A 57671-nucleotide genomic window follows, 5' to 3' on the forward strand; every position below is an offset into this window, starting at 1 on the left:
GCCCGCACCGTCGGCGCCCAGACGTGGGCGCTGGCGCAGGCCGCCTTGGATCAGGTCCCGGCGCAGTACCAGGACGCGATCCGGGCGCAGTGGGCCGAGATCGACGAGGACGGCACGTTCACGGCCGAGCTGACGCTGGCCAAGCCCACGGACCGCACGACCGGTGAGCCGGTCGAGTGGCCGGCGGACACCACCCTCGGCGTCTACACCTATGCCGCCGGCGGCACCACGAACGCCGACCAGGAGCTGTCCGTCCCGCTCACCGTCGCCGAGCAGACCGACCCGGACCCGGAGCCGATCGACGTCACCGCCGCCACGTTCGAGTGGGGCATCAACCTCGTCTCGCAGTACGGCTCGCCGGCCGGCGGCTGCAGCTTCTTCGTCGCCGGCATCGCCGACGGCACCGAGGCCAGCTACCAGACCCAGGACGGCGACGTCCACCTGCTCAAGCGGCTGGCCGACGGCCGCGCCACCGCGGTGACGGCGGAGAACCGCTGCCACCCGATCGCCGACGACAAGATCAACCAGCGCGCGCTGTTCACCGGCGGCACCGGGCGGATCGAGGCGACCGGCGCCGGCGCCATCTCGTGGACCGGCGCGTTCACCATCTACTCCTACGGCGGCATGGTGCCGTGGTACGTCCGCGACCCGCGGCTGACGGTCGACGCCGACGGCCACGGCGTCATCACCGCGGAGGTCGGCGGCTTCGCGTCGTCGATGGAGGACCCGACGGTCAAGGAGCCGCTGGACCCGGAGCAGGACGTCACGATCCTGGAGCTGGACGGCGTCCAGGTCGTCGACGGCGCGCTCACCGGCACCCCGGTCTACCAGGGCGTGGACTACTTCCCGCTGAACGACCCGGCCGACCCGGAGTCCGGCCGGCGCGAGACGTCGGCGATCCCGGACGAGGCCAAGGCGGCCAACCCGAACTGGGGCTCCTGGCCGACGCCGATCGTCGACTTCCACTACCGCACCGGGCTGTCCTCGTACTGGCACACCAGCGGCCTCAGCGCCGACCCGAACAAGCCGCCGCTGCCCGTCCTGATCGAGCTCGACGGCGGCGTGCCTGAGCTCGTCGACGTGTACCCGGTGACGATCACCGGACAGCCGCAATGGGCGCAGGCCGTCACCGGCGAGGACGCCACGTTCACCGTCACCGCCGAGAGCGACGATGCGCTGACCTACCAGTGGCAGCGGCGCGCGCCCGGCGCGACCGAGTGGCAGAACGTCGACGGCGCGACGAGCACCACGCTGACGCTGCCGGGGGTGACGCCGGCCGACACCGGCACCTACGTCCGGGTGATCGTCGCCAACAGCACGACGTCGCTGACGTCGACCGCCGCGGGTGTGCAGGTGCAGGACGCCGCGGCACCCGAGCTGTGGTCGTCGCCGCTCGACGTCATCACGTTCGAGGGCTACAAGGCGCAGTTCGCCGCCGACATCGCCGGCTGGCCGCGGCCCACGTACCAGTGGCAGACCAGCGCCGACGGCGGCGCGACGTGGACCGACCACGGCGCGGCCGGCATCGCCAGCAGCCTCGAGCTGACCGGCGTGACGGCGGAGCAGGACGGCCTGCTGGTCCGCGCGGCCGGCGGCAACGGCCGCGGCGCGGACGTCGTCACCGAGCCGGCCGAGCTGACCGTGCTGCCGGCGCCGAGCGAGCCGACCCTCGCCTTCCCCGAGGGCGCCGAGTTCGATCCCGCCGCGGACTACCTCGTCCTGTCGGCGGTGGGCGGCGGCTACCCGGTGCCGACCAGCACCGTCACGCTCGCCGTCGTCGAGGCCGACGTCTGGGCCGCCCGCGACGACACGTTCGACCGCGAGACCGACACGGTCACGTGGAGCGAGATCCACTCGGTCAACTTCACTGACGGGTTCTTCGACGCCGGGCTGTACGTCGAGAAGGGGCTGCTCGACCCCGAGAAGGACTACGTCTTCGTCACGTTCAGCACCACGCCGGGCGACCACAGCCACGACGCCGAGGTGGCGATCCCGCTCGCCGACGGCGAGCCGGTCTTCGAGCCGTCGATCGAGGTGTTCGCGGCCGACGGCGTGACGCCGGCCGCCGAGGCGGAGCTGACCTACGGCGACACCGTCGTCGTGAAGGGCTCCGGCTTCGACCCGGCCGGCAACGTCGCGCCCGAGGGCAACCGCCCGCCGATCCCGGCCGGCGTCCCGGCGGGCAGCTACGTCGTCTTCGGCTCGTTCGCCGAGACGTGGCAGCCATCGGCAGGGGCGCCGTCGAGCGCCCGCACCGTCGGCGCCCAGACGTGGGCGCTGGCGCAGGCCGCCTTGGATCAGGTCCCGGCGCAGTACCAGGACGCGATCCGGGCGCAGTGGGCCGAGATCGACGAGGACGGCACGTTCACGGCCGAGCTGACGCTGGCCAAGCCGGTCGACCGCACCACCGGCGAGCCGGTCGAGTGGCCGGCGGACACCACGCTCGGCGTGTACACGTACGCGGCCGGCGGCACGACGAACGCCGACCAGGAGCTGTCCGTCCCGCTCACGGTGAGCGAGCCTGCGATGCCGGCGCTGACGCTGTCCGCGTCGGCCGCCCTGGACAACGCCGGCAGCAACGCCGTCGAGGTGACCGGCAGCGGCTTCGCACCGCAGCGGGCGATCGAGGTCGTGCAGGCGGTCCGGGTCGAGGGCGCGGACCCGTCGACCTGGCCGGCGGCGGCCGGCTCGGCCCGGGTCATGACGACGGCCGGCGGGGAGTTCATCGTCCCGGCCAGGCTGACCGCCGTGACGTCGCGGTTCGTGCCGGACGGCGGCGGCGATGTCTACGACTGCAAGGTCGTGGAGTGTGTCCTGCTGGCGACCGATTTCGGCAACCCGGGCGACCGGAGCCAGGACGCCTGGGCGCCGATCGCGTTCGACGACGCCGAGCGGCCCGCGCCGTCGGCGACGCTGGACACCGCCGAGTTCCCGGCGGAGGGCGGTGCCACGCACGTGCACGGCACCGGCTTCATCGCCGGTGACCACGTGCTGGTCGTGCAGACCACCGCACTCGGCGACGTCAGCGACCCGCGGGAGCTGCCGCGCAACCCAGCCGGCACCAGCCAGCTGGTCCCCGGCGAGGGCGACGGCGCGTGGGCGCTGCGGCTGGACGGCATCGCGCCGACCTTCACCGCGCAGGACGGCTCGACGGTGGACTGCCGCCAGGTCGAGTGCACGGTCGCCCTCTTCCCGAGCGGCCGCGCCGACCTGGCACAGAGCGTCTTCGTCCCGATCACGTTCGCCGGCGAAGAGCCGCCGGTCGGCGACAGCCACCTCGACTGGGGTGTGAAGGCGTCGTTCCGGAACTACGTCACCGGGCCGATCGCGCACGGCGCCATCGAGGTGCGCGACCCGGCGACGCAGAACGAGGACGGCACGTTCCGGTTCAACGACGGCACCGGCACGGGTGACGCGTCGGCGGCGGAGCTCGGCTTCGCCGGCGAGGTGCACTTCTCCGGGCACGACCTGGGCGCCGGCCCGCTGCTCGAGCTGACCATCACCGACCCGCGGGTGGAGGTCGCCGGCTCCGGCGGCACCCTCGTCGCCGACGTGGTGAGCAAGTCGCTGGCCTCGGGTGACCTGGTCACCTACGACGACGTCGAGCTCGCCGAGCTCGACTTCACCGACCACCCGGTCACGGTGACCGACGGGGTCGCGGCCGCCTCGGACGTACCGGCGACCCTGACGGCCGACGGCGTGGCGGCGTTCGCGGACTTCTACCCCGCGGGCACCGAGCTGGACGCCGTCACGTTCACCGTCGCGCTCGAGGACGAGCCGCCGGCGCCCACGCCGGCGGTCACCGTCTCGGAGATCGAGGATCTCGACCCGTACGCCGACCAGATCACCGTCACCGGGTCCGGGTTCACCCCCGCCGACCTGGCCGGCGGGCTGCGGGTCGGCATCGGCGAGCTGACCGGCGACGGCAGCGTCCCGGCGCTGGACCCGGTCGAGACCGTGACGTTCGAGGCGGCCGGGCTGCTCGCCACCGCCCGGGCGGCGCTGCTGGGCGAGTTCGAGGTCACGCTGACGACGGGCCGGGTCGAGCCGGGCACCACGCTGGCGGTCTACACGTCGCCGGTGGAGCCGGAGGCGGATCCGGCGTTCACCACGCAGACGCCGATCACGTTCGCCGACGTCCGCACGCCGCAGCTCACCGTCACGCCGACGGGGGAGCTGGCCGTCGGCACCGAGGTGAGGATCGAGGGCACCGGCTTCGCGCCGAACCGCCGCATCTCACTCGCCGTCACCGCGAACGCCGAGCAGGACCCCGAGTACGGCTGGCCGACCGGCTGGCTGCAGCACGAGGTCGTGCAGGCCGACGCCGGCGGCACGTTGTCGCGGACGCTGGTGGTGGCGGGCACCGTCACGGGCAGCGGACTGGACTGCGTGACGACCGCCTGCTTCGTGGCGAGCTTCAGCTCGGCGCAGGAGGCCGACGCGACACCGGTGGACTACCGCGCCGACCGCAGCCAGGACGTGCTGGTTCCGGTGACGTTCGCGGACGACCCCGGCCCGCAGCCGGAGCCGGCCGTGACCGTGGCACCGGACCCCGTGGTGCAGGGCGAGCCGGTCACCTTCACCGGAACCGGGTTCGTGCCCGGCACGACGGTGGCCGCCGTGGTCGACCACGAGGCCTCGCCGACCGGCACCGGCACGCTCGACTGGGGAGTGAAGGCGTCGTTCCGGAACTACATCACCGGGCCGATCGCGCACGGCGCCATCGAGGTGCGCGACCCGGCGACGCAGAACGCCGACGGCACCTACCGTTTCGCCGACGGCACCGGTGACGCGACCGCGCTGTCGTTCGGCGGCGAGGTCTACTTCTCCGGTCACGACATGGGCGCCGGCCCGCTGCTCGAGCTGACCATCACCGACCCGCGGGTCGCGGTGTCGTCGGCGACCGACGGCGTGCTGGTGGCCGACGTGGTCAGCAAGTCGCTGGCCAGCGGCGAGCTGGTGACGTACGACGACGTCGAGCTGGCGGCGCTGGACTTCACCGACCACCCGGTGACCGAGGCCGACGGCGTGGTCGCGGCGTCGGACGTGCCGGCGACCCTGACGGAGGACGGTGTGGCGGCGTTCGCGGACTTCTACCCCGCGGGCACCGAGCTGGACCCCGTCACGTTCGAGGTCCCCGCCGGCGAGGCCGCGGCGGCCCGCCTGGCACGGGCGGCGGTCGAGGCCGGCACCGGCACCGTCGGCGCGGACGGCACGGTCGAGATCGGCTGGACCGTCCCGGCGGAGTTCGCGGCCGGCGGGCACACCGTCGACCTCGTGGTGGCGGACGAGTCGCTGGCGAGCACCACGTTCACCGTCGAGGCGGCGGACGAGGAGCCCGAGCCCGACCCGGAGCCGGCGGTCACCGTCGACCCCGAGTCGGTGGCGCAGGGCGAGACGGTCACCTTCGACGGCACCGGCTTCGGCGCGGAGGAGAGCATCGAGGCGACGATCGTCGTCGATGCCGCGACCGAGGAGCTCACCTTCGACAACGACCACGGCCAGGCGGTCACCGTCCGGTCGGCGGACGGCAGCCCGCTGGTCCAGCGCGACGGCAAGCTGCTGGTCGTCGTCGGCGGCGAGCTGGACGTCACGCTCACCGGGCTCGAGCCGACGAGTGCGGAGAACACCCCGGAGGCCCCCGCCAGGTTCTACCTGCTGACGGCGGTCGACAACGGCCCGGGCGAGGTCGCGACGCCGGCCATCGGCGGCGTCGACACGACCGGCGAGTCCGGCACGTCGCGGTGGATCACGAACTTCCCGTACCCGGGGAGCGAGGACATCGTGGTGCCCATCACCGATGGGGTAGCCGAAGCAGGTACCTCAGCTGAGGCTCGAGGGGCCGGCGTGGCCGAGACGTCGATCGCGCTGGTCGCGGCCGACGAGTACGCCGACTGCGGGGCGGGCTGCGTGCTGTACCTGCGCACCGACCACCGGTCGGCGGCCAACCGCGCGTTCGACCTGCGGGTGCCGCTGGAGTTCGTCACGGCCGCCGAGCTGGCCGAGGCCGCGGAGGCCGACCCGGTGACCGTCACCGGCACGACGTCGGCCGACGGCACGGTCGCCCTCGAGTGGACCGTGCCGGCCGACTCGCCGGTCGGCCCCGCGACGGTCACGCTGCGAGGCGCGGAGTCGGAGCGCTCCGCGTCGGCGGAGTTCACCGTCACCGCGGCGCCGTCGGGCGACGACGACGGCTCCGACGACGGTGCCGAGGACGGAGGGGACGAGAACGGCGACGCTCCGGGCGGTGGGGAGAACGGGTCGGACGACGGGACCGACGACGGTGACGGCGGCCTGCCCGACACCGGCTCGGACCCGCCGCTGATCCTGGGCGCCGGCGTGCTGCTGCTGGCCGGCGGTCTCGCGGTGGCGCTGTACGACCGGCGCCGCCGGGCCTGACCGCCACTCGTGCGCCTGGTCGTTCCCACGGGAGCGACCAGGCGCACGACCCTGTTCGACTCGCATGCGGAGTCGCGCTCCGCCCGGCCGTGGTCGAACGTGATCGTGAGGCAACGCCGGCGTACCTTTTCGAGCAAGATCAACTTCGGTGGTGCGGAATCGCCGTCACCGACGACGGGTTGGAGGAGGCATGGTGAGCACTGGAGCGCTGCTCGGAATCGCGGTCGTCGCGCTGGGCCTCGTGCTCACGCCCGGGCCGAACATGATCTACCTGGTGTCGCGGTCGGTGACCCAGGGCCGCCGGGCCGGGCTGATCTCGCTGACCGGCGTCGCGGCCGGGTTCTTCGTGTACCTGCTCGCCGCGGCGGCCGGCATCGCGGCGGTCTTCACGCTGGTGCCGGCGCTGTACACGGCGTTGAAGATCGCCGGCGCGGCCTACCTGCTGTGGCTGGCGTGGAAGGCGATCCGGCCGGGCGGCGACTCGGTGTTCGCGCCGAAGCCGCTGCCGGTCGACCCGCCGCGGCGGCTGTTCGCGATGGGCCTGGTGACGAACCTGCTGAACCCGAAGATCGCGATCCTCTACGTGTCGCTGCTGCCGCAGTTCGTCGACCCGTCCCGCGGCGGCGTCGCGACGCAGAGCGTGGTGCTCGGGTTGACCCAGATCGCGGTCGCGCTGACGGTGAACGCGCTGATCGTGCTCACCGCGGGGGCGCTGGCGTCGTTCCTCGGCTCGAGGCCGCTGTGGCTGCGGGCACAGCGCTGGGTCATGGGCTCGGTGCTGGCCGCCCTGGCGGTGCGGATGCTCACCGACCGGTCCAAGCCGGTCGCTGCCGCGACCTGACGCTGCCGCACGAGCGCTCGACGGGCTGGGGCTGGGTCGGCGGCCCGGGTCCTGCTGAAGCCGAATGCGGCCGGCGGCCGGAGCCGGCCCCCGTCAGCCGGCGGGATCGTACTGGAACGCGCGCACCTCCTGGGCGCACCGGCAGGCGACCGCGATCTTCGCCGCCCACTCCAGTGCCGATTCGCGGGAGGGCAACTCCAGTACCGTGTAGCCGCCTTCGAGCTGCTTCGTCTGCGGATAGGTGCCCTCGGTCACGGTCCCGTCCCCATCGACCAGGACGGGCGGAACGCTCTCGTCGATGCCACCGCCGAACACCCAGACGCCGGCGGCCTTCGCCTCGTCCACCACCGCGTGCGCCGCATCCGAGACCGCTTGACGATCCTCGGCGGGAAGGCTCATGGCGCCACTGGGGAACGAGATCAGGTACTTCGTCATCGCGTCGGGCCTCCCTGACGCACTCGGTAGTGGACGTACACGACGCCGTTGGCGAAGCGGCGCTGCTGGACGAGCTCGAGGTCGAGCCGGACGTCGTCGGGGAGGAAGCGGGTGCCGCCGCCGACGACCACCGGCGTGATGTACTGGCCCACCTCGTCGACCAGGCCGGCGCGCAGGGCCGACGCGGCCAGCCCCGGTCCGTCGACGGTGAGGTCGTGGCCCGCCGTCGCCTTGAGCTCACGGACGGCGTCGGGGTCGAACGTGCGCTCCAGCCGGGTTCGCCCGCTGCTCACGGACTCGAGCGTCGTCGAGTACACGACCTTGTCGGCCGCCTGCCACGTGCGCGCCCACTCGAGAACGAACTCGGGCTGGTCGGGGACGGTGTGCGCGGTCTCCCAGTAGACCATCGTCTCGTACATCCGCCGGCCGTAGAGGAACGTGCCGATGCCCTTGGCCGTCTCGTTGACGAACGAGTGGAGCTCCTCGTCGGGAGCGGACCAGTCGAAGTTCCCGTCGGCGTCGGCGACGTAGCCGTCGAGCGACGTGATCATCTCGTAGGTCAGGTTTCCCATGCGGTCTCCCGGGGTCGGGCGGATCCGGTACCAGCCGGTCGGGCACGGCGCTCAGCGCCTGCGGGTTCTCCCACACCGCCATGACCTCGTACGCCCGGCGCCGAGCGGGTGGCTGCCGTGGGTCCGGTGCGGATCGACCACGAACGTGCTCACCTCTCGGTCCGGGACGAACCGGTCGACGTTCCCGTCGGCGTCCTCGATGTAGCCGTCGAGTGACAGGTCCCGGTGTGGATCAGCGCCCCATGCGCGTGACGCTACTGAAACTGCTCCTGAATTGCAATCAGTTGAGTCGGCGGAAGACGGTCCGAGGCAGGCCATGTCCCAGTCGACGTACACCGCGGCGGCGCGGGACCGGATCAGCAGGTCGTCCTCGCGCACGTCCCAGTGGCACAGCGTCGGCCCAGCGGCCGCGCCGGACCTCGGCCAGGTCCGGCAGCCTCCGGTCCCGCAGCCTCGGCGGCGACGGCCGCGTCGCGCCGCGCGGCGACATCCCGCCGGACTGCTCGGCCGTCGTCACGACCGGCGTGCCGAGCGACGCCTCGACCCAGCTGCGCACCGTCGCCGGGACCTCGCCGTAGGGATCCGGACGCCGGCCGCGCGGGTCAGGTCAGCGCCCGGAGCCGGACTCGGTGCGCGGTTCGACGCCGAGCGCGGCGGCGGCCTCCGTGGACATCCGGGTGAGCTCCTCGCGGATCGCGGGCCGTTCGCTGAGTGGGCGGCTGAACGGGACGCGCACGGCGCGTTCCTCGTCGCCGACAGTCACCTTGAAGTCGACACCCGAACCGTCGACGTGGAAGAGCTCCGCGGCGGTGGCGTCCGGCGTGTCGCCGAGCGTCTTGACGATCATCAGCGAGTCCTCGGTGTGATCCTCGTTCATGTGCTTGGCAACCGCGGAGACCACATCCGGGCCGAAGGGGTTATCGCTCACGGGGTGAGAATACCCACGTGACGACACGACTACCGGGCCTGACCGACGACGACGGCGCCCGGCTGCGCGACGCGCTCGCGGCGGCCGGCTACACCGTCGACGGGGTCCGCGACCTGCTCGGCCCGCGGGCGTCGGCGGCGCTGGACCGCAACGAGACCACGCCCGGGCGGCTCGCGGTCGCCGGACGCGACGACGCCCTGGCGTTGCTGACCCGGCTGTGGTCGCTGCAGGAGCCGGTCGAGTGGCCCGCGATCGAGCGGGTGCTGCCGATCGAGGCGCTGGTCACCGGCGGTCTCCTGACCGCCGACTACGATGACGACGCCGTCCGGGCGGTCGTCGACATCCGGCCGTACGCCGACGACACCGGCGACTGGTGGGTGGTCGCCGACCTCACGCCCGGCATGGACGGCCACCGCGCGCCCATCGCGAGCGACCACGTGCTCGGGCTCAACGCGGCCTCCAGTACGCTCGCCCAGCTGACCGTCCGCCGTCCGGCCGGCCGTGCGCTCGACCTCGGCACCGGCTGCGGCGTCCAGTCGCTGCACCTCGCCCGGCACTGCGAGCACATCGTCGCGACCGACGTGAACCCGCGGGCGCTTGCGCTCGCCTCGCTGACCGCGCGCCTCAACGGCCTGGGCGACACGGTCGAGCTGCGGGCGGGCAGCCTGTTCGCGCCGGTCGCGGGCGAGACGTTCGACATCGTCGCGACGAACCCGCCGTTCGTCGTCTCGCCCGGCGGCAGCCACGTGTACCGCGACGGCGGCCTGCCCGGCGACGAGATCTCCCGCCGGGTCGTGGCCGACGGTGCGGCGCACCTGGCCGACGGCGGCCTGCTGCAGTCGCTGGCGAACTGGATGCACGTGCGCGGGCAGGACTGGCAGGACCGCCTCGCCTCGTGGATCGAGGGGACCGGCTGCGACGCCTGGGTGATCCAGCGCGAGGTCGAGGACCCCGCCGAGTACGTGGAGCTGTGGCTGCGCGACTCCGGCGAGATCGGCGGGCCCGGCTACGCGCAACGCTACGCCGGCTGGCTGCGCTGGTTCGACGAGAACGCCGTCGAGGGGATCGGGTTCGGCTGGATCGCGTTGCACCGCTCCGGCGCCGCCGATCCGTCCGTGCGCATCGAGGACTGGCCGCACGCCGTCGAGCAGCCGCTCGGCGACCACGTCGCCGGCTGGTTCGACCGGGTGTCCGCCCTGCGCATCGACGACGAGGCGCTACTCGGGGCCCGGCTCACCATGGCCGGCGACCTCGTGCAGGAACAGGTCGGCCGGCCCGGGGAGGAGGATCCCGAGCACCTGATCCTCCGGCAGCGCCGCGGCCTGCTGCGTGCCGTCACCGCCGGGACGGCCGAGGCCGGCTTCGTCGGCGCCTGCGACGCGACACTGCCGGTCGGCGCGATCGTCGACGCGCTGGCGACGGTGCTCCAGGCCGATGCCGCGGAGCTGCGGGCCGACCTGTTGCCGCGGGTCCGCACTCTCGTCCAGGACGGCTTCCTGGAGTTCGCCGCCGCTCAGTAGAGCCCGATGACGCCGATCCGGAACTCGGCGGGAACGGTCCGCGTGGCGGCAAGACCGCGTCCTGGCCGAACTGCGGCGCCACGTGGACGACGACCGTGCCGATCGGGTCGTCCACCGTGCGGACCGCACGGATGTCAGGAGGCGGAGGCGACCGACGAGAGGCCGACGAACAGGTAGACCAGCCCACCGAGCGTCACGCCGACAGCGGCGATCAGGGGGACGCCGCGGGTGATCCAGGCCAGCCGCGACGAGTGGCGCGCCGACTCGCCCAGTATCGAGCTGCCCTTGATCACCAGCAGGCCGACGGCGGTGAGGGTTCCTGCCAGGCCGACCGCGAAGCAGACCACCAGGATCAGCGCGTACAGCGTGCGCCCGGTGAGGATGCCGCTGATCAGGATGAGGAACGCCGACGGCGACGGCAGCAGCCCGCCGGACAGCCCGAGCGCCACCAGGCCCCGCCGGGACCAGGGCGCCACACCGGGCGGCGGCTCATGGCCGTGACCGTGCCCATGCCCATGCCCGTGTCCATGACCGTGCCCGTGGCCGTGTCCGTGATCGGCGGCGGCCAGCGCCGGCGCGGACCGGACGCTGCGCACGAACCGCCGCAGCAGGCCGACGCCGACGGCGATGACGATGACGGCCGAGATCACCTGCAGCCAGGACGTGAGCAGCCGCGTGTCGGTGCCGCCGGACGCCGTCAGCCCCACCCAGCCCAGCGCCAGCACGAGCACCGAGAACGTGTGCATGCCGGCGACGATCGCGCCCAGCAGGAACGCGTCGCGGTACCGGCCGTGCGAGCCGAGCAGGTACGCGGCGGCGATGGACTTGCCGTGCCCGGGGGCGACGGCGTGCGCGCAGCCGACGACGACGGCGACGACGAGGCCGGCCCACCAGACGCCGGGGTTGTCGAAGAGCGAGATCAGCCGGTTGTCGAGTTCGTAGAGCCAGTTCACCGGGCCGCCTCGACGGTCTGCGGGGAGGAACCGGCGACGTCGGCAGCGGCAGCGGCACCGGCACCATCGGCGCGGCGGCTGCCGCGCCGCCACCACAGCACCCCACCGGCGACGGCGGCGATGACCAGCCCGCCGGCCGCGGCCAGCGCCACCTGCGCCGTGCCGCCACCACCATCGGCGTCGAAGCTCCACTGCTGCGTGGCGGTGGTCGTCGTGAACAGCGCCTGCGCGGGCTCCGACGAGACGTCCGACGTGACGACCGTGCGGTAGGCCTCGTTGATGTCGGTGAGCGTGGTGACCGTGAGGTCGACGGTGGTGACCGGCTGCGGGCAGGTGTAGACCAGCTGTGCGCCGAGCGTCACCAGGTCCTGCAGCTCGGTGACCTGCCCCTGGCACGGCTGCCCGTCCTGCTCGATCAGGAAGTGCGACAGGAGGTAGCTGGGCAGGTTGTCCGACTGCGCCAGCAGCTGCGCGCCGGTCAGCGGCTCGCCGGTGCCGCCCGTCTGGTCGGTCTGGTCGGTGAAGGCGCCGAGGAACTCGCCCAGGTTGACCCAGTCGTCCTCGGCGGCCGTCCACGTCACCGTGACCTCGGCGCCGTCGACGTCCAGTCGCGCCGAGAGCGGCGGCCCGAACGGATGCGCCTGCGCGGGCGGTGCTGCGACGACGGCGACTCCTGCGGCCGGGACGACGGCGGCGACCGCGGCGGCGACCAGCCGGCGCAGGCCGCGGCTCCGGTGGGCGATCGGCACCGGCCCTCCTTCGACGTGACGGGACTCCGCCCAGCCAACATCGGCTGGGCGCGCAGGATCCGCCGTCGGGTCGTCGTCCGCGTGAATCCGAGATGAACTTCCCGTTCATCCCGGCATGTCCGGTCACGGAGAGCCGGCGACCGCCTACGAGGAGCCGGCGGCCGCCACCTGGGCGTCGCTGCGCAGGATGCAGAACTCGTTGCCCTCCGGGTCGGCGAGGGTGACCCAGCCGGTGCCGGGGCCGTACGTGCCGCGATGGTCGGCGACCTCGGTGGCGCCGATGCCGCGCAGCCGCTCGATCTCCTCGTCCTGGGTGCGGTCGGTGGGGCGTAGGTCGAAGTGCACCCTGTTCTTCGCCGACTTGGGCTCCGGCACCTCGATGAACAGCACCTGGTGGCTGCCGTCCGGCCGCTGGATCATGCACTCCTCGTGGCCGGGCTCGTTGGGGTCGTCGGCGATGTCGACGTAGCCGAGGACCTGCTTCCACCACTCCGACAGCTGGTAGGCGTTGGCACAGTCGATGGTCGTGTGCGCGATGCGGGACGTCATCGTCACACCCTGCCCTACGACGGCAGGTCTTCGAACACCCCTCGCAGCGACGGCCACGCACCCGCACGGCAGTACACCGGGACCTCGTCGATCGGCACCGGCCGGGTGACGATCTGCCCGCCGGCCACCGGCGTCGCCGTCCACACGTCGACCCAGGCACCCGCCGGCAGGTAGACGTCCCACGTCGACGCCCCGGCCGAGAGCACCGGCGCCACCAGCAGCGCGTCGCCCAGCAGGAACTGCCGGTCCACGACCGACCACGCCGCCGCGTCGCCCGGGAAGTCGAAGAACAGCCCCCGCATCAACGGCGCCCCGCCCGCCACCGCGGCCGAGGCCGACGACGACAGGTACGACACCAGCCGCTCCCGCAGGTGCGCGAACCGGCGGAACACCGGCAGCACCCGCTCGTCGCCGGTCCGTTCGGCGACGTTCCACGGCGTGCGGTCGCGCAGCGGCAGCCGGTGGTGGTTGAACTCCGAGTGGTACTGCATGATCGGCATGAACGCCGACGCCGCGGTGGCGCGCAGGTACAGCTCGGGGTCGGGCACGTCGCCGGAGAAGCCGGCCAGGTCCCAGCCCCAATAGACGATCCCGCAGGCGCCCGCCGTCACCCCGGCGACCACCGCCGACCGGAAGCCGGACCACGTCGAGTCCTCGTCGCCGGCCCAGAACGCGCCGTGCGCCTGCGAGCCGGTGAACCCGGCCCGGCTGAACGTCACGGGCGCCTTGCCGGCCGATCGCAGCAGGTCGCCGTAGGCGCGCGCGTACTCGACGGGGAACCGGTGGTTCCCGGCCAGGCCGCGCAGCGCACCGCCGTCGTGCCGCAGGTCGCGCCCCCACGCGTGCTCGCCGCCGTCGGTCTTGAAGCCGTCGATCCCGACCTCCTCGACCAGATAACGGCGCTTCGACGTCCACCACGCGCGCGCCTTCTCGGCCGCGAGGTCCGGCATCAGCGCGAGCGGGAACCACCAGCCGCGGTTGCGGTACGGCCGCCCGTCCGCCTCGGTGACGACGAACCCGCCGGCCACCGCCGCCCGGGCGTCGGCCGCGAGCTGCCCGCGAGGGTGCGGTCGCATCTTCAGCAGCGGGATCTGCCAGAGCAGCACCCTCACGTTCCTCGAGTGCAGCTCCTCCACCATCCCGCGAGGGTCCGGCCAGGCGCCGCCGGCGGGGAAGGTGAAGTCGGCCAGCCGGTGCGGCCCGCCGTCCTCGTTCACCTCGTACTGAGCGTCGCGGAACGCCGTGAACGTCGACTCGTCGCTCCACGCCTCGATGACCAGCGCGCCGACGGGGATGTCGTGCTCCCGGTGGGCGTCCATCTCGGCCATGACCCGGTCCTGCGTGTTCCACTCGTTGCCGCTCGCCCAGAGCCGGAACACCCAGTCCGGCAGCACCTCGGGCCGGCCCGCCTCGTCGACGAACTGCCGCACCACGTCGGCGGGCGAGCCGGTGAAGACGCCGACGGAGAGCGCGTCGTCGCCGTCGAGCTCGGCCTCGACGACCAGCCGGTCCGGCGTCGTCGCACCGACGTCGTACCACGTCCGCCGGGCGGTCCGGACGTGGAACCCCCACGACCCGGCAGCGCCGACGACCAGCGCGAACGGCATCGGCAGATAGGTCCGTCCGTGCTCGCCCTGCGCCTTGTACTGCTCGAACACGACGGCGTCGAGCGTGCGGCCGCGCTGGTCGACGGCGTCGTAGCGCTCGCCGAAGCCGACCACGTGCTCGTCCGCGGCCAGCCGCAGCGCGAACCGGACCCGCCGCAGCCCCTCGCCGCCGGTCAGCCACTCGACGCTCCCCGGCACCAGCCGGTCGCCGTCCACCGCGAGCGACCCGCCGTCAGCCGACCAGGCGCCGGCCGAGACCTCGTACCAGCGGGTCCGCCGGGTCGTGCCGCCCTCCGTCGTCGCCACGAACCGGTACCGGTACACCGTCCCGGCGGCCAGCGGCGGCGTCGTCACCGACCAGTAGGTGCGGTCGGCGAGCGAGCGGGCCTGCGCGGCGGCCAGGTGCCCGCCGTCGCCGCCGGTCTCGTCGTCGCTGCTCGTCGACGACGGCGGCAGCAGCGGCCTGGTCACGATGCCGCCTCCGGCGTCACCGGACCATTCGCACGACACGGCGACCACCGCGGCCGACGCCCGGACCCGCAGCTCACAGGTCTCGCCGTCGACCGGGAGCGCCGGCACCCGCTGGTCGCCGCTGACGGCGTACGGGTGCTCGGAGCCGAACGGGCGGTGCCGGATCATCGGGCCCTCCCCACCAGTGCGAGCTCGGACGCGAGCACCAGGTACATGCCGTGCGACCAGAGCAGGGGCGTCGCGACCGTGCCCCACCGGTCGATCCACTCCTGCTCGCGGCCGGGCGCCAGCAGGTGGTGCCCCACCTGCTCGGGCAGCTCGCCCGCCGGCGTGGCCTGGGCGGCGATCCAGCGCAGCGATGCCCACGCCTCGTCCTCACGCCCGGCCGCGGCCTGGTTCCAGCCGAGGAACGCCGTGAGCAGGGGCCACTGCCCGCCGCCGTAGAACGTGTCGGCGGCGTACCGGTGCACGCCGCCGTCGACGCACAACGCGTGCTCGACCGCGGCGACCGTCGTCCGCCCGACCTCGCTGTCGACGGCGACCAGCCCGAACGGCGCGACGCAGGCCAGCAGGCTCGCGTCGACGTCGGCCGCGCCGAGCCACTTCGTCAGGTGCCCGTCCGCGACGCCCGAGGACAGCACCAGCGCATCGATGGCGCCGGCGGCGTCCGCCGCGGCCGCGCGCTCACCCGCCGAGAGCGCACCCGCCAGCGCCGGGTGCGTCGTCGCCGCCGCCAGCCCGGCCCGGATCGCGCCGAGCGTCGACACGTGCCGCTGGTCGACGTGCTCCTCCCACCAGTCGTAGCAGGGCCGGGACCAGAAGGTCGTCAGGTAGCGGACCGCCGTCGCCACGCCGCCGTCGACGCCGTCGACCACGCCGTGCCGGTCGGTGTGCGACGCGAGCGCCCACAGCCAGGTGCCGTAGCCGTCGAGCTGGAAGTCCCACCACGGGTCGTTCCCGACGGCGCCGTCGATGGTGTAGCGGGTCGGCAGCAGGTCGGCCACCGGGATGTGCTCGCCCCGCCCGGCCCGTGCCGCCAGCGCGTCGACCTGGTCGGTGCGCTTGGCGAGCACCTCGGCGCACCACCGGTGGAACGCCGCCGCGCCCTCGGCGTCGCCGTAACGGCTGGCGCCCTCGGCGATGAACGCGCCGTCGCGGAACCAGCTGTAGCCGCGGTACGCGCTGAACGTCGGGCTGGCCGGGTAGGCGCCGGACGGCGCCTGGTGGGTCGCGATGACCCGGTGGCTCGCCTCGGCGAGCGCGAGCAGCCCGGTCCGGGTGGGAGCGTCGGTCACAGCAGCTCGTCCACCCGGGCGGCGGCGTCGGCGACGGCCTGCTCGACGGTCTTGCGCCCGGCCGCGGCATTGCCCAGCTCCTCGGTGACGGCGTCCTGCATCTCCTGCTGGCGGACGATGACCGGCGGCAGCACGGTCTCCTCGAGCGCGTCGAAGACGGCCTGCCGGTTCGCCGGCGGGGTCTGCTCGAGGTACGGCGCCAGCTTGTCCTGGTCGGCGATCGGCGGCAGCTCCCACCCGGCGTTCAGGCGGGTGTCGACGGTGGTGTCGGACGAGGTGAGGAACTCCAGCCACGCCTGTGCCTCCTCGGGGTGCTCGCTGTTCGCGCTGACCACGACGCCGTTGGTGAACATGGCACTGGCCTGGTTGACGTCGCCCGGCTCGACCACGACGTCCCACTCGAACGGCACGTCGGCCAGCGGGCCGAACATCCAGATGCCGCTGTGCCACATGGCGAGCTTGCCCTCGCGGAACAGCGTCGAGTCGAAGTCGGGCGTGCCGGCGCCCTCGGCCTCGGTCGGCATGACGGTGCCGGACTTGCCGGCCAGCCAGGTGGCGGCCGCGATGCCCTCGGGCGAGTTGAACGCCGTCGCGCTGCCGTCCTCGGTGAGGAACTGCCCGCCGGCCTGGGCCAGCGCCTTGTAGAACTCGTGGAACGTGGCCGGCTGGTAGTCGCCCCACACGCCGGCCGCGGTGTCGGTCAGCGCCTCAGCGGCGGCCCGCTCGTCCTCCCAGGTCCAGTCCGCCGTCGGCTCGGGCACGCCGGCCGCCGCGAACAGGTCCTTGTTGTAGAACAGGACGACGTCGCTGAACGACTCCGGCAGGCCGAGCTGGGCGCCGTCGTGCTGGAAGGCCTCGAGCAGCGACGGCGTGTAGGCGCCGCCGTCGACGTCGAGCTCGGCCAGCGCGCCGCTCTCGGCGTAGGTGACGAAGTTCTCGTAGTTGAGCTCGAACGCGTCGGCCTCGGTGCCGCCGGCGACCGCCGTCTGCAGCTTGGTGAAGTAGTCGGCGTACGGCGTGGTCTCTATTTGGACGTCGATGCCCGGGTTCTCACGTTCGAACGACGCGGCAATCTCTTCCAAGTGCTGCTCGTTGCCGCCGTTGGACGAGAACTCCATGTAGCGGACGACGACCTGGCCGTCCTCGCCGCTGTCCTCGCGGGTCGCGGAGCCCTGCGAGCAGGCCGAGAGGGCCAGGAGTGTGGCCGCGGCGGCGACGGTGCCGAGGCGGATCGGGTGTGCCATGGGAACTCCGTTCGGTCGAGCGTCACTTGAGCCCGGAGCGGGCGACGCCTTGGATGACGTATTTCTGCGCCGCGAGATAGAGCACGGCGATCGGGACGATGCTGATCACGGAACCGGCCATCACCACGTCCCACTCGGTGGTGAACTGGCCGTGCAGGGTGCTGAGGCCGAGAGGCAGGGTCATCAGCTCCGGCGAGCGGATGACGACCAGCGGCCAGAGGAAGCTGTTCCAGCTGGACATGAACGCCAGCACGGCGAACGTCGCCAGCGCCGGGCGCATCAGCGGCCAGACGACGGAGACGAAGATGCGCAGGTGCCCGGCGCCGTCGATGGTGGCCGCCTCGTCCAGCTCGATCGGCACCTGCGCGACGGCCTGCCGCAGCAGGAAGACGCCGAACGCGGACGCGATGCTCGGCGCCAGCAGGGCGGCGTAGGTGTCGACGAGGTTCAGCTCGCGCATCTCGATGAACAGCGGGACGACGAGCACCTGCATCGGCACCATGAGGGTCGCGAGGTAGACGAGGAACAGCGCGTTGCGACCGGGGAAGTCGAGCCGGGCGAAGGCGTAGGCGGCCATGGCGCTGGTGACGAGCTGCAGCAGCGTCGAGGCGACGGCGATCCAGAGGCTGTTGGCCAGGATCCGCCAGAACGGCATCGCGTCGAGCAGCGTGCGGTAGGCGTCGAGGCCGGGCTCGTCCGGGATCAGGTCCGGCGTCCCCAGGCCCGCGCCCGGCGTGAGCGAGGTGATCACCGTCCAGGTGAACGGGAACAGCATGACGAGGGCGCCGACGGTGACGCCTGCGTAGAGCGCGGCCCTACGCATAGGTCACCCACCGGCGCTGGCCGCGGACCTGGACGATCGTGACGACGAGGACGACGGCGAAGAGCAGCCACGACAGCGCCGACGCGTCGCCGGCCCGGCCGTAGCGGAAGGTGAGGTCGTAGATCTGCTGGACGACGACCTCGGTGGCGCCGGCCGGCCCGCCGCCCGTCATGACGTACACCTGGTCGAACACCTGAAAACCGTTGATCAGCGAGATGACGACCACGAAGAAGGTCGACGGCGACAGCAGCGGCAGCGTGACGTGCCGGAAGCGCTGCCAGGCGCTGGTGCCGTCGACCCGTGCCGCGTCGTACAGCTCGCCGGGGATGGCCTGCAGGCCGGCCAGCAGGATGATCATGACGAAGCCGAGGTCCTTCCACGCCGACGCGAGGATCACCGACGGCATGGCCCACGCGGGGTCGGTCCACCAGCCGGGTCCGTCGATGCCGACGAGCCCGAGGACGTGGTTGACCAGGCCGTTCGCCGGGCTCAGCAGCCATCGCCACAACAGCGCGACGACCACCCAGCTGGTGACGACCGGCAGGAAGTAGGCCGCGCGGAAGACGTTGCGGCCTCTGAGGGCGGTGTTGAGGGCCAGCGCCGCGGCCAGCCCGAGGAGGTAGACGAGCGGCAGGTAGCCGGCGATGTAGCCGAGCGTGTGCCCGAACGCCGCCCACGTGTCGCCGTCGGTGAGGAGCTCGCGGAAGTTCGCCAGGCCGACGAACTCCATGGGGGTGATGAGGTTCCAGTCGTGCAGCGCCACCCAGAGCGAGCTGACCATCGGGACCAGCGTGAACAGCGTCAGCGGGATCAGGCTCGGCGCCAGGAACAGCGCGACGATGCCGGCGCGGCGCAGCCGGTTGCCGCCGTAGCGGAGGGTGCTGCGGTGTCGTCTCTTGGGGGGCGGCGACGGCGGCAGCTGCCGTTGGGTGCGTGGCGCGGTCGAGGTGCTCATGACAGCTCCCCGGCGAGTGCGCCGCCGAGCCGGGCCCGGACCAGCTCGCCCTGGCCGCCGGTCGCGCCGGCCGCGTCGTACGGGGTCGCGAGGACGAGGGCGGCGGCGCCGAGCGCCCACGACGTGTCGTCCCACGACTCGACGACCACGGGGACGCCGCGGCGCGACGGCATGAGGTGCGCGCGCAGGCTGGGCTCGAAGCCGGGGCGCCAGTGGTCCCAGGCGCGGGTACCCTCCCCGAGCACGATGACGATCTCCGGGTCCATGACGTTGATGAGCCCGGCGACGCCGCGGCCGAACATGCCGCCGGCGGTGGAGAAGATGCCCCTGACGGTGGTCGATCCGGAGTCGGCGAGGTGCTGCAGGTCGGCGAGCGTGGCGCCGGCCTTCGTGAGGCCGGCCCGCTGGGCGGCGCGCAGCAGTGCCTCCTGCCCGACCGACGCCTCGAGGCAGCCGGAGTTGCCGCACGAGCATCGCGGTCCGTCGGGGCGGACGGGGAAGTGGCCGAACTCGCCGGCGCCGCCGTTCGTGCCGCGGTAGACGCTGCCGTCGACGACCAGCCCGGCCCCCACCCCGCGCCCGATGGTGACGACGAGGAAGTTGCGGTGGTGGCGGCCCCTGCCGTACAACCGCTCGGCGACGGCGAGCGCGTTGACGTCGTTCTCGACGAGGACGGGCACGGGCAGGGCGGCGCGCAGCCGGGCGCCGAGGGCGAGGCGCTGCCACCCCAGCGTCGGCGCATCGACGGCTCCCGTCTCTTGATCGTCGACCGCCCCGGGCACGCACACGCCGACCCCCAGGAGCGGCGCCGCGTTCTCACCGTCCCCCTCGGGGCCGGCTGCGAGGAGTGGGCGGAGCAGGTCGACGAGCCGGTCGGGGGCGTCGGCGGCCATGGCGTCGAACGGCCACTCCCACGACTGCCGCACCTGGCCATCGAGGCGGACGTCGACCACGGCGACGTGGTCGGCGGCGACCTTCGCCCCGAGCGCCCGGCCGGCCGACCCCACCAGGCCCAGCAGCACCGCCGGGCGGCCGCCGCGGGACGGACGGTGCTCGACCTCGGCGACCAGCCCGCGCGCCAGCAGATCCTTCACGATCTGCGTGACGGTCGCGGGACTCACCCCCAGCACGCGGGCGATGTCCGTCCTGCTCAGCGGCCCGGACGTGCCCAGCGCGGCCAGCACGGCCGAGCGGGTGAGGTCACCGCGGGGAACGGGCATCCGGCACTTCCTTCACGACTAAAGTTAGTCATAAAGAAACACCGGTGACATCGCTCTGTCAAGCCGTGGGCCGCTGACAACAAGGGAGTCCTTGACAAAACTTCTTGTCGGTAAGAGGCTGGAGAAGTACCGAGACAGCGCACGAGTGCCGATCAGCGGCAGGAGCGGAGTTCGCGATGAGCACCAGGACCGTGGCCGAGAAGCTGCTGGTGAAGCCCGGCACGTCGGTGTGGGTGTCGCACCCGGACCGACGGGGGCTGCTGGATCCGCTGCCCGCCGACGTCCGGAGCGTGGACGGCCCGGCGGGCGCCGCAGTGGCGGTCGTCTTCGCCGACGGCGCGGCGTCGGTCCGCACCGTCCTCGAGCAGCACCGCGACACCGTGACGGCGCCGCCGGTGATCTGGATCGCCTACCCGAAAGGGGGCCGCGCGGACATCAACCGCGACACGCTCTGGCCGATCGTCGCCGAGTTCGGCCTGCGCCCCAACGGCCAGGTCGCCATCGACGACGTGTGGTCGGCGCTGCGGTTCCGCGCGACCAAGCCGGGCGAGCCTCCGTTCACCGGCGGCGCGGAGTAGCCCGTCACCGATCCGAGCGCCCGGGCCTGCCCATGATCAGGTTCTCTCGCGGTCGCTGACGCGCCGCCCACGCACATGATCACAACGGGGCAGGCCGGACGCGGCCGCCGACTCCGAGAGTCTTCACTGCCGCCGACGGTCTTCACTGCCGCCGACGGTCTTCACTATCGCCGACGGTCTTCACTGCCGCCGACGGTCTTCACTGCCGCCGACGGTGCCTCGCCCAGGAGCTCGCGGCTTCACTGCCGCCGACGGTCTTCACTGCCGCCGACGGTGCCTCGCCCAGGAGCTCGCGGCTTCACTGCCGCCGACGGTCTTCACTGCCGCCGACCGTCTTCACTACCGCCGACCGTCCTCGGAGCGCAGGAACGTCCGCCGAAGACTGCCTTCGATAGTGAAGACGACCGCTGGAAGTGAAGACGTCCGCATGCCGGCCGGCGGGTGTCAGCGGCGGCGGAGCGAGGCCGAGAAGGCGTCAGCGGAGCGCGACGTCGTGGTCGTGGGGGCCGTGGCCGTGCGGCCGCGACCGCCGCGGCGGCCTCCCGTCGTCGTGCCGGTCGGGCTGGAGCCGGATCGGTCCTGGTGACCAGCCCCGGTGCGACCGTCGCGACCGGCCGAGGCGCCGGTACCGGCACCCCCACCGTCCGAGCCACGACCCGAGCGGCCGCCACGGCGGCGCGGTCGCCCGCGCCCGCCCGGCTCGCCGTCCGAACCCGAGCGCGAGCCCGAACCCGAGCGCGAGCCCGAGCCGCCCCCGCGACCCCGCCGGCCGGCGGTGGCCGGCCCGGCAGGTACGACCGGAGCCGCGGCCGGGGTGACCAGCGGCGCGGCCGGCCCCGTCAGCGAGACGATGGCCGGGTGGCCGGGTGAGACTCGGGTGATCGCGGGCGTGATGCCCGCCTGCCGGGTCAAAGTGCGGACGTCGGCGGTCTGGTCGGGGGTCATGACGGTGACCACGACGCCGTCGGCGCCGGCGCGGGCGGTGCGGCCGGAGCGGTGGAGGTAGGCCTTGTGCTCTGCGGGCGGGTCGACGTGGACGACGAGGCCGATGTCGTCGACGTGGATGCCGCGGGCCGCGATGTCGGTGGCGACCAGCACGCGCGCCGTCCCCGCGGAGAAGGCGGCGAGGTTGCGCTCGCGGGCGCCCTGGCTGAGGTTGCCGTGCAGATCGACGGCGGGGATGCCGGCCGCCGTCAGGACGCGGGCCAGCTTCTTCGCGCCGTGCTTGGTGCGGGCGAACAGCAGCGTGCGCCCGAGCCCGGACGCCAGCTCGCGCACGATCAGCGCCTTGTCACCGGTCTCGACGGCCATGACGTGGTGGGTCATGGCGGAGACGCGTGCGACGGCGGGCGCGGTCGAGTGCATGACGGGCTTGGTGAGGTACCGCCGGACCAGGGTGTCGATGCCGTTGTCGAGCGTGGCCGAGAACAGCAGCCGCTGGCCGCCGCGCGGGGTCGCGTCGAGCAGGCGCCGGACCGCGGGCAGGAAGCCCAGGTCGGCCATGTGGTCGGCCTCGTCGAGCACGGTGACCTCGACGGCGCCGAGGTCGCAGTGGCGCTGGGCGATGAGGTCCTCGAGCCGGCCCGGGCAGGCGATGAGCACGTCGACGCCGGCGGACAGCGAGCGGACCTGCGGGCCCTGCCCGACGCCGCCGAAGATGGTGGCGACGCGCAGGCCGGTAGCCGCGGCGAGCGGCGCGACGGCGGCGGCGACCTGGTTGGCCAGCTCGCGGGTGGGGACGAGGATCAGCGCGCGCGGCCGCCGCGCCTGGCGCACGGCGCCCGAAGCGACCAGCCTGGCGATCGTCGGGACGGCGAACGCGATGGTCTTGCCGGAGCCGGTCTGGCCGCGTCCGAGCACGTCGCGGCCGGCCAGGGTGTCCGGCAGCGTCGCGGCCTGGATCGGGAACGGCGTGGTGACGCCCTCGGCGGCGAGGGCGGCGACGATGGCCGCGGGGACGCCGAGCTCGGCGAACGAGCGGTCGTCGTCGGCCGTGACGGTGTGGAGCTGTGCGAGCGTGGTGTCCGGCGCGACGGCCGGGTGTGTTGTCGTGGCCGAGGCGGCCGGACGGCGGGTGTTACGGGGGCGGCGGCGAGCGCCGTCGCCCCGAGACGTGCGGGTATCAGTGGGCACGAACGTCCTTCCGAGGACGTGGAGGGAGTGGCCGGACACGATCGGACGCCCGCTCATCTGGAAGGGGGACCTGGCGCCTGTGTTGGCGCGTCGCACTCGACCTCGGGGACGTGTAGTCGCGTCCCGTCGGTGTCTAGTGTGCCTCATCGGATGCTCGGTCACCAACCGAGTCCACGACGACCGGAGGAGCACCATGAGTTTCCCGTCCTATCCGCCCGCCCGTTACGACGGCGAGAACGGCGAGGTCAGCGCCCGGCTCCGGCGCGCCGACGCCGCGCCGGAAGTGACGTACGCGTCCGGCGTGACGGTGGACTACCTGGCGACCGGAGCCTCGACCGGCGGCGATTTCGGGCTCTACCGGTGGACGTTCGGGCCCGGCGAGTCCGGTCCCGGCCCGCACTTCCACCGCACGATCACGGAGTCGTTCTACGTCCTCACGGGTGCGGTCCTGCTGTTCGACGGCACGACCTGGGTGGAGGCGACCCAGGGCGACTTCCTGCACGTGCCGCCGGGCGGCGTGCACGGATTCAGGAACGTCCTCGGCGAGCCGGCGTCGATGCTGCTCATGTTCACGCCGGGCGCGCCACGCGAGGACTACTTCGAGACCCTGGCGGCGGTGTCGAAGGGGCTGGAGCTGAGCGAGGAGGAGCGGACGGCGTTCTACCTCCGCCACGACAACCACTGGGCCTGACCCTGCGCGCGCCGCGCCGCGCCAGGGGCAGGAGATCTACGTCCGGTACTGCGCCGTGAGCGGACACTGGAACGGGTCGCGCGCCCTGAGGCCGACGTCGTTCAGGTACTGCACCACGATGCGGTAGGACCCGGTCAGCGTCGTCTCCGTGTACGCGATGCCGTGCCGGGCGCAGAAGTCCTTGACGATGGGCTGAGCGCGGCGCAGGTTGGGCCGCGGCATGCTCGGGAACAGGTGGTGCTCGACCTGGTAGTTGAGCCCGCCCATGGCGAGGTCGACGACGGGGCCGCCCGTGATGTTGCGCGACATGAGCACCTGCCGGCGCAGGAAGTCGATCTTCATAGAGGCGGGCACGATCGGCATGCCCTTGTGGTTGGGCGCGAACGCACCGCCGAGGAGCAGCCCGAACAGGCCCATCTGGACGCAGAAGAACGCGATGGCCTTGGCCGGCGGCAACACGATGAACAGCGCCGCGAGGTAGCCACCGAGCCGGACGGTCATGAACAGGATCTCGACCCAGCGGTGCTCGAGCCGCTCGCGCCGGGCGATGTTCTGGATGCTGTGCGCGTGCAGCGCGATGCCTTCCAGCAGGAGCAGCGGGAAGAAGAACCAGCCCTGCCGGTCGGCGAGCCATTGTCCGACCCGGCCGCGCTGGTGGTAGGCCGCGGGCGAGAACGCCAGCACCCCCGGCGCGATGTCGGGGTCGGCGCCCTCCTTGTTCGGGTTGAGGTGGTGGCGCGTGTGCTTGCGCATCCACCAGCTGTAGCTGAGCCCGGCGAACAGCCCGGAGACGACACGGCCGGTCCACTCGTTCCAGCGGTGCGACGCGAAGATCTGCCGGTGGGCGCCCTCGTGGCCGATGAAGCCGAACTGGGCCAGCACCACGGCGAGCGCGGCGGCGAGCAGCAGCTGGTACCAGGAGTCCCCGAGCAGCGCGAAGCCGACCCAGATGGCGGCGAACGCGGCGATGGTGCCGCCGATCAGCGTCCAGTAGAACGTGTAGCGGCGCTTCAGCAGCCCCGCCGACTGGATGATCTTCGAGAGCTCCGCATACGCGCTGACGTGCCGCTCGCGGGCGGCTCCGCGCGCGGGTGTGCTCTTCATGGCCGTGGTCATCAAAGGGGACCCTTTCGGTGATCGCGGCCGTGCCCGGCCGAGGCGTCAAAGGTTCGACGTCGCTGCTGCGTCAACGGCTCCATCGAGATCAGGGTTCCGCAGCAACTCGAACCTACAGGTACCCCACCCACGCGAGGCCATGCACGGACACCAAATCGCACATGACGGGCTCATGGCGCCGCGGGGAACGTGAGGGTGACGGTGGCGCCGTCGCCGGGCCGGCCGTCGATGACCCTGACCTGCCATCGACTCGGTAGGCGCTTGCAACGTCGGGGCGCAACGACGTGCACCCCCGTCCAGCACGTGACAAGGTCTTCTTGTGCCTCTGCCGGTATCCAAAAATCAGATTGCCCGCCTGGGTGAACGTCTTGCCAGCGGTCGCGCTACCGATCAGGACTGGGACCTTTATGCCGAGGTCCTGGATTGCTATGACCAGAACACGACGGCAGTTCGGTCGGGGATCGATGCGGTGGACTGGTCTAGCGTCCTCGGACGCCCCGTTGACCTCGCCGTGACCGCTCGAACCAAGACGCTCGGCACGCTGATCGATAAGCTGATCCGGACACCGGCGGTTAAGCTTCCGGCCATCAGGGATATCTCGGGCGTGCGCATCGTGGGCGATTTGTTCCTTTCAGAGCAAGATCGCATCGTCGAGCATCTGGTGCAGCTCTTCGACTGCCCGAACGCCAAGCCGGTCGACCGCCGAGTGGATCCTATAAGCGGGTATCGGGCGCTTCACGTCGTTATCGTGGCTGACGGCCTGCCGGTCGAGGTCCAGGTAAGAACAGAGTTGCAGGCGCTCTGGGCTGATCTGTACGAACGTCTGGCGGATACCTGGGGGCGGCAGATCAGGTATGGGGAGGCGCCGAGCCCGGGACCAGACGGTGACATCACGCTCCGGGCTGCGGTTATCGCTGAACTTCATGCGCTTTCACTAGAGAGCTTTGCTGATCTCGAACTGGTGAGGCAGCGCGCCGCGACGGCGATCTCCGACGTCGCTAGAGATGAGCGCGAGCTACACAACAGCGATTTGGATGACGAAGCGCTCCAAGGCTTCCGCGCTCTGTTGCGGAGGCACCGCGATGACCTGGTGCGGATTCAGTCCAGTGCACGAGTGCTACACGGCAACGCGAAGGCGCGGCTGGCAGCGCTAGCGGAGATCGCGAACCGTGTGCCGTAGCCCCCAGAAGCTGCTCTGTGTAAGCTTCGATGCGGAGGCCAAGACGTGATCAACTTTCTTCTGTCGTACGACCGTCGCACCGGTGACCTGGAGATTCAGGAGTTCCGGGGCGAACATGGCCGTGCGAGCGCCTTGCGGGCTCGTCTGAAAGCAGAAGGCCGGGTCCCGGGCAGCGATCGAGAAGTTGTAGTCATTGCAGCCGACTCCGAGGAAGCCCTGCGGCGTACGCACGCGCGCTACTTCAAGTCTGTGACAGAGCTAGCGCTCGCTCAGAGTTAGCGCGGCCGCCTCATGGCGCCGCGGGGAACGTGAGGGTGACGGTGGCGCCGTCGCCGGGCCGGCCGTCGATGACCATGGTGCCGTCGTGGGCGTGCACGATCTCGTCGACCAGCGCGAGCCCGAGGCCGAGCCGCGGGTGGTGGCCGTTGCCGTTGGCGCCGGGACCGCGGTGGAAGCGCTGGGTAAGCTCGGCAGCCAGCTTCGGGTCGAGGCCGGCGCCGTCATCGATGACGGCGATCCGCACGGTGCCGCCGGACGCGTCCGAGCGCGTCAGCCCCAGCGTGATGGTGCCGCCGCGCGCGACGTGGTCCATGGCGTTGTCGACCAGGGCGGCGACGGCGCGGCGCAGCGCGCTGGGCACGCCGGTGACGACGTGCGAGTCGCCCGGCACGCTGTCGACGACGAGGTCGACGCCGGCCTCGTCGGCGGTGGCGGCGAAGGAGTCCTTGACCTCGGTGGCGACGCGGGCGAGGTCGACGGGCTGCCGCGCCTCGGGCCGGTTCCGCATCTCCGCCGACAGCAGCATGTCGTTGACGATGTCGGTGAGCACCCGCGCGTCGTCGACCAGCTGGTCGATCTCCTGCCGCTGGTCGTCGTCGGTACTGGGACGGCGTTGCAGCAGCTGGGCGCGGGTGTGCAGGATCGCCAGCGGGGTGCGCAGCTCGTGGCTGGCGTCGGCGACGAACCGGCGCTGCGAGACGAGCGCGTCGCCGAGCGGGCGGACGGCGCGCCGGGCCACCAGCCAGCCGAGCCCGGCCGCGGCCAGCGCGCCGACGACGCCGACCAGGATGGACAGCCGGGCCAGCCGCTCGGTCTCCTCCTGCTGCTCGGTGAAGTTCGTCACCGCGGCGACCCGCTCGCCGTCGACCACGTCGACGTGGGCGAGGAACGGGGTGTCGCACACCTCGAACCGCCGCGTCCCCGCGGCCAGCTCGTCGACGGCGGCGCTGACGTCTGCCTCGGAGCAGTCGGGCGGGACGCCGTCGATGATCGTGCCGCCCGACGCCGGCGCGGAGTCCGCGAGCTTCGACTGCAGCTTGTGGTCGGTGGCGGAGATCCGCTCCTGCCCGCTGATGGAGTAGACCAGCGCGATGATGACGGCGATGACCAGCGCGACGGCGACCCCCGTCTGCACCGCGACGACGAACGACGCCCGCCGCAGCAGCCGCCGGTCGGCGGGTGCGGGAAGCGGTCGGCGGCGCTGGGAGCCGCCTCGGCGCCAGCTCAAGCGGACCCCATCCGGTAGCCGAGGCCGTGGACGGTGCGGATGACGTCACGGCCGAGTTTCCTGCGCAGATAGTAGACGTAGGTGTCGACGGCGCCGGGGCTGTCGGCGTCCTGGAACACCAGTCGCCGCAGCTCATCGCGAGTGAAGACCTGCGACGGGTGGGCGGCGAACAGCTGCAGCAGCTCGTTCTCGCGGCCGGACAGCTCGATCGGCACATCGCCGCCGACCACCCGCCGCGCAGTGACGTCGAGGTGCCGCTCGCCGAGATCGAGCCGGGTCGAGCTGTCGGTGTGCCGGCGCAACAGCGCGCGCAGCCGGGCCAGCAGCTCGTCGATCTCGAACGGCTTGACCACGTAGTCCTCGGCGCCGGCGTCCAGGCCCTCGACGCGGTCCTCGGTGGTGCCGCGGGCGGTCAGGATGAGGGTCGGCGTCGTGACGCCCTTGGCGCGCAGCCGGCGCACGAGGTCGACGCCCTCGATGGCCGGCAGCCCGCGGTCGATGACCATGACGGCGTACTGGTGCGTGAGCGCGCGGTGCAGCCCCGAGTGGCCGTCGCGGGCGACGTCGACGGTGTAGCCCTCGCCGCTGAACAGCCGGTCCAGGAGCGCCGCCAGCTTGGCGTCGTCCTCGACCAGCAGCAGCGTGCGATGCTCCGCGCCCGTCATGACCTCGATGTTCGCACGTCCGCTCTGAGGTTCCTCTGAGATTCGCGCCGAACCATGAGATCACGAGCCGGCGACAACGCAACCGCTCCGAGGCTCGTCTATCAGGGCAGAGGGGGCCGGGTGGTTCGGGTCGCAGAGAGGCTGAGGATGAGCACAGAAGGCGCGATCGAGGTCCGGCCCGCCAGCGAGGACGACCTGCGTCGTACCGCGGCGCTGCACGTCGCCGAGCTTCCGCACGGCCTGTTCCCGCGGCTCGGCGAGGGCTTCGTCCGGCGGTGGCAGCGTGCGCACATCGAGTCGGCGTACGGCGTCCTGCTGGTCGCCGCGCGCGGCGGCGAGGTGCTCGGGTTCCTGCTCGGCACCACCGACCGGCCGGCCAACGTGGCGTGGATACTCGGCCACCACCGCCGCGAGCTCATGACGGCCGGGCTGCGGGCGCTGCTGTCCCGGCCCGCGCTGGCCCTCGGGTTCGTCCGGACGCGCGGGCCGCGGTACGCGCGGCGGTTGTTCGGACGGGGCGCGTCGGCCCGCGTGGCCGGCCGCGGTGACGTTCCGGAGGCCGGCTTCGGCTCCATCGCGGTGCTCGAGGCGATCGTCGTGGCGCCCGCCGCCCGCGGCGAGTCGGTGGGCACGGCATTGTCCGAGGAGTTCCTCTCGATCGTCGCGGCGGCCGGCGGCGACCGCGTCGAGCTGGTCACGAAGGCGGGTGCCCGCGGTGCGGCCGGGTTCTACGAACGGGCCGGCTGGCGCCGCGTCGGCAGCCACGTCGACCGCGACGGCGACGAGGTCCACACGTACCGGATCGACCCACGGTTCGTGCGAGCTCGATGACCGGTCGCGACGTCGGCCGCCGCGGCTTCCTCCTGGGGGCGACGGCGGCAGCGGTGGCCGCGCTGGCGGGATGCGGAGCCGGCGAGCCGACGCAGCCGCGCACCGGCCGGGCGCTACTGCGGCCGGCCCAGAAGCAGCCGGCGGGTCCGGCGCCGGAGCCCCCGTTACCGGTGCCGGACCTTCCGGTGGTGTCACCGTGGGTCGCGGGCGAGAACGAGATCTCGCCGGAGATCAAGCTGGCGGCGGCCCGGGTGCTGGAGGCGCTGGGGACGGTGCCCGACGGTGTCGCCGCCGGGCCCGCGGGGGACCGGCTGGCGGCCGCCGGGGCAGACCCCGCGCTCGCCGCGGCGGCGGGTCCGCTGCTCCCGCCCGCAGCGCCCGCCGTCACGCAGATCGTCTATCCGCAGTACGGCGGGCTCGAGCGCGACACCGCGAGCGTCATGGCGGTGCTGCGCCAGACCTGGGTCGACGGCGACGAGCTGCGCGACCGGCTGGTGACGGCGGACGTGCGGCTGCGGCGGGCCGGCGGCATCTGGACGGTGAGCGAGCTGCACCCCGTCGCGCCGCAACCCGACGCCGCCGCCGCCCTGCGCGGACCGGCCGCCGAGCTCGCCGCGTCACCCCGGGTGCTGCTGCCGAACGCGGCCGCCGCGGATCTCGCGGCTGGGATCGTCGACGCGAGGGTGGTCGCGGCGCTGCTGGCGCTGGTTCGGACCTACGAGCTGGCGGTGACGGTGTTCCGCGGCGGCCACCCGGAGAACGTGTTCGGCACCGATCGCACCAGCAACCACACCCGCGGCCGCGCCGTCGACATCTGGGCGGTCGACGGCCGGCCGGTGGTGTCGATGGGCAAGGACGAGCCGTTCCTGCTCGACTTCCTCGCCGCGGTGCGCTCGACCGGCAGCGACGAGGTCGGTGGCCCCGTGGATCCCGACGGCCCCGGCGGCACGCACTTCGCCGACGCCCTGCACCGCGACCACGTCCACCTCGGCTTCGAACGCGCCGCCTGAGCAGTCATGGGGACCGTGGGCTTCCGCCCGCCATGGCGGGGCAACTCGTCCGGCGTCGCGTCGAGGGCGAGTGACCACTGCTGGAGCAGCGGTCACTCGCCCTCGAGACGCAGCGGTCAGTGCCTCACTTGCGCAGGAAGGTGAGCAGCGCCTCGCTGACCTGGTCGGCGTGGGTCCAGAGCAGGCCGTGCGGCGCGCCCTCGATCTCGACGTAGTCGGCCGACGGGAGCCGCTTGGTGAACTCGCGGGCCGTGGCGTCGATGGGGAGGATGCGGTCGGCGGTGCCGTGCAGGATCAGCGCCGGCACGTCGACCTTCTCGATGTCGGCGCGGAAGTCGGTCAGCCAGCTCTGCACCACGGCGTAGGCCGCGTACCAGGACGCGCCGGCGGCGACGTTCCAGCTGCCCCTGACCGCGGCCTCGCTGATGCGCGAGCCGAGGTTCTCGTCGAGGTTGTAGAAGTCGCTGTAGAACTGGTCGTACCAGGCGAAGCGGTCGCCCTTCGCGGCCTGCTCGATGCCGGCGAACACGTCGGCCGGCACGCCGGTCGGGTTGTCGTCGGTCTGCAGCAGGAACGGCTCCAGCGAGGCGAGGAACGCGGCCTTCGCGACCCGCTCGCTGCCGTAGGTGCCGAGGTAGCGGCCCACCTCGCCGGTGCCCATCGAGAAGCCGACGAGCACGACGTCGCGCAGGTCGAGGGTGTCGAGGACGGTCTTGAGGTCGGCGGCGAACGTGTCGTAGTCGTAGCCGGTGGTGGGCTGGCTGGACTGCCCGAACCCGCGGCGGTCGTAGGTGATGACGCGGTAGCCGGCGTCGAGCAGTGCCGCCGTCTGCTTCTCCCAGGAGTGCCCGTCGAGCGGGTAGCCGTGGATCAGCACGACCGGCTGCCCGGTGCCGTGGTCCTCGTAGTACAGGTCGATGTTCGTCGAGTTCTCGGTTCCGACGGTGATGTACGGCATGGCCTGGCTCCCGTTCCTTCGACCGGCTCTCTAACCGGTTCATCAGTTTGTGGCGGTTATAAGCCAGATCGAAGCACGGCTATTCCAACCTGTCAATGGATGTGATGGGGTTAGAATGGGAGCGGACCGGAAGGATCAGTCATGACGACGCTGCTGCTCGACCTCGTGAACTCGCGCATCGTGTACCCCGACGGGCCGCGCGACGAGCTCGCCGGCGACGCCGCCGCACGCGCCTGGCTGCGTGAGCGCGGGGCCCAGGGCACGCCCGAAGAGATCGCCGACGCCCGCGCCGTCCGGCCGTTGCTGGCCGCCGTCATCCGCGGCGAGCGGTCGCTCGACACGCTGGAGCCGTGGGTGGGCGTCATGCGCCGGCGGGCCCGGCTCACCCGCGACGGCCTCATCTGGGACGACGACGTGCCCGCCGGCCGCCGCGTCGGAGCGCGCGCCGTCGAGGAATGGGCCGCGCTGCAAGGACCCGAAGGCTCCCGCATCCGGCCCTGCGCCGCCCACGACTGCCAGCACTTCCTGGTCGACAACAGCCGGGGCAACGCGCGCAAATGGCATTCGATGGAGATCTGCGGCAACCGAGCCAAGGCCCGTCGTCACTATGCGCGGTCGAAGTCGGAGGGCTAGGGGCGGTCGCTCGCCGCTACGCGCCTGGGCGGGGGTTCCGGGCGGAGAGTCGGAGGTTGCGCCGGCTCCGCTTCGCGGCGGTGAAGCATGCCGCGTGCGCTCTTGACGCCGGCTCCACATCCTCCGACCCTCCACCCTCGATTCCGTGGCGGCTCGGCTTCGCTTTGCCGGCCTCGCCTCTCGGCGGTCGCGCTGGGTGTCTGGCGGTTGGTCAGTTGCCGAGTTCGGTGAAGAGGGTGAGCTGCAGGCCGCCGGGGGCGTCGAGGCGGGCGTTGAGGGAGTCCCACGGGGTCCGGGTCGGCTCGGCCAGGATCTCGGCGCCGCCGCCGGCCAGCCGCCGGGTCGTCTCGGCCGCGTCGTCGACCTCCATGGCGACGCGGATGTGGCCGGCCACCCGCCGGCCGACCTCGACGCGGTCGATGAACTCGGCCTGGTCCTGGTCGACGATCTCGATGGTCGCCCGGCCGGCGCCGAGCAGCATCACCCGGCCCTCGTCGGACGAGAAGTCGGCCAGCTCCGGCAGGTCCAGCACGTCGCGGTAGAACCGGACGGCCTCGTCGTAGTCGGGGACGGTCACGACGAGCCGCAGCTCGCGCACGGGAGTGATGTCGGTCATGGCCTCAGTCTGGACGCCGCCGCCCCGCCGGACCAGGTCGTGTGATGCTGGACCGCGTGACCATCCCGCCACACCTAGTCGTCATGGGCGTGTCCGGCTCCGGCAAGACGACGGTCGCGACGCGGCTCGCCCAGCTGCTGGACCGGCCGTTCGCCGAGGCCGACGACATGCACCCGCCGGCCAACGTCGCCAAGATGGCGGCCGGCACGCCGCTGACCGACGCCGACCGCGAGCCCTGGCTGCGCACCGTCCGCGACTGGCTCTCCTCGCAGGCCGAGCAGGGCCGCAGCGCCGTCGTCACCTGTTCTGCGCTGCGCCGGGCCTACCGCGACGTGCTGCGCGCGGCGGCCGGGGGCGTGCGGTTCGTGCACCTCGACGGCGACCCTGAGCTCATCGCCACCCGAATGAAGCAGCGCAAGGGCCACTTCATGCCCGCCAGCCTGCTGCGCTCGCAGCTGGACACCCTCGAGCCGCTCCAGCCCGGCGAGGACGGCGTGCGGGTGCCGATCGAGGGCACGCCCGGCGACATCGTCGCCGACGCGCTGCGCCGCCTCGGATTGGAAGGCGATCACGGAGCGACACCATACGGTCACGCGTAGTGATGTGATCGGGACCTCGGTTTCAGGAGTGGTACGCACCGGGTATACCCGCTCGGCGGGCAGGGCGCGGCGATGGTGGTCTCCGCTCGCGGGGGTGGCGGAGAAAGGTCGCTGCGCCGTGCCCGTCCCCGGGCGGGCCGCAGCGGCGCCGGGGCGCGGGTGGAACTCTCCCGCCGTCCCAGCCGTCTTCCCCTTGGCACGAGCGGCCACCCGGGCGCGCCACCTACCATCGAAGACGTCATGAGCACCGAACCTGAACCGGACCACGAGACGCGCCCTGAGAAGGGCGCGCGCTATCGCGCCGGCCGCCGCAAGCGGACCGGCTGGCGGCGCGTATTCAACTGGAAGGTCTTCGGCTTCACGGCGCTCGGCATGCTCCTGCTGGGTGCGGGGGCCGTCGGCGTCGCGTTCGCCATGATCGACGTGCCGGAGCCGAACGACTTCTCGACCTCCGAGACGAGCATCGTCTACTGGGACGACGGCGAGACCGAGCTCGGCCGGTTCAGCGCAGAGAACCGCGAGATCGTCGGCATCGAGGAGATCCCGCAGACCCTCCAGCAGGCCGTCGTGGCCGCCGAGGACCGCAGCTTCTACGAGAACTCCGGCTTCTCGGCCACCGGCATGATCCGGGCCGGCTGGGACGCCCTGCGCGGCTCGTCCAGCGGCGGCGGCGGGTCGACCATCACCCAGCAGTACGTCAAGAACTACTACCTGACGCAGGACCGCTCCTACACCCGCAAGCTGCGCGAGCTCGTCATCTCGGTGAAGATCGACCAGGACGTCGACAAGGACCAGATCCTGGCCGACTACCTCAACACCATCTGGTTCGGCCGCGGCACCTACGGGGTGCAGACGGCGTCGCGCTCGTACTTCGGCGCCGACGTCGCCGACCTCGACCTCGCGCAAAGCGCCGCGCTGGCCGCGATCCTGCGTTCGCCCACGCGCTACGACCCCACCCTGGGTCCCGAGAACGCCGAGCGGTTCGCCCAGCGCTTCCAGTACGTGCTCGACGGCATGGTGGCCACGGGCGCCATCGACGAGGCCACCGCCGCCGACACCGTCGCGCCCGAGGTGCTGCCCGAGCAGCAGGTCAACCGGTACGGCGGGCCCAACGGCTACCTGCTCATGATGGTCCGCGACGAGCTGCTCGCCATGGGCTACGACGAGCAGGAGATCGAGACCGGCGGGCTGCGCGTCACCTCCACGTTCAGCGCGGTGGCGCAGACGGCCGCGCTGCGGGCCATCGAGGAGGAGCGCCCCACCGAGGACGCCGACGGCGTGCGCATCGGCCTCGCGGCGGTGCGGCCGGGCGACGGCGCCGTGGTGGCGGTCTACGGCGGGCCCGACGCCGTCGCGCAGAGCTACAACGACGCCGTCGACGCCATCCCGCAGGCCGGGTCGACGGTGAAGCCGTTCGTGCTGGCAGCGGGACTGGAGAACGGGTACTCGCTGCGCAGCCGGTTCTGGGGCAACTCGCCGTTCGACCCGCCGGAGCTCGGCCCGCCCGTCAACAACCAGGGCAACCGCGACTACGGCCGCAACGTCACCCTCGAGCGCGCGATGGAGAACTCCATCAACACCGCGTTCGTCGACCTCGCCATGGAGTTGGGGCCCGAGACGGTCGTCGACTCGCTGGTGCGGGCCGGCTTCCCCGACGACGAGCAGCTGCAGGCCAACCTCAACCCCCGCGTCGCCATCGGCATCGGCGGTGTCTCGGCGCTGAACATGGCCAACTCCTACGCCACGCTCGCGTCCCAAGGCCTGCATGCCGGCACCTACACCGTCCGGCAGATCGTCGACCGCGACGGCGCCGTGGCGTTCGAGCACGAGGCCGCGCCCGAGCGGGTCTTCGAGGAGGACGTCACCCGCGACGTCACGTACTCGCTCACCGAGACCGTCGACGGCGGCACCGCCGAGGTCGCACGAGACCTCGACCGCCCCGTCGCCGCGAAGACCGGAACGCACGACGACCTCACGGCCTGGTTCAGCGGGTACACCCCGCAGCTGGCCGCGTCCGTCGTCTACTTCCGCGGCGACGGCACCGAGTCGCTCGACGGCGTCGGCGGCATGGAGAGCTTCAGCGGCGGCGCCTACCCGGGCCGCACGTGGACGGCGTTCATGGAGGCCGCGCTCGAGGGGCAGCCCGAGGAGGAGTTCCCCGAGCCGGCGAACATCCGCGGCGAGAACGGCAACGACGGCGGCGGCGACGAGCGCCCCGAGCGGCCGAACCGGCCCGATGATGACGACGACGACGAGAACGACGGCGGCGAGCGCGGCGAGGAGAACGGCGGCGGGAACGGCGACGAGAACGGCGAGGAGAACGGCGCCGAGCAGCCCGGCGGCGACGAGTCCGGCGCCACGGAGTCCGGCACCGAGACCGGTGGCGACGAGTCAGGCGGGGCCGAGCCTGGCACCGAGTGGGGCGGCGACGAGTCCGGCGCCACGGAGTCCGGCACCGAGACCGGCGGCGACGAGTCCGGCGCGACCGAGTCCGGCACTGACTCCGGAACCGACACCGGCGACACCGGCGACACGTCGGGCGACACGGGCACCGACGCCGGGACCGACACCGGAGCCGAGGGCGGCGCCGAGTCCGGCACCGACGCGGGCGACGAGAGCGGCACGACCGCTCCGGACAGCCGGGCGAGTCAGGCGGCGGTGCTGCTGCTCGGCGCCGGTGCGCTCACGGTGGGCGGGCTCAGCCGGCGCGGCGGGCCGCGCGCGTGGCTCAGCGGCCGGAGGCGATGACCTCGAGGGCGGCGGCCAGGTCGTGCACGACGATCGGGTCGCCGCCCCCGGCGTCGCCGGCCGCCTTCTCGTGCGCCTCGAGCCGTAGCCAGTCGGTCCAGCTCACCACGCGGATGCCGCGCTCGGTCAGCAGTTTGTCGACGGTGTCCGGGTCGCCCTGGCGCGTGGGCAGCGTGTCGAGGTCGGCGAGCACGGACTCCGCGACCTCGTTGGCGTCGCCGCGGTTCGTCGCGATGACGCCCGTGGGCCCGCGGCGCAGCCAGCCGGTGACGTAGACGCCGGCGAGCACGGCGTCGTCGTCGAGCACCCGGCCGTCCCGCGACGGGACCGTGCCGCTCGAGTCGTCGAACGGCAGTCCGGGGATCGGCGTGCCGTGGTAGCCGATGGCGCGCACGACCAGCTCCGTCGGCAGCGTCAGCGTCGGCAGGTCGCCCGGTGGCGGGGCGGTGCCGAGCCGGGTGGGCGCCAGCTCGATGCCGGTGACCGCTGTGGTGCCGAGGATGCGGACCGGGCGGCTCCAGTAGTGCAGGTGGATGCGCCGGCGGGCGCCGGTGCGCGGCCGTTCGGACCACTCGCGGCAGACGTCGACGATGACCCGGGAGTGCCGGTCGGTCGCCACGGCCTCTTCGTCGGCCGGACCGAGGACGAGGTCGTCGGGGTCGACGATCAGGTCGACGCCCTCGAGCGCGCCCAGCTCGTGCAGCTCCGGCGACGTGAACTTGGCCTGCGCCGGGCCGCGCCGGGCGACCAGGTGGATGTCGGTGACCGTGCTGGCCGCGAGCGCGTCGAGGACATGCCGGGGCATCGAGGTGCCGCGCAGCGCCGTGGCGTCCTTGGCCAGGATGCGGGCGATGTCAAGCGCGACGTTGCCGGCGCCGATGACCGTCGCCGTGGTGAGGTTCGGCGGGAGCTCGACGGCGCGCGCCTGCGGGTGGCCGGTGTACCAGGCCACCAGCTCCGACGCGCCGTACGACCCGGCGAGGTCCTCGCCGGGGATGCCGAGCCGGCGGTCGCCGAGCATGCCCGTCGACACGATGACGGCGTCATAGGCGGCCCGCAGCTCCTCGACGGTGACGTCGCGCCCCACGTGCACGTTGCCGGCGAACCGCACGCGCGTGTGCGTGAACCCCTGCGCCAGCACGCGCGAGATGTTCCGGGTCTTCGGATGGTCCGGCGCCACGCCGTAGCGGACCAGGCCGTACGGCGCGGGCGCGGCCTCGAAGACGTCGATGCGGTCGAAGCGGTCGCTGCGCACGAGCGCGGCGAGGGCGTACAGCCCGGCCGGACCGGCTCCGACGATGGCGGCAGCCCGGCCGGCCGCCCCGGATCGACTCCCGTCGTCCTCCATCCGCCCAACGTATGCCGTCGGGCGCCGGCCGCACCACCCCTTGTGCGCGGTCTCACGGCCGTCCGGCCGCCGGGGTGAGAAGACGTTGACACGAGGGCGCCGCTCGAGGCACGTCGGCGTAACGCCGGGTTCCTAGCGTCGGCGGCCAGTGGAGTCAGACCCCGAACCCGGAGGCCGTCATGACCGAGACGCCCACCCTCGCCCCCGACCGCGCCGCCGTACCGGCGCCGGCCCGACGTGGCGGGCGCTGGATCGACCACTGGGAGCCGGAGGACGAGACGTTCTGGCGGCGGACCGGCCGCTCCGTCGCCCGCCGCAACCTGGTGTTCTCGATCCTCGCGGAGAACGTCGCCTTCTCGGTGTGGACGCTGTGGAGCATCTCGGCGGCGCTGCTGGTGGCGCACTACGACGTCGGGTTCTCCGCCGCGCAGCTGTTCTTCCTGGTCGCCGTGCCGAACGTCGTCGGGGCGGTGCTGCGGATCCCGTACACGTTCGCCGTGCCGCGCTTCGGCGGCCGGAACTGGACGGTAGTCAGCGGTCTGCTGCTGCTCGTCCCGACGGTGCTGCTGGCGGTCGCCGTCGGCAACCCGGGTACGCCCTACTGGGCGTTCCTGCTGATCGCGGCGATGGCGGGCTTAGGCGGCGGCAACTTCGCGTCCAGCATGACCAACATCAGCTTCTTCTTCCCGGACCGGGGCAAGGGCCTGGCGCTCGGCCTGAACGCGGCGGGCGGCAACATCGGCGTCGCGCTGCTGCAACTCGGGCTGCCGCTGATCGTCGGCGCCGGGGGCCTGTTCGGGCTGGTGGGCGCGGCCGCCGCCGGGGTGGACCTGGCGCGGGCGGGGTGGGTGTGGGCGGCGCTGGGCGTGGTGGCGGCGACCTGCGCGTGGTTCTTCATGGACAACCTGTCGGTGTCGCTGGCGCCGTTGCGCTCGCAGCTCGCCGTGGTGCGGCACCGCCACACCTGGATCGTGTCGTGGCTCTACATCGGCACGTTCGGTTCGTTCATCGGCTACTCGTCGGCGTTCCCGCTGCTCATCAAGCTGCAGTTCCCCGAAGTGCCGGCGGCGAACTACGCGTTCCTGGGCGCGCTGGTCGGCTCGGTGGCGCGGCCGCTCGGCGGCTGGCTGGCCGACCGGATCGGCGGGGCGCGGGTCACGCTGTGGAACTTCGCGGCGATGGCGGCCGGCACCGTCCTCGTCATCGTCGCGGTCGACGGCGGCAGCTGGCCGCTGTTCCTCGGCGCGTTCCTGCTGGTGTTCGTGACGACCGGGCTCGGCAACGGATCGGCGTTCCGGATGATCCCGATGATCTTCCGCAACCGGACCGAGGCGGCCGCCGTCATCGGGCTGTCGTCGGCCGTCGGGGCGTTCGGCGGGTTCGCCGTCGTCGCGACGTTCGGCGTGCTCGGCCTGGTGAACGACGGCCGGGTGCCGGCGGGCGCCGTCGCGACCGCGTTCGTGATCTTCCTCGGCTTCTACGTCACCTGCGCGCTGTTGACGTGGTGGAACTACGCCCGACGGGGTGCGGCGCTGGCCGCCGCCGACATCTGATCACGGCTCGCGGAGGCGACGAGTGCGAGGCATTTATCGCGGGCGTAACGCGCCCGAGGCGGTCCGGAAACCCCCGCTTCACACCGTAGCGGGCATGGGCACCACGGCCACCCACTGCGCGTACTGCGCCCTGCAGTGCGCGATGACGCTGACGGCGGACGCCGGCGGCCGGGTCACCGTGGAGCCGCGGGACTTCCCGACCAACCGCGGCGGGCTGTGCCAGAAGGGCTGGACGGCGGCCGACCTGCTGGCGTCGCCGCACCGGCTGACGACGCCGCTGCTGCGCGACGACCGGTCGGCGCCGTTCCGCGAGGCGAGCTGGGACGAGGCGCTCACCGTCGTGGCATCGTCGCTGCGCGAGGTGCAGGCCGAGTACGGCCGCGACGCCGTCGCCGTCCTCGGTGGTGGCGGGCTGACCAACGAGAAGGCCTACCAGCTGGGCAAGTTCGCCCGGGTCGCGCTGCGGACGAAGAACATCGACTACAACGGCCGGTACTGCATGTCGTCGGCAGCGGCGGCGTCGAACCGGGCGTTCGGCATCGACCGCGGGCTACCGTTCCCGCTGCCCGACCTGGCCGAGGCCGGCGCCGTCCTCATCGCCGGCGGCAACGTCGCCGAGACGATGCCGCCGTTCGTGCAGCACCTGGCCGCCGTCGTCGACCGCGGCGGCTCGCTGATCGTCGCCGACCCGCGCCGCACCGCCACCGTGGACCGGGCGACACTGCACCTGCCGGTCCTGCCCGGCACCGACCTGGCGCTGGCGCTCGGGCTCCTGCACGTGGCCGTCTCCGGCGGGCACGCCGACCGCGCCTACATCCATGACCGGACGACGGGGTTCGACGAGACCTGGCGGGCCGCCGCGCAGTGGTGGCCGGAGCGGGTCGAGCGGGTCACCGGCGTATCGGTCGCGGCGCAGCGGGCCGCCGTCGCGCAGCTGGCCGCGGGTGCGCGCGGCCGCGGCGCCGTCGTCCTGACCGCCCGCGGCGCGGAGCAGCAGAGCAAGGGGACCGACACCGTCACCGCGCTGATCAACCTGGCGCTCGCGCTCGGCCTGCCGGGCAGGCCGCACAGCGGGTTCGGCTGCATCACCGGCCAGGGCAACGGGCAGGGCGGCCGCGAGCACGGGCAGAAGGCGGACCAGCTGCCCGGTTACCGGCGCATCGACGATCCCGCCGCGCGGGCGCACGTCGCCGCCGTCTGGGGTGTCGAGCCCGCTGATCTGCCGGGGCCGGGCCCGTCGGCGTACGAGCTGATCGAGAGCCTGGGCACCGACGGCGGTCCGCGGGCGCTGCTCGTGCACGGGACCAACCTGGCGGTGTCCTCGCCGCGGGGCGCCCGGGTGCTGGAGCGGCTGGCGGCCCTCGACCTGCTTGTCGTGGCCGATGTCGTGCTGTCCGAGACCGCCGCCCTGGCCGACGTCGTCCTGCCCGTGACGCAGTTCGCCGAGGAGGACGGCACGATGACCAACCTCGAGGGCCGGGTGATCCGCCGGCGCCGCGCGGTCGCGCCACCGTCCGGCGTACGCACCGAGCTGGAGGTGCTGACGTCGCTGGCCGGGCTGCTGGGGTGCCGGGCGCCGTTCGACGCCGACCCGGAGACGGTCTTCGACGAGCTGCGCCGGGCCAGCGCCGGCGGCGTCGCCGACTACGGCGGCATCAGCTGGGACCGGGTCGACGCCGAGGGCGGCGTCTTCTGGCCGTGCCCGTCCTCCTCGCATCCGGGCACGCCCCGGCTGTTCGCGGACGGGTTCCCGACGGCGGACGGCCGGGCCCGCTTCGTCGCCGTCGAGCACCGGCCGCCGGCCGAGGAGGTCGACGCCGAGCACCCCGTCTACCTCACGACAGGGCGGGTGCTGCAGCAGTACCAGAGCGGCGCGCAGACGCGGCTGGTCCCGGCACTGGCCGCCGCGGCCGCCGAGCCGCACGTCGAGGTCCATCCCGACCTCGCCGGGCGGAGCGGGCTGGCCGACGGCGACCTGGTGCGGGTGGTCAGCCGGCGCGGCGACGCCGTCGGGCGGGTCCGGCTGACGACGGCGATCCGCCCCGACACCGTGTTCATGCCGTTCCACTGGGGCGGCGAGCAGGCGGTCAACCGGGTGACGAACCCGGCGCTGGACCCGGTGTCGCGGATGCCGGAGTTCAAGGTCTGCGCGGTCCGCCTGGAGCGTGTGGTGGTGGTGTCATGACGCAGGTTGTCGTCGTAGGACATGGCATGGCCGGCGCCCGGTTCGTCCAGGAGCTGCGGGCCCGCGACCTGTCCCGCCGGTTCGAGGTGACGGTGCTCGGCGCGGAGCCGGAGGCCGCGTACAACCGGGTCCTGCTGTCGTCGGTGCTGGCCGGCGCTCTGACCCCGGCGGAGATCGAGACGGTGCCGTCGGCCTGGTATGCCGCCGAGGACGTCGAGCTGCGCACCGGGGTCGAGGTCGGGCGCATCGACCGGCGGCGACGGCGCGTGCTCACGACCGCCGGTGAGTACGTCGGCTACGACCACCTGGTGCTGGCCACCGGCAGCCGCCCGTGGGTGCCGCCGATCGACGGGCTGGTCGGCGATGACGGCGAGCTCGACCGCGACGTCGTGGTGTTCCGCACGCTGGCGGACTGCCGCGCGATGCTGGCCCGGCTCGGACGGGTCCGGTACGCCGTCGTGCTGGGCGGCGGGCTGCTCGGGCTGGAGGCGGCGCGCGGACTGGCCGGGCGCGGCGTCGACGTCGAGGTGGTGCACCCGGCGGACCGGCTCATGGAGCGCCAGCTCGACCTCGACGCCGGCCGGGTGCTCGCCCGCACGCTGCGCGGGCTGGGCGTGCGGGTGCGGCTGAACGCGCAGGCGGTGCGGTTCACCGACGGCTGGGGCGGCGGCGGGCGCGGGGTCCGGCTCGACGACGGGACGCGGCTGCCGGCCGACCTGGTGGTCGTGGCCTGCGGGGTGCGCCCGAACAGCGGGCTGGCCGCGGCCGCCGGGCTGGAGGTGGAGCGCGCGGTGGTGGTGGACGACTCGATGACGTCGGTGACCGATCCGGCGATCCACGCGATCGGCGAGTGCGCCCAGTACGACGGCCAGGTGTACGGGCTGGTCGCGCCGGCCTGGGAGCAGGCGGCCGTGCTGGCCGACGTGCTGGCGGGTGGCTCCGCGCGGTACGGCGGCTCGGCGATCGTCACCCGCTTGAAGGCCGCCGACGTCGACCTGGCGGCGATGGGCGAGACGGACGTCGACGACTTCGGCGCCGACGACGGCCTGGAGGTGCTGCGGTTCGCCGACCCGGCGCGCGGCACCTACCAGAAGGTCGTGATCCGCGACGACCGCGTCACCGGCGCGATCATGCTCGGCGGCCCGGAGACCGTCGGCACCGTCACCCAGCTGTTCGACCGCGCGGCGCCGGTGCCGGCCGACCGGCGGGCGCTGATCTTCCCCGGCGTGGTCGACGCGGGCGGCGCCGTCGACCCCGCCGACCTCCCGGACGAGCACACCGTCTGCCGGTGCAACGGCGTCACGGCCGGCCGGGTCCGGGCCGCCTGCGAGGCCGGAGCGGACACCGTCGCCGGCGTCGCCGCCACCACCCGCGCGACCACCGGCTGCGGCGGCTGCCGCTCCGGTGTCGCCGCCCTGTTGTCGGCCACCCGCCCCACAGTGGAGGTCCCCGCATGAGCACCCAGCAGCGCCGGCTCGTCGTGGTCGGCAACGGCATGGTCGGGCAGCGGCTCGTCGAGGCGGTCCGGCAGCGCGACCCGCAGCGGCGGTGGCGGATCACCGTCCTCGGCGAGGAGCCCCGGCCCGCGTACGACCGGGTCGCACTGACGTCGTACCTCACAGGGGCGACGGAGGCGGAGCTCGGGCTGGTGCCGGACGGGTGTTACGACGGCGACAGCTCGCTCGTCGTCGGCGAGGCGGTGACCGGGATCGATCGTTCGGCGCGGCTCGTCACGACGACGGCCGGGCGGGTCGTGCCGTACGACGCGCTGGTGCTGGCGACCGGGTCGAAGCCGTTCGTGCCGCCGGTGCCGGGTGCGGACCTGGACGGCTGCTTCGTGTACCGGACCATCGACGACCTCGACGCGATCCGGGAGCGCGCGGCGTCCGTGACGAGCGGCGTCGTCGTCGGTGGCGGGCTGCTCGGGCTGGAGGCGGCGAACGCGCTGCTGGCGCTGGGGCTCTCGACCGGTGTGGTGGAGTTCGCGCCCCGGCTGATGCCGGCGCAGGTCGACCAGGGCGGCGGCGAGGTGCTGCGGCGCAAGGTCGAGGCGCTCGGGCTGACGGCCCGGCTGGACACCGCGACCGAGCGGATCGCCGTCGCCGGCTCGGGGCTGCGGTTGTCCTTCGCCGACGGATCGGCGCTGGACACCGGGATGGTCGTGTTCTCGGCCGGTATCCGGCCGCGGGACGAGCTCGCGCGGTCCGCCGGGCTGGCCGTCGGGGAGCGCGGCGGCATCGTCGTCGACGAGGCGTGCCGGACGTCGGACCCGGCGATCTGGGCGATCGGCGAGTGCGCGCTGGCCGGCGGCCGCGTGTACGGACTGGTCGCACCCGGCTACGACATGGCCGAGGTGGTGGCCGACCGGCTGCTCGGCGGCGACGCCGCCTTCGCCGAGGCCGACACGTCGACCAAGCTCAAGCTGCTCGGCGTCGACGTCGCCAGCTTCGGCGACGCCCACGCGACGACGCCGGACGCGCTCGAGGTGGTCTACGCGGACCCCGTCGGCGGCGTCTACAAGAAGCTGGTCGTCACCGACGACGCGTCGACGCTGCTCGGCGGGGTGCTGGTCGGCGACGCGTCGGCGTACGCGGCGCTGCGGACCATGGTCGGGCGGCCACTCGCCGACACCCCGGAGCAGCTGCTGCTGGCCGGGCCGTCGACGTCGGACCTCGGCGACGACGCGCAGGTGTGCTCGTGCCAGAACGTGTCGGCCGGGGCCGTGCGCGCCGCGATCCACGACGAGGGCTGCGCCGACGTCGCGGCGGTCAAGGCGTGCACGCGGGCCGGCACCGTCTGCGGCAGCTGCGTCCCGCTGCTGAAGACGCTGCTGACGCAGTCCGGCGTCGAGGCCGACCCGGCGCTGTGCGAGCACTTCTCCATGGGGCGGGCGGAGCTGTTCGACATCGTCCGGGTCACCGGGCTGCGGACCTTCAGCGAGATCATCGCCCGGCACGGGAGCGGCCGTGGCTGCGACATCTGCAAGCCGGTGGTCGCATCGATCCTGGCCAGCCTGGGCTCCGGGCACGTCCTCGACGGCGAGCAGGCCGCGCTGCAGGACACCAACGACCACTTCCTCGCCAACATCCAGCGCAACGGCACGTACTCCGTCGTGCCGCGGGTGCCGGGCGGCGAGCTGACGGCGGAGGGCCTGATCGCGATCGGCGAGGTGGCCCGCGACTTCGGGCTGTACTCGAAGATCACCGGCGGGCAGCGGATCGACCTGCTGGGGGCGCGGGTGGAGCAGCTGCCGGCGATCTGGAAGCGGCTGGTCGACGCCGGGTTCGAGAGCGGGCACGCGTACGGCAAGGCGCTGCGGACGGTGAAGTCGTGCGTCGGCTCGACCTGGTGCCGGTACGGCGTCCAGGACTCCACGTCGCTGGCGATCATGCTGGAGCTGCGCTACCGCGGCCTGCGGGCGCCACACAAGATCAAGGCCGGGGTGTCCGGGTGCGCCCGCGAGTGCGCAGAGGCGCGCAGCAAGGACGTCGGGATCATCGCCTCGGAGAACGGCTGGAACCTCTACGTCGGCGGGAACGGCGGGTTCCGGCCGCGGCACGCCGAGCTGTTCGCGTCGGACCTGTCCGATGCGCAGCTCGTCGCCCTCGTCGACCGGTTCCTCATGTTCTACGTCCGCACCGCCGACCGGCTGCAGCGCACGGCCGCCTGGATCGAGGCGCTCACCGAGGAGCACGGCGACGGCCTCGCCTACTTGCATCGCGTCCTCGTCGAGGACGAGCTCGGCCTGTGCGCCGACCTGGAGGCGGCGATGGACCGGCACGCCGGGTCCTACACCGACGAGTGGGCCGCGGTCCTCGACGACGAGGAGAAGCTCGGCCGGTTCGTGTCCTTCGTCAACGCCCCCGATGCCCCCGACCCGAGCATCCGGTTCGAGACCGAGCGGGGCCAGATCCGCCCGGTCGTCGCCGGTCCGACCCTGGAGGTGGTGCGCCGATGACCGTTCTCGACGTCCGCACATGGACCGTCGTCTGCCGCTTCGACCTGCTGTTGCCCGAACGCGGGGTGGCGGCGCTGGTCGGCGATTCGCAGGTGGCGATCTTCCGTGGCTTCGCCGGCGAGGTCTACGCGCTGGGCAACCGCGACCCGTTCAGCGACGCCTACGTGTTGTCGCGGGGGATCGTGGGGTCGCGCGGGACCGTGCCGACCGTCGCGTCACCGATGCACAAGCAGGTGTTCTCGCTGGTCACAGGGGAGTGCCTGGACGAGCCGGGGATCGCCGTGCCGGTGTACGACGTGCGGGTGCGCGACGGCGACGTGGAGGTGGCGGGGCCGTGACGGTGGCGCCGTCGGCCGCGGCGGGCGTGGACACCGCGATGCTGCCGCTGGAGGGCTTCACCGTGGCGGTGACCGCGGCGCGCCGCCGGGAGGAGCTGGGCGCGCTGCTGGAGCGGCGCGGGGCACGGGTGGTGCAGGCGCCGGCGATCCGGATCGTGCCGCTGGACGACGACGCCGAGCTGCTGGCGGCCACGCGGCTGTGCATCGAGGAGCCGGTGGACATCGCCGTCGCGACCACCGGCATCGGGTTCCGCGGCTGGATGGAGGCCGCCGACGGCTGGGGACTGGGCGAGCGGCTGCTGGAGCGGCTGGGCTCGGCGACGCTGCTGGCCCGCGGCCCGAAGGCGCGCGGGGCGATTCGGGCCGCCGGGCTCACCGACGACTGGTCGCCGCCGTCGGAGTCGTCGGCCGAGGTGCTGGAGCACCTGCTGGCGCAGGACCTCGTCGGGCGCCGCATCGCCGTCCAGTTGCACGGGGAGCCGCTGCCGGACTTCACCGACGCGTTGGAGGCGGCCGGGGCGTCGGTGGTGGCCGTGCCGGTGTACCGCTGGGTGCCGCCCGACGACGTCGCGCCGCTGGGCCGGCTGGTCGAGGCCGTGGCGGCGCGGCAGGTCGACTGCGTCGTGTTCACCAGCGCGCCGGCGGTGGCCAGTCTGCTGTCGCTGGCGGATGCGATGGGGTTGTCGGCCCCGGTTCTGGACGCGCTGGGGTCGTCGGTGCTGCCCGCCTGCGTCGGGCCGGTGACCGGCGCGCGGCTGGAGCGCCTGGGCATCGCGACGGCGCAACCGGCGCGGTCGCGGCTGGGCGCGCTGGTCCGCGAGATCGTCGCGTCGCTGCCGGCCCGGTGCCGCACGCTGCGGGTGGCCGGGCACGCCGTCCAGCTGCGCGGGCACGCCGTCGTCGTCGACGGGGTCGCGCGCGAGCTGCCGCCGGGGCCCATGGCGGTGCTGTCCGAGCTGGCCCGCCGGCCGGGCGTCGTCGTGTCGCGGGCCGACCTGCTCACTGTCCTGCCCGGGACCAGCACCGACGAGCACGCGGTCGAGATGGCGGTGACGCGTCTGCGCGGCGCGGTCGGGGCGCGGGTCGTGCAGACGGTGGTGAAGCGCGGCTACCGGCTCGCGTACGAGCCCGAGGCCGCCGGATCGGTGAAGTACGGGGGGCCGCCATGACGGGTCATGTCGCGATCGTGGGCGGCGGGCCGGGCGACCCCGGGCTGCTGACGTTGCGCGGGTTCGACCTTTTGAAGCAGGCCGACGTCGTGCTGGTGGACCGGCTGGCGCCGCGGTCGCTGCTGGACGCCCTGCGCCCCGACGTCGAGATCGTCGACGTCGGCAAGGCACCGCACCGGCACCGTCGCAGCCAGCGCGAGATCGAGGCGCTGATGGTCGACCGCGCCCGCCGCGGCCTGCGTGTCGTCCGGCTCAAGGGCGGCGACCCGTACGTCTTCGGCCGTGGCGGCGAGGAGGCGCTCGCCTGCGCGGCGGCCGGTGTGCCGTTCGAGGTGGTGCCCGGCGTGACCAGCGCGGTCGCCGTCCCGGCGATGGCCGGCATCCCGGTGACCCAGCGCGGCGTGACCCAGGAGGTGACGATCGTCAGCGGCCATGCCCACCCGGACTCCGCGGAGTCGACGGTGGACTGGGACCGGCTCGCCGCCGGCTCCGGGACGATCGTGGTGCTGATGGGCGTGACGCACCTGTCCGCCATCGCTGCTCGCCTCGTGCGCGGCGGCCGGCGGCGGAGCACACCGGTCGCCGTCGTCGTCGACAGCGGGGCGCGGGTGGTCGTGGCGACGCTCGACACGGTGGGCTGCGCCGCCGAGGGGATCGACCCGCCCGCCGTCGTGGTGGTGGGCGACGTGGTGGCGCTACGGTCCATGCTGGTGTCGTGACGGACGAGGTACTGGTGGCGGTGGCGCACGGGACGCGTGCGCCCGAGGGCCCTGTCGTGTTGGCTGATCTGCTGGACTCGGTGCGGGAGTTGCTGCCCGGGGTCGACGTCCGGGTGGCGTACGTGGACGTGATCGCGCCGACCTTGTCGTCCGTTCTTTCGGACGTGCCTGCCGGGGTCCGGCCGGTCGTGGTGCCGATGTTCCTGGCGTCCGGGTACCACGTGCGGGTGGACGTGCCGGCCGCGGTGGCGTCGGACGGCGGGCGGGCGGTCGTGACGCCCGCGCTCGGCCCCGATCCGGCGGTCGTGGCCGCGGTCGAGTCGCGGCTGCGCGCTGCCGCGGGATCGCTGCCGTCCGCGGTGGTGCTGGCCGCGGCGGGCTCGTCCGATCAGGACGCGCTGGCGGAGGTCTCGGTGGCGGCGTCGCGGCTGTCGTCGTCGCTGGGCGGCCTGCCGGTCGTTCCCGCCTACGTCACGACGGCGTCGCCCTCGGTCCCCGACGCGGTGGCGTCGCTGCGGTCGGCCGGCCACGCGACGGTCGCGGTGGCGTCGTACCTGCTGGCGCCAGGACTGTTCCAGCAGCGCCTCGACTCCGTCGGCGCCGACGTCGTCGCGCCGCCGATCGGCGTGCACCCGTTGGTGGCCGAGCTGATCGCCGCCCGCTACCGTGCCGCCGTCGGTTGATGGTTGAGGGATTCGTGTCGCTCTGGCGACACGAATGCCTCAACCATCCTCGCGCAGACCGGCCTCAGTCGCGCGGCGCAGGTGGTCGGCATAGTCAGCCGGCTCCGGTCGGCGGATCATCTCGTGGGAGAACGCGCCGTAGACGCCCTGGGCGGTGAGGTCGCGCTGAGCGAGCCAGGCTGCGGCGCCTTCGCTGCTGCCTTCGTCGTCCTCGTCGACCGCGTGGAGCATGTAGGGCGTCAGCCGCGTCGTCCCCCAGTCCGCGGCCGGGACCGGGTACGGGTCACCCGGCGGTGTGTCAGGTCCGAACGCGTCGAACCAGAGATCGCGCAGCCACTCGTCGGTGCCCCACTGGGTCATGCTGGGCAGCGCCGGGTACGAGGAATCACGGATGTGCACTGCCAGCTCGTCGCGGAAATCGATGATCTCCTGCTTGCCTTCGGCCAGCCAGGCGGGCACCCGCTCGCACGCCTCGATGTACCCCGGGATGTGGGTCTCGACGCTGAACCAGCCGCCGAGCAGGCCGCGGAAGTTCTTGCTGCGTGGGATCACGTGAGTTCCTCGAGGGGCTGGTTGTCCGGGGCTGGGCTGTCGCTCGGGTAGTAGGTCACCATGACCCAGCCGTCGTCGCCGTGCCGGAACACAAGCCGGACGCCGGAGTCGGGGTGCTCGGCGATGGGGTCGTAGGAGATGGTACGCACCGGCGGCGGGCACTCGCCGTCCTTCTTCATCGCGTCGTTGCGCATCCGGATCCAGTCGGTGGCCGCAGGCGGTGTTCCGGTGCCTGCGCCGCGCCGGGCCGTCGTGTCACCGGGCTGCAAACCGCCCTGGTCGGCCTTGATGAAGAACGCCGCCCACCCCAGGTCGGCGCACTCGTCCAGAAATCCGTCGACGCCATGCGGATGCCGGGCAGCGACGCCGAGGAAGGCCTCGAGTGGCCGAGCGAACGCCTCGGCGCTCGTGAAGGCGCTGGCATCAGGGCCGGCGCGATGTTTGGAGACGACCTTGTGGTCGTCTTTGCGGACCTGCCACGTGTCGGCGCCTTCGGTGCCGTGGTCGGGCGGGCGGGTCCAGCCGGCGCGGAGCTCCAGCTCCCGGTCGCCGACCTGGGGGCCGTGGATCTCGACCGCGTGACAGTCGGGGTGCTCGAGCCAGGCCCGCACCCGGGCCCGGTGCTCGGGCGCGACCACAGCGATGATCCGCTCCCGAGCGGCGTCGATCGACGCCTGGTCGGCAGCGGGGTGGGCGGCCGCCTCGGCCTTGGAGGTCGCCGCGCCGCGGGACAGGTCGCCGAGCACCGTCGCCACGTAGGAGCGGGCGAAGCCGGAGGGAAACGCCTCGGCCGAGAGCGAGCCCGGACCGCCCAGCCGACCGAGATCCAACGGCGGCAGCGACTCCTGCCCGTGGTGCGAGACGGCGAGCAGGTCGAGGAGGGCGTGCACCTCGGTGGCGAGCACCCGCCCGGTCTCGGCCGTCAGCTCCGCCATCGCCCGCTCGACGGCGGGTGCGGCCGCCTCGACGTCGTCAGCCACGGCACGCGTGACCGGATGGCGGGCCTCGCGCGCCACCTCGGCGACCCGGGTGACGCGAACGGCTGCGGCCGAAGACGCGCCACCGAGCGACCGCGAGACGTCGGCGTGGGCGCGCAGCAGCGTCTCGATGGCCCGCCGCACCCCGCCCGACCCGCTCACACCCCCGAAGGTGCCCGGTACCGGCACGCTGTGACGCTCACGGCCACGGAACCTCGGTGCGTGTCGGCGTCGCCCAAGGACCGTCCGTGATGGTGCCCAGCTCGCCCGGCGTCGGAGCGCCACCCAGCGGCGGGTCGAACACGCCGCCGTCGGAGCGGGCGACCAGCCAGCTCTCCGAGACGCCCCCCGCGAGGCCATCGAGCGGCCGGGCGCCGACGGGCAGCTCGTCGACCTCCACCCACTGGCCGCCGTCCAGGCGCCACAGCCCGCCCGGCTGCAGGGCCGAGCAGTCGCTCGCCGCGACCTCCATGGTCGCGTAGAGGACGTCGCCGTTGAAGAACACCTCGTCGTAGATCAGCTCCTCCGGCAGGCCGGCCGAGGCGACCTCCGTCAGATCGGCGCCGTCGAGCACCGAGACCTCGGCGCCGCACGCGCCGTAGCCGGTGACGACGGCCACCTGCGCGCCGTCGGCGGCGACGGCGATGGGCACCTGGGCGATGCCCCCGATCTCGTAGGAGCTGTCCGCGGCACCCGACGCGGGATCGAGCAGCCAGACCCGCTCCAGCGCCTGGGCGCCGCCGGACTCGTGCACGAGCAGCTGCCCGCCGACGGTCCCGAGCAGGGTCTTCGAGCCGACCGAGTTCGGCGGGAACGTCGGCATCGTCGTGCCCACCTCGTCCAGTGTCGCCGCGTCGTACCAGGTCAAAGTCCCGGAGTAGTCCATGCCGACGACGAAGTCGCCGTTCTCCTCGGGCCGCTCCGGGCCGCCCTCGACCGGCTCGCCGCCGACGGGTACGTCCTCGACGTAGGCGGGCGTGCTCTCCGAGCACCAGCCGCACGGGACCTCGACCGGCGCCGACCGCGCGGACCAGGAGAACAGCTCGCCGTCGTCGGAGCCGACCAGCCGGGAGTGGTCGGACGACCAGTCGACCCAGCGCATCCGCGTGCCCGGGTCGAGCTCCCGGACCCGCTGCACGCTGCTGCCGTCGAACGCGAACACCTCGTCGTCCTGGACGAACACCGCCTGGGTGGCTTCGGACGGGTCCGGAGACGGGGTCGCGGGCGGCTCGCCGCCGAGCACCTGCTCCAGCGCGCCGCCGATGTCGAGGAAGCCGCGTCCGACACCGGGGCCCTCGCGGTCGCCCTCGTCGAGCGGGCCGAGGTCGGCGGTGTCCAGCAGCGCCTGCCCGACCTCGTCGCCGGTCGCCTCCGGCGCGGCCGCCCGGATCAGCGCGGCCGCGGCGGCGACGTGCGGCGCGGCCTGCGACGTGCCCTGGATCTCCTCGTAGTCGTGGTCGAGATGGGTCGAGAGGACGGCGTTGCGCATGTCACCACCGCCGGGCGCGACGATGTCGATGTCCTCGTTGCGGGTGGAGTACCCGGCCAGGTCGAAGTCCTCCTGGACGGCGCCGACGGCGATGACCCCCTCGATGCCGGCCGGGGTCTGGCGCTGGTTCTCCTCGTCGCAGTCCTGCGAGGGTCCGCAGTTGCCGCCCGAGGACACCAGGACCACGTCGTTGCGCACCGCGAAATAGACCGCGGCCACCTGGACCTGCAACTCCTCGAGCTCCTCGGGGACGGTGACGTCGAGCATCGCGCCGCCGAACGACATGTTCGCGGCGTCGGCGCCGTGGTTGACCGCCCAGGTCAGCCCGACGGGCCAGGACTGCCCGTTCTCGTTGGCCTGGCGCAGCCGCACGGGCACGTCGAGGACGCTCACGCGCGGCGCCACCCCGACGATGCCGCCGTTGTCGCGGCGCGCGGCCGCGATGCCCGCCACGTGCGTCCCGTGGCCGTTCGGGTCGTGGGCGCCCTCGCCCGGGTAGCTCCGGCGCTCGACGACGGCGTCGCCGAGATCCGGATGCGTCTCGTCGATCCCGGTGTCGAGGACCGCCAGCACAGCGCCGTTGCCGTCGGGCCAGGGCAGCTCGTCCTCGTCCGGGTCCGCGCCGAGCCGGTCGAGCGGCCACTGATCGTCGCGGCGGTCGTCCTCCTCGTCGATCGAGACGTCGGGCACCACGCCCGCCGCGACCACACCGTCCTCCGACAGCAGCTCGTCGCGCCGGGCGTCGACCGCGTCCGCCGCGACGTACTCGGTGCTCGAGACGAGACAGTCGTTCTCGTCGACCCTCAGCACGTCCAGGGCGAGGAGCGAGTCGTCCTCGGGTGCGGCGACCGGCTCGTCCGGGCAGTCGGGACTGGGGACGGCGGAGTCGAGCAGGGCGCGCTGCTCGGCACTGAGCACCTCACCCGCGCCCGCGATGTCCGAGCTGTCGCCGTCGTCCCTGGTGACCAGCACGATCGCGACCACGGCCACGATGATGACGACCATTCCGGCGGCGATTCCGAGCAGTAGAGGGCGCCTCACGGCCGGTCACCTTACCCATGGTGTGGATCCAGACCGGTCAGGACTGGCGGTTGACCCGCTCCCCGGGTGGCAGCGGCTCGTTGTGGACGACGACGTCGAACTCGCCGCGGATCTCGATGCGTCTGGCGTCGCCGTCGGCGGCCTTCAGCGCCTGCGCCCACACGGCGGGGTTGACGCGGAACACGGTGACCTCGTCGTCCGGCTTCTTCGGCACCGGGTCACCGTACGCCTGCCAGGTGTCCGCGAGACGACGGCACGGTGGATGTGTCCACCGTCACGTCGTGCGCGCCGCCAGCACCCGCTCCAGCGCGTCGACGGCCTGGTCGATCTCCTCGCGCGTGACCACGAGCGGCGGCGCGAACCGGATGGTCGAGCCGTGCGTGTCCTTGACGAGGACGCCCTCGGCGAGCAGCGCCTCGCACGCCTCGCGCCCGCTCATCAGTTCCGGGTTGATGTCGACGCCGGCCCACAGCCCGCGACCGCGGACCTCGACCACACCCCGCCCGATCAGGCCCGCCAGCCCGGAGTGCAGGTGCGCGCCCAGCTCGGCCGCCCGCCGCTGCCACTTGCCGGTCGTCAGCATGGCGACGACGGCGCGCCCGGCGGCACAGGCCAGCGGGTTGCCGCCGAACGTGCTGCCGTGCTCGCCGGGGTGGATGACGCCGAGGACGTCATGGTCGCCGACGACGGCGGACACCGGGACGACACCGCCGCCCAGGGCCTTGCCGAGCAGATACAGGTCCGGCACGACGCCCTCGTGCTCGCAGGCGAACGTGGTGCCGGTGCGGCCGAGACCGGACTGGATCTCGTCGGCGATGAACAGCACCCGCCGCTCGTCGCACAGCCGCCGCACGGACGCCAGGTACCCGGCGGGCGGCACGACGACGCCCGCCTCGCCCTGGATCGGCTCCACCAGGACGGCCACCGTCGTGTCGTCGATGGCCGCCGCCATGGCCGCGGCGTCGCCGTACGGCACCACGCGGAAGCCGGGCGTGAACGGGCCGAAGTGGGTCCGCGCGACCGGGTCGGTGGAGAAGCTGACGACGCTGATGGTGCGGCCGTGGAAGTTGCCCTCGGCGACGACGACGGTCGCCTGGTCCGCTGGGACGCCCTTGACCTCGTAGCCCCACTTGCGCGCGACCTTGAGGCCGGTCTCGACGGCCTCGGCACCGGTGTTCATCGGCAGCACGAGGTCCTTGCCGGCGAGGTCGGCCAGCTCGCGCGCGAACGGGCCGAGCACGTCGTGGTGGAAGGCGCGGCTGGTCAGCGTGACGCGGTCGAGCTGCTCCCTGACGGCGGCGACGATGTCCGGGTGCCGGTGGCCGAAGTTCACCGCCGAGTACGCGGCCAGGAAGTCGAGGTAGCGGCGGCCCTCGACGTCGGTGACCCACGCCCCCTCGGCCTCGGTGACGACGACGGGGAGCGGGTGGTAGTTGTGCGCGGTGCTGCTCTCGACGAGGGCGATCGCGTCCTGGGTGCGGGTGGTCTGCATCGTCACGGGTGCTCCTCGGCGATCGATGGGGCGTGCAGCTCCAGAGTGGCGCACTTGACGCCGCCTCCGGACTTCAACAGCTCGGACACGTCGACGGGGACCGGTTCGAACCCGGCCCGGGCGACGGCGTCGGCGAGCGCGGACGCCTGCGCGGCGAGCACCACGTGCCGGCCGTCGCTGACGGCGTTCAGCCCGAGCACGAGCGCGTCGGCCTCGGTGGCGACGATCGCCTGGGGGAACAGTGTGCGCAGGATCTCCTGGCTGGCCGGCGCGAACGCCGGCGGGAAGTACGCGATCGTGTGCCGGTCGAGCACGGCCAGCGCGGTGTCGAGGTGGTAGAAGCGCGGGTCGACCAGCTCCAGCGGCACGACGGGGACGCCGAACACGGCGGCCAGCTCGGCGTGCGCGGCGGGGTCGGAGCGGAACCCGGCGCCGGCCAGGATCCGTCCGCCGGCCCAGGCGAAGTCGCCCTCGCCCTCGTTGACGGCGACCGGCTCGGTGACGCCGATGCCGACGCCCTCGAGCCAGGCCCGGTGCGCGGGCGCCTCGCCGGCCCGGACCAGCTCGCGGAACCGGGCGCCGAGCGCGCGGTCGCCGACCACGAACGCGCCGTTCGCCGCGAACACCATGTCCGGCAGGCCGGGCCGCGGGTCGAGCAGGTGCACGCGGTGGCCGAGCCGCTCGTACGTCGCGCGCAGCTCGTCCCACTGAGCCAGGGCGCGGTCGCGGTCGACCGGTCGGGCGGGGTCCATCCACACGTTGATCGAGTAGTGCACGGCGAAGTGCTCGGGGCGGCACATCACGTAGTCGCGGGTCGTCGCGACGCGGTGGCCGCGCGGGAGCCGGGTCAGCTCCGTGGCGTCGTTCACGGTCACAGCAGAAAGGTAAGGCGGGGGTCCGACGGCGATCGAGATCGTTCTGTTGCGCGTATGGATGCGAAACGTTGCGTCTGCTCTCGAACAGACGGCGATTCGTTGCGCGGGCAAGGCGGAACGGGGACGATCCAGCCATGACACTCGACGCGCTGGACGAGCAGATCATCCGGGTCCTCATGGCCGAGGGCCGGGCGAGCTACGGCGCCGTCGGGGCGAAGGTCAGCCTCTCGGCGCCCGCGGTGAAGCGGCGGGTCGACCGCCTGCGCGCCAACGGCGTCGTCACCGGGTTCACCGTGCGGGTCGAGCCGGCCGAGATCGGCTGGAGCACCGAGGCCTACGTCGAGCTGTTCTGCAACCCGCGCACGACCAGCGAGGACATCGCCCGTCGTGTGCAGACCTACCCCGAGGTCGTCGAGGCGTTCATGGTCACCGGCGATGCCGACGCCCTGCTGCACGTCTTCGCCGGCAGCATGCAGCACTTCGAGCGGGTGCTGACGGCGATCTCCGCCGAGCCGTTCGTGGCCCGGACCCGCAGCGTTCTGGTGCTCTCGCCGCTGCTGCGCCGGGTCCAGGCACCGCGCACGGACGAGACCGCCGCCGGCTCCTGACCCCCATCCCCCGAAGTTGATCTTGGAGTAACGGCGGAGTTCCAGGGCGATATGCCGGATTGATCCCGCGGTTACTCCAAGATCAACGTGGTCGGCCCCGGGAATTACATGCGTGTGGTTAGTCAAGCCGACACGCCGTGTGGCTCCTGAAATTCCTGTGATTCCTGTTCCTGAATGTGACTTCCTTGACTACTGTGCTGGGTGGGACGCCAGATACGGGGGAGGTTGCCAGAGTGCGAAAAGGTGTGTGGGCGGGCGTGTTCGCCGCAGCTCTGGCAGCCGGCGTGGTCGGGCCGGCGTTCGCCGACCCGACCTATCCCAGTGAGTCCGAGGTGCAGGACGCCCGCGACGCGGAGCGGGCCGCCGCCGGGGGTGTCGCCGCCCTCGAGGCGCGGCTGGCCACGCTCTCCGCTCGGGTCGACGCGCTCTACATCGAGGCGGCCAAGGCGATCGAGGCCTACAACGGCGCCCGGGTGCAGCTCAAGCAGGCGACCGAGGCGGAGCGGACCGCACGCGAAGCGGCCGTCGAGCGCGCGGCCGAGGCGGAGCAGGCCCGGGTCGACCTGGGCCGCATGGCGTCGGCCACCTACAGCCAGGGCGGCCAGCTCGCCGGCGTCGGCATGGTGCTCGGCGCCGAGGACGGGCAGGCGCTGTACGAGGGGCTCGGCGCACTGCGCGCCGTCACCCGCTCGCAGGCCACCATCGCGCAGCGCGCCCGCGACGCCCGGCACGAGGCGGACGACGCCGCGGCGCTGGCGGCCGACGCGCTGGCGGAGCGGTCCGCCGCCGCCGAGCAGGCCGACGCCGCGCGCGCCGCTGCCGAGGCGGCCGTCGCCGGCCAGGAGCAGGCGGTCGCCGCCGTCGAGGAGCAGCGGACCGCCGCGATCGCCCAGCTCGCGGTCGCACGCGGCACCACCGTGGAGCTGGAGCGGCAGCGCCAGGAGGGCCTGGCGGCCGAGCAGGCCGAGCAGGCCGCGCAGGAACAGGCCGACCTGGTGCCGCCGGTCACCACGCCGCCCACCGGCGCCCCGTCCCTGGGCCCGCCGGACGACCCGACCGTCCCGACCGAGCCGACGGCACCGGCGCAGCCCACCAGCGACCCGGAACCGACGGCGCAACCGCCGGCCCCGCCGGCCCCGGACCCGGAACCGCCCACGGAGCCCGAGCCGTCACCGTCGCCGACCCCGACCCGGCCGCCCGAGCCGGAGGAGCCCGAGCAGCCCGACCCGCCGGGCGACGGCGCCCAGGCCGCGGTGGACTATGCGTTCGCGCAGCTCGGCAAGCCGTACGAGTGGGGCGCCGACGGGCCGGGCAGCTTCGACTGCTCCGGCCTCACCATGCGGGCGTGGCAGGCCGGCGGCGTGAGCCTGCCGCACTGGAGCGTGGCCCAGGCGCAGCGGGTGGACCGGGTGTCCTACTCGAGTCTGCGCCCGGGCGACCTGATCTTCTGGTCCGACAACGGCCAGGCCTCCGGCGTGTACCACGTGGGCCTGTACATCGGCGGCGGGCAGATGATCCACGCGCCGAGGCCGGGCAAGGACGTCGAGGTCCAGAGCGTCTTCTACTGGGTCGACCCGTCCTTCTACGGCCGCGTCTAGCCGATCAGAAGTGCCCGCCCGCCTCGACGAGCCGCCGGCGGGAGGCCTCGATCTCCTCTTCGGCGGCGGCGCGGTCGACCCAGGTGGCGCCCTCGACCGACTTGCCGGGCTCGAGGTCCTTGTAGACCTCGAAGAAGTGCTGGATCTCGAGGCGGTCGAACTCCGGCACGTCGCCGATGTCCTGGAACGCGACCTTCCGCGGGTCTTCGGCCGGCACGCACAGCACCTTGTCGTCGCCGCCGGCCTCGTCCTTCATCCGGAACATGCCGACGGCGCGGCAGCGGATGAGGCAGCCGGGGAAGGTCGGCTCCTCGATGAGCACCAGGGCGTCGAGCGGATCGCCGTCGAGGCCCAGGGTGTCGTCGATGAACCCGTAGTCGTGGGGGTAGCGAGTCGACGTGAACAGCCGCCGGTCGAGTTTGATGCGGCCGGTCTCGTGGTCCATTTCGTACTTGTTCCGGCTGCCGGCCGGAATCTCGATGGTGACGTCGAACTCCACCTGTAGGTCCTTCCCCCAAAGCGTCCCGATGTGTTGATCGTGTCCAGTCTCCCGTACCGTGACGACGGCTGCGTAAACAGGTGAACGGGTTCACGAGGAGGGCGACGATGTGGAGGCGGGCCGGGGTCGTGGCGGCCGGCTGCGTGGTCGTCCTCGCCGCGGCTGCGGGCGTCGTGCTCGAGCGCCGGGGCGAGCTGCCCTGGGCCGACGCCGAGGCCGCGCACGGGTTCACGCTCGTCACACCCGAGCCCGGGCCGTCCCCGAGCTGGTCCGCGGCGCCCACCGTGCTCGCCGCGCCCGCGAGCGCCGGCGCGGCGGGTGAGCCCCCGGTCGCCGAGGTGCTGGCACCCGCCCTCGGCGCGACCGGGCTGGGCGGCCGGGTCGGCGTCAGCGTCGTCGACCTCTCCACGGGTGCCGGGGTCTACGAGTCCGCCGGCGCCGACCCGCACACACCGGCCAGCACGCTGAAGATCCTCACCGGCGCCGCCGTGCTGCAGGCGCTCGGACCCGACCACACGTTCACCACCCGCGTCGTCAGCGGGCCGGATCCCGCCGCCGTCACCCTCGTCGGCGGCGGCGACCCGACGCTCACGGCGGGCGACGAAGGCCCCGGCACCCGGCTGGCGGAGCTCGCCGCGTCGACGGCTGCGGCGCTGACCGACGCGGGGGTCGGCTCCGTGACGCTGACCTACGACGCGTCGCTGTTCACCGGCCCGGCGGTCGACCCCGACTGGAGCCCCGGCTACGTCCCCGCCGTCGTG

48 protein-coding genes (1 of these 48 running past the window's edge) are annotated in these 57671 nt (G+C 73.2%); 22 read left to right on the forward strand and 26 right to left on the reverse strand.

From position 1 onward, the window contains the following. The first annotated feature begins 45 nt into the window (after nt 1–45). Entirely contained in the window at nt 46–6399 is a 6354-nt protein-coding gene (locus E1212_RS29380; protein ID WP_203416733.1) for an HtaA domain-containing protein, read from the forward strand. A 190-nt stretch (nt 6400–6589) separates the two neighbouring features. Beyond that, nucleotides 6590–7240 carry a LysE family translocator gene (locus tag E1212_RS10565; RefSeq protein ID WP_131982082.1) on the forward strand — a complete coding sequence of 217 codons (651 nt, stop codon included), beginning with the start codon at nt 6590–6592 and terminating at the stop codon, nt 7238–7240. Nucleotides 7241–7333: 93 nt separating this feature from the next. Here the strand turns inward: E1212_RS10565 and E1212_RS10570 are convergent, their stop codons facing one another. From E1212_RS10570 to E1212_RS10580, 3 genes are all read right to left on the reverse strand, one after another. Further along, entirely contained in the window at nt 7334–7675 is a 342-nt protein-coding gene (locus E1212_RS10570; protein ID WP_131982084.1) for a YciI family protein, read from the reverse strand. Then, on the reverse strand, nt 7672–8247 hold the full coding sequence (locus E1212_RS10575; protein WP_131982086.1) for a dihydrofolate reductase family protein: 576 nt from the start codon (nt 8245–8247) through the stop codon (nt 7672–7674). Before E1212_RS10575 ends, E1212_RS10570 begins: the two co-directional genes overlap by 4 nt. Before the next feature lie 607 nt (nt 8248–8854). Continuing rightward, nucleotides 8855–9175 (reverse strand): DUF2470 domain-containing protein, encoded by a 321-nt coding sequence (locus tag E1212_RS10580; protein WP_203416734.1) that lies wholly within the window; start codon nt 9173–9175, stop codon nt 8855–8857. Between the two features lie 17 nt (nt 9176–9192). Between E1212_RS10580 and E1212_RS10585 the strand changes: the two genes are divergently transcribed. After that, on the forward strand, nt 9193–10695 hold the full coding sequence (locus E1212_RS10585; protein ID WP_238992308.1) for a DUF7059 domain-containing protein: 1503 nt from the start codon (nt 9193–9195) through the stop codon (nt 10693–10695). Nucleotides 10696–10829: 134 nt separating this feature from the next. On the opposite strand, the gene E1212_RS10590 is transcribed toward E1212_RS10585, so the two are convergent. The 9 genes from E1212_RS10590 to E1212_RS10630 form a co-directional block, all read right to left on the reverse strand. Continuing rightward, entirely contained in the window at nt 10830–11648 is an 819-nt protein-coding gene (locus E1212_RS10590) for a hypothetical protein (protein WP_131982088.1), read from the reverse strand. Then, complete coding sequence (locus E1212_RS10595) at nt 11645–12397, reverse strand: hypothetical protein (protein WP_131982090.1); 753 nt, start codon at nt 12395–12397, stop codon at nt 11645–11647. The genes E1212_RS10590 and E1212_RS10595 overlap by 4 nt, the downstream gene beginning before the upstream one ends. Nucleotides 12398–12541: 144 nt before the next feature. After that, nucleotides 12542–12946, reverse strand: coding sequence for a VOC family protein (locus E1212_RS10600; RefSeq protein ID WP_131982092.1), 405 nt, complete (start codon nt 12944–12946; stop codon nt 12542–12544). Nucleotides 12947–12960: 14 nt separating this feature from the next. Further along, complete coding sequence (locus E1212_RS10605) at nt 12961–15192, reverse strand: glycoside hydrolase family 31 protein (protein WP_131982094.1); 2232 nt, start codon at nt 15190–15192, stop codon at nt 12961–12963. After that, nucleotides 15189–16319, reverse strand: coding sequence for a glycoside hydrolase family 15 protein (locus E1212_RS10610; protein ID WP_131982096.1), 1131 nt, complete (start codon nt 16317–16319; stop codon nt 15189–15191). Before E1212_RS10610 ends, E1212_RS10605 begins: the two co-directional genes overlap by 4 nt. After that, complete coding sequence (locus E1212_RS10615; RefSeq protein ID WP_131982098.1) at nt 16316–17563, reverse strand: ABC transporter substrate-binding protein; 1248 nt, start codon at nt 17561–17563, stop codon at nt 16316–16318. Before E1212_RS10615 ends, E1212_RS10610 begins: the two co-directional genes overlap by 4 nt. Nucleotides 17564–17585: 22 nt before the next feature. Beyond that, nucleotides 17586–18386: a carbohydrate ABC transporter permease gene (locus tag E1212_RS10620; protein ID WP_131982100.1), complete on the reverse strand. Its 801-nt coding sequence runs from the start codon at nt 18384–18386 to the stop codon at nt 17586–17588. Continuing rightward, complete coding sequence (locus E1212_RS10625) at nt 18379–19341, reverse strand: carbohydrate ABC transporter permease (RefSeq protein WP_131982102.1); 963 nt, start codon at nt 19339–19341, stop codon at nt 18379–18381. Before E1212_RS10625 ends, E1212_RS10620 begins: the two co-directional genes overlap by 8 nt. Beyond that, nucleotides 19338–20561: an ROK family transcriptional regulator gene (locus E1212_RS10630; RefSeq protein ID WP_131982104.1), complete on the reverse strand. Its 1224-nt coding sequence runs from the start codon at nt 20559–20561 to the stop codon at nt 19338–19340. The genes E1212_RS10625 and E1212_RS10630 overlap by 4 nt, the downstream gene beginning before the upstream one ends. Before the next feature lie 176 nt (nt 20562–20737). Between E1212_RS10630 and E1212_RS10635 the strand changes: the two genes are divergently transcribed. Then, nucleotides 20738–21139, forward strand: coding sequence for a hypothetical protein (locus E1212_RS10635; RefSeq protein ID WP_131982106.1), 402 nt, complete (start codon nt 20738–20740; stop codon nt 21137–21139). 444 nt (nt 21140–21583) lie between these two features. Here E1212_RS10635 and E1212_RS10640 read toward each other — a convergent pair whose 3' ends face one another. Then, entirely contained in the window at nt 21584–23419 is a 1836-nt protein-coding gene (locus E1212_RS10640; protein WP_476702852.1) for a DEAD/DEAH box helicase, read from the reverse strand. 46 nt (nt 23420–23465) lie between these two features. On the opposite strand from E1212_RS10640, the gene E1212_RS10645 reads away from it, so the two are divergent. Then, nucleotides 23466–23963, forward strand: coding sequence for a cupin domain-containing protein (locus E1212_RS10645; protein WP_131982110.1), 498 nt, complete (start codon nt 23466–23468; stop codon nt 23961–23963). A gap of 36 nt (nt 23964–23999) precedes the next feature. Here E1212_RS10645 and E1212_RS10650 read toward each other — a convergent pair whose 3' ends face one another. Further along, nucleotides 24000–25079 (reverse strand): fatty acid desaturase family protein, encoded by a 1080-nt coding sequence (locus E1212_RS10650; RefSeq protein ID WP_131982112.1) that lies wholly within the window; start codon nt 25077–25079, stop codon nt 24000–24002. Between the two features lie 319 nt (nt 25080–25398). Between E1212_RS10650 and E1212_RS10655 the strand changes: the two genes are divergently transcribed. After that, nucleotides 25399–26259, forward strand: a complete 861-nt coding sequence (locus tag E1212_RS10655; RefSeq protein ID WP_131982114.1) for a nucleotidyltransferase family protein — start codon at nt 25399–25401, stop codon at nt 26257–26259. Between the two features lie 289 nt (nt 26260–26548). Here the strand turns inward: E1212_RS10655 and E1212_RS10660 are convergent, their stop codons facing one another. After that, the gene (locus E1212_RS10660) at nt 26549–27766 is read right to left on the reverse strand and encodes a sensor histidine kinase (RefSeq protein WP_131982116.1); all 1218 of its coding nucleotides are present in this window, start codon (nt 27764–27766) and stop codon (nt 26549–26551) included. After that, on the reverse strand, nt 27763–28431 hold the full coding sequence (locus tag E1212_RS10665; RefSeq protein ID WP_131982118.1) for a response regulator transcription factor: 669 nt from the start codon (nt 28429–28431) through the stop codon (nt 27763–27765). The genes E1212_RS10660 and E1212_RS10665 overlap by 4 nt, the downstream gene beginning before the upstream one ends. A 147-nt stretch (nt 28432–28578) precedes the next feature. On the opposite strand from E1212_RS10665, the gene E1212_RS10670 reads away from it, so the two are divergent. Both E1212_RS10670 and E1212_RS10675 read left to right on the forward strand, forming a co-directional pair. Next, nucleotides 28579–29262, forward strand: coding sequence for a GNAT family N-acetyltransferase (locus E1212_RS10670; RefSeq protein WP_162605416.1), 684 nt, complete (start codon nt 28579–28581; stop codon nt 29260–29262). Next, nucleotides 29259–30272 carry a hypothetical protein gene (locus E1212_RS10675; protein ID WP_131982122.1) on the forward strand — a complete coding sequence of 338 codons (1014 nt, stop codon included), beginning with the start codon at nt 29259–29261 and terminating at the stop codon, nt 30270–30272. The genes E1212_RS10670 and E1212_RS10675 overlap by 4 nt, the downstream gene beginning before the upstream one ends. A gap of 124 nt (nt 30273–30396) precedes the next feature. Here the strand turns inward: E1212_RS10675 and E1212_RS10680 are convergent, their stop codons facing one another. Continuing rightward, the gene (locus E1212_RS10680; RefSeq protein ID WP_131982124.1) at nt 30397–31230 is read right to left on the reverse strand and encodes an alpha/beta fold hydrolase; all 834 of its coding nucleotides are present in this window, start codon (nt 31228–31230) and stop codon (nt 30397–30399) included. A 141-nt stretch (nt 31231–31371) separates the two neighbouring features. Between E1212_RS10680 and E1212_RS10685 the strand changes: the two genes are divergently transcribed. Further along, nucleotides 31372–31863 carry a CGNR zinc finger domain-containing protein gene (locus E1212_RS10685; RefSeq protein ID WP_131982126.1) on the forward strand — a complete coding sequence of 164 codons (492 nt, stop codon included), beginning with the start codon at nt 31372–31374 and terminating at the stop codon, nt 31861–31863. Between the two features lie 211 nt (nt 31864–32074). Here the strand turns inward: E1212_RS10685 and E1212_RS10690 are convergent, their stop codons facing one another. Further along, the gene (locus E1212_RS10690; RefSeq protein WP_131982128.1) at nt 32075–32479 is read right to left on the reverse strand and encodes a VOC family protein; all 405 of its coding nucleotides are present in this window, start codon (nt 32477–32479) and stop codon (nt 32075–32077) included. Nucleotides 32480–32523: 44 nt separating this feature from the next. On the opposite strand from E1212_RS10690, the gene E1212_RS10695 reads away from it, so the two are divergent. Both E1212_RS10695 and E1212_RS10700 read left to right on the forward strand, forming a co-directional pair. Further along, nucleotides 32524–33078 carry a gluconokinase gene (locus tag E1212_RS10695; protein WP_131982130.1) on the forward strand — a complete coding sequence of 185 codons (555 nt, stop codon included), beginning with the start codon at nt 32524–32526 and terminating at the stop codon, nt 33076–33078. A gap of 240 nt (nt 33079–33318) precedes the next feature. Next, nucleotides 33319–35826, forward strand: coding sequence for a transglycosylase domain-containing protein (locus tag E1212_RS10700; protein ID WP_162605417.1), 2508 nt, complete (start codon nt 33319–33321; stop codon nt 35824–35826). Here the strand turns inward: E1212_RS10700 and E1212_RS10705 are convergent. Continuing rightward, nucleotides 35807–37174 (reverse strand): FAD-dependent oxidoreductase, encoded by a 1368-nt coding sequence (locus E1212_RS10705; protein ID WP_131982134.1) that lies wholly within the window; start codon nt 37172–37174, stop codon nt 35807–35809. The two genes, E1212_RS10700 and E1212_RS10705, sit on opposite strands and share 20 nt — an antisense overlap. A gap of 179 nt (nt 37175–37353) precedes the next feature. Between E1212_RS10705 and E1212_RS10710 the strand changes: the two genes are divergently transcribed. The 8 genes from E1212_RS10710 to E1212_RS10745 all read left to right on the forward strand — a co-directional run bounded on the left by E1212_RS10710 (nt 37354) and on the right by E1212_RS10745 (nt 47779). Continuing rightward, nucleotides 37354–38727, forward strand: a complete 1374-nt coding sequence (locus tag E1212_RS10710) for an MFS transporter (protein ID WP_131982145.1) — start codon at nt 37354–37356, stop codon at nt 38725–38727. A 94-nt stretch (nt 38728–38821) separates the two neighbouring features. Beyond that, entirely contained in the window at nt 38822–40912 is a 2091-nt protein-coding gene (locus tag E1212_RS10715) for a molybdopterin oxidoreductase family protein (protein WP_131982147.1), read from the forward strand. Then, nucleotides 40909–42369 carry an FAD-dependent oxidoreductase gene (locus E1212_RS10720; protein ID WP_131982149.1) on the forward strand — a complete coding sequence of 487 codons (1461 nt, stop codon included), beginning with the start codon at nt 40909–40911 and terminating at the stop codon, nt 42367–42369. Before E1212_RS10715 ends, E1212_RS10720 begins: the two co-directional genes overlap by 4 nt. Further along, a complete protein-coding gene (nirB, locus tag E1212_RS10725; RefSeq protein WP_131982151.1) occupies nt 42366–44870 on the forward strand; it encodes a nitrite reductase large subunit NirB in 2505 nt (834 codons plus the stop codon). Before E1212_RS10720 ends, nirB begins: the two co-directional genes overlap by 4 nt. Next, on the forward strand, nt 44867–45208 hold the full coding sequence (gene nirD, locus E1212_RS10730) for a nitrite reductase small subunit NirD (protein ID WP_131982153.1): 342 nt from the start codon (nt 44867–44869) through the stop codon (nt 45206–45208). The genes nirB and nirD overlap by 4 nt, the downstream gene beginning before the upstream one ends. Nucleotides 45209–45246: 38 nt before the next feature. Further along, complete coding sequence (locus E1212_RS10735; protein WP_131982232.1) at nt 45247–46377, forward strand: uroporphyrinogen-III synthase; 1131 nt, start codon at nt 45247–45249, stop codon at nt 46375–46377. Continuing rightward, complete coding sequence (cobA, locus tag E1212_RS10740) at nt 46374–47096, forward strand: uroporphyrinogen-III C-methyltransferase (protein ID WP_131982155.1); 723 nt, start codon at nt 46374–46376, stop codon at nt 47094–47096. The genes E1212_RS10735 and cobA overlap by 4 nt, the downstream gene beginning before the upstream one ends. Beyond that, nucleotides 47093–47779 (forward strand): sirohydrochlorin chelatase, encoded by a 687-nt coding sequence (locus E1212_RS10745; RefSeq protein ID WP_131982157.1) that lies wholly within the window; start codon nt 47093–47095, stop codon nt 47777–47779. Before cobA ends, E1212_RS10745 begins: the two co-directional genes overlap by 4 nt. A 39-nt stretch (nt 47780–47818) precedes the next feature. Here the strand turns inward: E1212_RS10745 and E1212_RS10750 are convergent, their stop codons facing one another. The 6 genes from E1212_RS10750 to ddaH are packed head-to-tail and all read right to left on the reverse strand — an operon-like array spanning nt 47819 to nt 54130. Continuing rightward, on the reverse strand, nt 47819–48331 hold the full coding sequence (locus tag E1212_RS10750) for a hypothetical protein (RefSeq protein ID WP_131982159.1): 513 nt from the start codon (nt 48329–48331) through the stop codon (nt 47819–47821). Then, nucleotides 48328–49470 carry a hypothetical protein gene (locus tag E1212_RS10755; protein WP_131982161.1) on the reverse strand — a complete coding sequence of 381 codons (1143 nt, stop codon included), beginning with the start codon at nt 49468–49470 and terminating at the stop codon, nt 48328–48330. The genes E1212_RS10750 and E1212_RS10755 overlap by 4 nt, the downstream gene beginning before the upstream one ends. 37 nt (nt 49471–49507) lie before the next feature. Then, on the reverse strand, nt 49508–51838 hold the full coding sequence (locus tag E1212_RS10760) for a S8 family serine peptidase (protein ID WP_131982163.1): 2331 nt from the start codon (nt 51836–51838) through the stop codon (nt 49508–49510). A gap of 37 nt (nt 51839–51875) precedes the next feature. After that, nucleotides 51876–52052: a hypothetical protein gene (locus E1212_RS29385; RefSeq protein ID WP_162605418.1), complete on the reverse strand. Its 177-nt coding sequence runs from the start codon at nt 52050–52052 to the stop codon at nt 51876–51878. A 60-nt stretch (nt 52053–52112) separates the two neighbouring features. Beyond that, nucleotides 52113–53330: an ornithine--oxo-acid transaminase gene (gene rocD, locus E1212_RS10765; protein WP_131982234.1), complete on the reverse strand. Its 1218-nt coding sequence runs from the start codon at nt 53328–53330 to the stop codon at nt 52113–52115. Between the two features lie 2 nt (nt 53331–53332). After that, entirely contained in the window at nt 53333–54130 is a 798-nt protein-coding gene (gene ddaH, locus E1212_RS10770; protein ID WP_131982236.1) for a dimethylargininase, read from the reverse strand. A gap of 209 nt (nt 54131–54339) precedes the next feature. Here ddaH and E1212_RS10775 point away from each other — a divergent pair, with 209 nt between their 5' ends. Both E1212_RS10775 and E1212_RS10780 read left to right on the forward strand, forming a co-directional pair. Further along, the gene (locus E1212_RS10775; RefSeq protein ID WP_131982165.1) at nt 54340–54813 is read left to right on the forward strand and encodes an Lrp/AsnC family transcriptional regulator; all 474 of its coding nucleotides are present in this window, start codon (nt 54340–54342) and stop codon (nt 54811–54813) included. 257 nt (nt 54814–55070) lie between these two features. Then, nucleotides 55071–56411 (forward strand): C40 family peptidase, encoded by a 1341-nt coding sequence (locus E1212_RS10780; RefSeq protein WP_131982167.1) that lies wholly within the window; start codon nt 55071–55073, stop codon nt 56409–56411. Nucleotides 56412–56415: 4 nt separating this feature from the next. Here the strand turns inward: E1212_RS10780 and E1212_RS10785 are convergent, their stop codons facing one another. After that, nucleotides 56416–56910: an inorganic diphosphatase gene (locus E1212_RS10785; RefSeq protein WP_131982169.1), complete on the reverse strand. Its 495-nt coding sequence runs from the start codon at nt 56908–56910 to the stop codon at nt 56416–56418. A gap of 107 nt (nt 56911–57017) precedes the next feature. Between E1212_RS10785 and dacB the strand changes: the two genes are divergently transcribed. Next, nucleotides 57018–57671, forward strand: the 5' end (the start) of a protein-coding gene (gene dacB / locus E1212_RS10790) for a D-alanyl-D-alanine carboxypeptidase/D-alanyl-D-alanine endopeptidase (protein ID WP_131982171.1). 705 nt of this gene lie beyond the right edge of the window; only the first 654 of its 1359 coding nucleotides appear in the window; its start codon is at nt 57018–57020; the stop codon falls past the right edge of the window.

This window comes from Jiangella ureilytica (genome assembly GCF_004348545.1).
GTDB lineage: Bacteria > Actinomycetota > Actinomycetes > Jiangellales > Jiangellaceae > Jiangella > Jiangella ureilytica.

Coding starts and splice junctions, on each gene's coding strand:
- E1212_RS10645 (WP_131982110.1), top strand. CDS start 23,466: ATGAGTTTCCCGTCCTATCCGCCCGCCCGTTACGACGGCGAGAACGGC.
- nirB (WP_131982151.1), top strand. CDS start 42,366: ATGAGCACCCAGCAGCGCCGGCTCGTCGTGGTCGGCAACGGCATGGTC.
- rocD (WP_131982234.1), bottom strand. CDS start 53,330: ATGCAGACCACCCGCACCCAGGACGCGATCGCCCTCGTCGAGAGCAGC.
- E1212_RS10565 (WP_131982082.1), top strand. CDS start 6,590: ATGGTGAGCACTGGAGCGCTGCTCGGAATCGCGGTCGTCGCGCTGGGC.
- E1212_RS10600 (WP_131982092.1), bottom strand. CDS start 12,946: ATGACGTCCCGCATCGCGCACACGACCATCGACTGTGCCAACGCCTAC.
- ddaH (WP_131982236.1), bottom strand. CDS start 54,130: ATGTGCCGCCCCGAGCACTTCGCCGTGCACTACTCGATCAACGTGTGG.
- E1212_RS10680 (WP_131982124.1), bottom strand. CDS start 31,230: ATGCCGTACATCACCGTCGGAACCGAGAACTCGACGAACATCGACCTG.
- E1212_RS10700 (WP_162605417.1), top strand. CDS start 33,319: ATGAGCACCGAACCTGAACCGGACCACGAGACGCGCCCTGAGAAGGGC.
- E1212_RS10640 (WP_476702852.1), bottom strand. CDS start 23,419: ATGAGGCACACTAGACACCGACGGGACGCGACTACACGTCCCCGAGGT.
- E1212_RS10575 (WP_131982086.1), bottom strand. CDS start 8,247: ATGGGAAACCTGACCTACGAGATGATCACGTCGCTCGACGGCTACGTC.
- E1212_RS10630 (WP_131982104.1), bottom strand. CDS start 20,561: ATGCCCGTTCCCCGCGGTGACCTCACCCGCTCGGCCGTGCTGGCCGCG.
- E1212_RS10705 (WP_131982134.1), bottom strand. CDS start 37,174: ATGGAGGACGACGGGAGTCGATCCGGGGCGGCCGGCCGGGCTGCCGCC.
- E1212_RS10735 (WP_131982232.1), top strand. CDS start 45,247: ATGCTGCCGCTGGAGGGCTTCACCGTGGCGGTGACCGCGGCGCGCCGC.
- E1212_RS10695 (WP_131982130.1), top strand. CDS start 32,524: ATGCTGGACCGCGTGACCATCCCGCCACACCTAGTCGTCATGGGCGTG.
- E1212_RS10620 (WP_131982100.1), bottom strand. CDS start 18,386: ATGCGTAGGGCCGCGCTCTACGCAGGCGTCACCGTCGGCGCCCTCGTC.
- E1212_RS10720 (WP_131982149.1), top strand. CDS start 40,909: ATGACGCAGGTTGTCGTCGTAGGACATGGCATGGCCGGCGCCCGGTTC.
- cobA (WP_131982155.1), top strand. CDS start 46,374: ATGACGGGTCATGTCGCGATCGTGGGCGGCGGGCCGGGCGACCCCGGG.
- E1212_RS10775 (WP_131982165.1), top strand. CDS start 54,340: ATGACACTCGACGCGCTGGACGAGCAGATCATCCGGGTCCTCATGGCC.
- E1212_RS10710 (WP_131982145.1), top strand. CDS start 37,354: ATGACCGAGACGCCCACCCTCGCCCCCGACCGCGCCGCCGTACCGGCG.
- E1212_RS10635 (WP_131982106.1), top strand. CDS start 20,738: ATGAGCACCAGGACCGTGGCCGAGAAGCTGCTGGTGAAGCCCGGCACG.
- E1212_RS10715 (WP_131982147.1), top strand. CDS start 38,822: ATGGGCACCACGGCCACCCACTGCGCGTACTGCGCCCTGCAGTGCGCG.
- E1212_RS10685 (WP_131982126.1), top strand. CDS start 31,372: ATGACGACGCTGCTGCTCGACCTCGTGAACTCGCGCATCGTGTACCCC.
- E1212_RS10625 (WP_131982102.1), bottom strand. CDS start 19,341: ATGAGCACCTCGACCGCGCCACGCACCCAACGGCAGCTGCCGCCGTCG.
- E1212_RS10570 (WP_131982084.1), bottom strand. CDS start 7,675: ATGACGAAGTACCTGATCTCGTTCCCCAGTGGCGCCATGAGCCTTCCC.
- E1212_RS10605 (WP_131982094.1), bottom strand. CDS start 15,192: ATGATCCGGCACCGCCCGTTCGGCTCCGAGCACCCGTACGCCGTCAGC.
- E1212_RS10690 (WP_131982128.1), bottom strand. CDS start 32,479: ATGACCGACATCACTCCCGTGCGCGAGCTGCGGCTCGTCGTGACCGTC.
- E1212_RS10670 (WP_162605416.1), top strand. CDS start 28,579: ATGAGCACAGAAGGCGCGATCGAGGTCCGGCCCGCCAGCGAGGACGAC.
- E1212_RS10650 (WP_131982112.1), bottom strand. CDS start 25,079: ATGACCACGGCCATGAAGAGCACACCCGCGCGCGGAGCCGCCCGCGAG.
- E1212_RS10615 (WP_131982098.1), bottom strand. CDS start 17,563: ATGGCACACCCGATCCGCCTCGGCACCGTCGCCGCCGCGGCCACACTC.
- E1212_RS10675 (WP_131982122.1), top strand. CDS start 29,259: ATGACCGGTCGCGACGTCGGCCGCCGCGGCTTCCTCCTGGGGGCGACG.
- nirD (WP_131982153.1), top strand. CDS start 44,867: ATGACCGTTCTCGACGTCCGCACATGGACCGTCGTCTGCCGCTTCGAC.
- E1212_RS10665 (WP_131982118.1), bottom strand. CDS start 28,431: ATGACGGGCGCGGAGCATCGCACGCTGCTGCTGGTCGAGGACGACGCC.